Consider the following 57,516-nt stretch of genomic DNA (forward strand, 5'->3'; position numbering starts at 1 on the left):
ATAAGCGGAAACGGAAAAAAGGCAAGCGCAATTATTTGCGCTTGCCTTTTCCTGTTTTTCGGCTATTCTAAAAGACGCTCACTTTCCCCGGAAATCATCGTGGGGGCTGGTCCCCCTCACGCGCGCCCGTGCGCCATTTAAGGAACGCGCGCGGGAGTAAAGGAGAATGACATGAACGAAAACTATACCATTGACGCCTTTGCCGAGCCCATCACCGCACTGTCGACGCAGCCCAGCCTGCCGCCGGACGAGCTCAAGCGCCGGCTGCAAGCCCCTGCGGAGGAAGTCCGGCAGGCGCATAACGCGCTCTGCGGTAAGGCCAAACAGTTGGAGTCAAGAATCAACAATTACCAAGCGGCAACCTTTAACGGCGAAATTACACGCGATATGCTTGAAATTTCTGTGCAAAATGAACTTTCTTCAAAAGCCGGACAAGACGGGTTAGACGCTCTATCCATAGCCTTAGATACGGCCTGCATCCAGTTAGCAAAAAAATGCGAGATTTGCTGTGGTACCTATCGCGGTGACGACGCGCAAACGCGGACTATTTCTTTAGGCTTTCGGCCTTTAGCCGTTTATATTGCAAAAAATGGCACCGAGTCAAGCGATTTATCACGTAATACGGTGTACGGTGGATTGGCGCTTGATGGTCACCCTGCATACTTTTACGGTAATGTTGTTGAGATCGTCGATAGCGGATTCCTGCTCACCCACGCCAACCGCAATCTACCCAATCTAAATAACGAGACCTATTACTACATCGTGCTGAAGCAGGCATGACAAAGCGGCCTCCCGGCAATGCCGGGAGGCCGCTTTTGCGCTATGCAAGGCTGCAATGATTCAGTTAGTTATGCTTTGTCAGTTGCCGCGACTGTAACGTTGCCATTTGCAACGATCTGGAACGTAACTACAGCATCATTTGCAACGGTGAAGTCCTTGGTGGTGGTCTCATCGTCCAGGAACTTGGCGTTGGTCAGCGTAACGGTGACATTACCCGCAGTAGCCGCGCCGGTCATGGTAACCGTCAGAATCTGGCCCTGCGCCACAGCGCCCGCACCAGCGGCGATATCATCGCCATCCGAATTCGCAACAGTCATGGACGCCAGTCTGGTGGCAGTCTTGGTGATAGTCAGGCTGCCCTTGTTAGCCGCAACCAGATCCATGTCGCCCTTGATATCGACAACCAGAACCGCGAGATCCTCAGAGCCGTCCATGATATACTTGGCATTGATCGGATATACACCCGCATTGTCATCAACAATGTAGCTGTTCAGAGCGGTCTTGTCGCCCAGCGTGCCGATGTCTTCCTTGTTTTCAGCCTTGGAATCCACAAACAGAACCTTGGTATCCGAAGTCACATTGAAGTAATCGCTCTCGCCGTTAAAGACGACCTTATCGCCCGCATCCTTAGCGCCAACGATCGAGCCGGTCTTCAGCGTTGCGTCAGCCTCCTGGCCATAGGACTTGATATCCTCAATCTTGCCTTCTTCAGTGATCGAAGAATAACCGATGATATCGCCCTTCTTCAGCGCGGAAGCAGACTTGCTCTTAACCTCGACCATCTCGTCGCCGGTCCAGAGGTAGAACGAGTAGAAGCTGTCGCCGGAAGCGTAAGCATCGTCCACCACGTAGCCGTAATGGTCGTTGGTCTCGAAGCCAGAGGGCTCAGAGGTAGCCTTCAGGAAGATCATGTTCGCACGGGTCAGGCCGTCAACCTTGGAGGTGTAGGCCGCAAGCGCCTGCGCGGCGATGCCGGAACCGTAGGTCAGCGCCTTCAGCTGCTTGCCGGTGATCTGCTTGTAATCGCCAGCAGTGCCGTAAGCGATGAATACCTTGGCGGTGTCGGAAATCATGTACTTCGTGCCGCCGCCGCTGATGTCGCCGGTAGCACCGATGTACTCGGTCTTGCCGGTGTTCCAGTCAGCCTGCAGGTTAGCGTTTTTCAGGTAGCTGCTGGCCGTTGCGATGAACTCATAGTCATCCGTATCGGTGGTGGCATCGACAGCAGCCAGCTTATACTTGGAGCCGTCCATCTCGTAGTTGAAGACCGTTCCAGCAACCGCAGTTACGCCAGAAACCTCTTCGGTGTGAACCGTGCCGTCAGCCAGCAGGAACTTGGCCTTGTTAGCGTCCAGACCAGTGCCCACGGACAGTACCATCAGCACGTCCGGAACGCCGCCCTCGGTGCCCGAGGTCTTCTTAGCATCAAATACAACACCGTTTACAACAACAGCGTCAGCCTTGTTACCGGCCTTGATGTCGCTGAAGGACTTGCCGTCGGCGACCTTGTACCAGGTGCCGTCGAGGCGCAGGTCGGTAAAGTTCGGGCTGGTGCCCTTGGTGCCGTTGATGGAAACATTCGTCAGCTTATCAGCCTTAACGATGTCCTTGTTGTCTTCAAAGTAGTTCTCGGTGATAACAACGAAGTCGTCCTTCACGATGCTGTCGGCGATCTGATGATCCGCATGCTTGTAGGTCGTGCCGCCCGCAACGATCTGCGAGGACGAAGCATAGGTGACCTTGGCAACCTCAACACCCTTAACATAAACGGTGTCAATTTTGCTGTTGCCGTCGGAGTCGATCAGCGTAACAACATTCGCGGAGTTGACGGAAGCGGTCGAGGTCAGGAAAGTGACCGAAGCCGTAGCCGTTTTGGTGCCAGTCTCAGCGCCGTAGTAGGTAGCGGATTCAAACTCGTAGGAAGAGCCGTCGAACTTGACCTTGGTGCTGGTGTCCTTCTCGATAACGGAAGCGTTGGCAACATAGGCCTTGTTATCCGTATCGATCGCTACGCCAATAACCTTGGAGGTCTTGTCGTCCTTGTACATGACCTTGACCTTCTGGCCGAGCAGATCGGTGTAGTCCTTGCTCAGCTTGGTGAAAGTGGTCGAACCAGCATGAGTGGAGTCCGAATCGGTAACGTTGACCGTCAGGTTATCCTTGGAGATAGAGGTCAGGACACCGGTATCAGTGTACAGACCCATGTAACGGCGGCCGATCGTCGGGTATGCATCGCCATCGTCGTTCATGTTGGTGTAAGAACCGTCGCGCAGGCGAACCGTGGGGGCGTTAACGGCGTTATACATCATAACAGCCGCATACTCACGGGGCAGAGCCAGCTTCAGGGGAGCGGTAACGTTCTCCAGAATGCCGTTTTCGTCCGCCAGAGCGGTGGTGCGCTGGCCCCAGCCGGAGCCGGTCAGCTTCGCGGTCTCCGCATTGTAGCCCAGGGTGACGAGCAGCATCTTGGCGGCTTCCTCACCGGTTACAGTTGCGTCGGGATCAAAGTGGGTCGCATTCTTACCAGCGATGATGCCGAGGGCTTCGCAGTACTTGATGTAACCAGCGGCCCAAGCGCTCTTCGAGGTGTTCAGATCGACAAACTTGGTCGAGCTCTCCTTGTACGCGTTAGCGTTGTCGCTACCGGTACGGAGAACATAGATCATCTTTGCCATTTCAGCGCGGGTGATTGTGCCGTTGGGCTGGAAAGAACCATCGGTATAACCGTTGATTACATTCAGCGCAACAAGAGTGTCCACGGCTTCAAGATTGTCTTCGGCAATCTCGGCAACATCCGTGAACGCCGCACCGGCGAACATGGTGAACGCGCAAGCGAACGCCAGAACCAGTGCGAGAACCTTTTTCTGATGGCGGTAAACCCCATCGAATGCAGTCATTTCCCCCTTTGATTCCGTCCTATACTCGCTCTTTCCGCACTTTTTAGGCTTTTCCATTTTCTGTACTTTCCCTGTCTCTTCTATCTGCTGCCCTACTCCGCCCCCAAAATTTTCTCAATATTTTTATTCAATCTGCACAATCGCGAATTCCTGCGCTTGTGGAAATGCGTGAAATGCGGTATACTTTGTCTAGATATCTGAATACCGACAAACAGGGGTATGTTTATGAAATTTAAAAGCAAATGCGCGCTCATGCTATGCAAGGCCTCGGGGGCGATCCTGCGGCGGCTTGGTCGGGGCGGCACCAATCTGCCCGGAAAGCTCGCGCTACGGCTCGACCGCGATATCCTGGGCACACTGGCGCAGGACGTCAAAGTGACCGTCGTCACGGGCACCAACGGAAAAACCACAACCTCCCGCATGATCGAGCAGGCATTTTCGGACGCCGGGCTGCGCTATTTCGCCAATAAATCGGGCGCCAATTTGCTGACCGGCATTATCACTGTGTTTGCGCAGCACGTCTCTCTTTCAGGAAAATGCGATTCGACGCACGCGCTCATCGAGTGCGACGAGGCCGCGTTCCGCACGGCGAGCCGCTACCTCCCGGTCGAATGTCTGGTAGTGAACAACATTTTCCGCGACCAGCTCGACCGCTTCGGCGAGATCACGCACACACTGAGCAGTATCCGCACCGGCATCGGCAATGTACCGGGCGCGACACTCTGCCTGAATGCTGACTGTTCACTCACCGCCTCGCTCGCGGACGGTATCCCGAACCCGGTCGTTTGGTTTGGCGTCAACGTACCGATCTACGAAAACACGGCGCACGAGCTGTCCGACGCCCCCTACTGCATCCACTGTAAGACCGAATACGAATACGATTATATCACCTATGGCCATCTGGGCGGATTCCGCTGCCCCAAGTGCGGCTATGCACGGCAAACGCCCGATGTGGCCGTCACCCGTGTGCTCAAAACGGCGGCCGACTCCTCGGACATCGAGCTGACCGTATTCGGCAGCCCGCACGAGGTCCACGTCAACCTGCCGGGCGGGTATAACATTTATAATGCGGCTGCCGCTGCGGCGGTGTCCCACGTCGTCGGCATCGACGAGGAGATCGCGGTTTCCGCGCTCGCGCAGTTTGAATGCGGTTTTGGCCGCGCTGAACAGTTCGCGCTCGGCGCGTGCCAGGCGCGCATGATGCTAGTCAAAAACCCGGCGGGCTTCAACCAAGTCATTAACCTGATCTCGCATGACGAGGGCGAATACCAGCTCGCTTTCCTGCTCAACGACCGCTTTGCCGACGGAACCGATATTTCCTGGATCTGGGACGTGGATTTTGAGGCGCTCGCCGCAAACCAGACGCGCTACGCGCGTATCCTCGTATCGGGTGTGCGGCGGGACGATATGGCGCTCCGCCTCTATTACGCCGGCTTTGACGCGGACAGGCTCGAGGTCGTCGCAGGCTATGGCGAACTGCTGGACGCGGTCGGCTCGTCCCCCGTGCCCGCGTTCCTAATGCCGACCTATACGGCTATGTTCGACCTGCGCGGCGAAATCGGCAAGCGCACCAACGTGAAAGCATTCTATGAATAAGGAGGGATACGCTTTGGAACTGAACATCTGTCATTTGTATCCCGACATTTTGAACCTATACGGCGACCGCGGCAACATCATCGCCATGACGCGCCGCCTGCGTGACCGCGGCATCGGCGTTTCGGTCGAGGAGTGCTCGATCGGCCAGCCGCTTTCGGCCGCCAAATACGACATTTTCTTCATCGGCGGCGGGCAGGACTTTGAACAGGAGATCCTGCTGCGCGACCTTGCCGCGGGCAAGTCCCGGGAAATCATCTCGGCGGTCGAGGAGGAAAAGACGTTTCTCGCTATCTGTGGCGGCTACCAGATGCTGGGCGGATACTACAAGACCTGGGACGGCAACCAGCTTGATTTTATCGGCGCGCTCGATTTATACACCGTAGGCGCGAAAGACCGCATGATCGGCAACTATATGTTTGAGACCGCGCCGGAGGACGGCGGGACCATGGTCGTCGGCTTTGAGAACCACTCGGGCAAGACCTATCTCGGAGACAGCGTCCAGCCGCTCGGCACGGTGATTGAGGGCTTCGGCAACAACGGTGAGGACAAAACCGAGGGCGCGCGCTACAAAAACGTCTTCGCGACCTATTCGCACGGCTCGCTGCTTCCCAAAAACCCGGTTTTATGCGACCATATCCTGCATACCGCGCTTTCGCATAAATACGGCGACGTGCCGCCGCTTTCCCCGCTCAATGATACGCTCGAAACCCGCGCGCACGACTATATGCAAAAACGCCTGTCCAAGGCGTGACCGGACGGCCCGCTTTGGGAACAAAGCGGGCCGTTCCCGCGTCTAACCGAAAAAGCTTGCCGGCTTTTGGCGCGCAAAAAAATAACAGTACACATTTCGACAAAAGAATGGTAAAATAAGAACATCAAAACCAGAGAGGTGATCGCTTGTGAGACGATTTTTATCCGCGCTGCTCGCGGCCGTGATGCTGGTAGGCACCCTGCCTGCGGCCTCCGCGGCTTCCGACATCGACAAACATTGGGCCAAGCCCTACATCACCGCGCTGCACGACATCGGCGTGGTCAACCCGTCCAGTTCGGGAGCCTATTCGCCCAACCAGGCCATCATGCGCTGGGAATTCATGCGCTATATCAACCGCGCGTTCGGCTTCACCGAGAAAGCTTCGATCAGCTTTACCGACGTGCCCGCGAGCGCGACCTATTACGACACCGTGCAGACCGCGGTCAAATACGGCTACATCAACGGCGTCGGCAACAACAAGATGGACCCGACCGGCACGCTGACGCGCGAGCAGGCCGCGACCATCCTCGGCCGCCTGCACAAATACACGCCCGATTCCGATATTTCCGGGCTGACGTTCACCGATAAAAGTAAGCTCAGCAACTTCAGCAAGGGCTATATTGCCGAGGCTGTCCGCATGGGCTACATAGGCGGCTATCCGGACGGCTCGTTCCAGCCGCAACGCGCGGTCACCCGCGGCGAGATCTCCAAGATCCTATATTTCTTCCTGGGCAGTTCGATGCGCACCTCGGGAAATAAATACACCGCGGCAAACCTGCAAAGCGACACCCGGAACGTCTCCATCATTGCGCCGGCCACGCTGTCCGACGTGACCGTCAAGGGCAACCTATATATCACGGAGGGCGTGCTATCAGGCACGGTGGGGCTCAACAATGTGACGGTCGAGGGCGAAATCATTGTTTCGGGCGGCGACGTGATCATGGACGGCGTAAACGCCGCCAAGATGATCGTGTCCAACCCGCTCGGCATCACGCCGCAGATCACCTGCACGGGCAGCACCAACATCGGCAAGACCGAGGTGCAGACCTCGTCCACCCTGCGCGAAAGCAGCCTGTCGGTATCGGCCTCCGGCCTGTCTGATATGACGCTCAACGGAGACAACCTCTCGGTCACGCTGGATGGACAGGTGTGGGATCTGCTCGTCGAAAAGCCCGCTTCGATCCTGACCACGGGCAGCACCGAGATTAACACGCTGACCGCGAACGCCAAAACGGTCGTCACAGGCGGCGGTTCGATCCAAAAGGCCGTGCTGAACGCCTCGGGCTGCGAACTGCTGATGAAACCGGGCACCATTGAACTGGCGAGCGGCGTCACCGCGACCGTGGCGGGCGAATCGGTCTCGTCCTCCTCCAGCGTGTCAGTCTCTCCGTCCACACTGGCGTTCGACATCAACAACACCTCATCGCTCAACCATTCCTATGATTTCTCCTTTAACGCCGACAAAAACGACCTCGTCCGCGTCGTCTGCAACGGGTCGACGCTCAAGCTCGGCACCGACTATCGCATCTTGGACGACAAGAACGGTATTCGCCTATACAAGTCTTACCTGACCACACTCAAATCCGGCGCCTATACCATGGAGCTGGTCTTTGAGGACGGGCAGACCGGCGTGATCGGCATTTCGACACTCGATTCATCCAAGACCGCGGTCAGCCCCTCGTCGATCACTTTCGACAAATACGAGGGCTCGGCAAACAACATCAATCAGACAGTCACCCTTTCCCTGCCGAGCGGCACGACGCTCGACACCGTCAAGCTGTCGAGCACGGTTTTGGAGCGCGGCACCGATTATACCTATTCCGCCACGACCGGACAGGTCACGCTGCTGCGCGACACGCTTTCCAAGAAGAGCGCAGGCTCGTACACGATCACATTTATCCCCAACAAGGGCGCTTCGATGACCTGCTCGCTCACCATCACCGATTCCGCGCCGGTCAACGAGGTCTCGCCCTCCGAGGCTGACTTCGACGCGAATAAGGTTTCGGACGAATACAGCGATCTTTCCGTCACGCTGAACCCGGCGGACGGCGCGACGCTCAAGTACATCAAGTGCAACGGCAAGACGCTTGAGGAGGGCTGGCAGTACAAGCAGAGCGGCAACACCGTCACGCTCAGCAAATCGGCCGTCGCCTCGTTCGCAACGAACGGCGCGACCTACGCTGACTTCTCGTTCGTCATGTCCAGCGGCAGAAACCCGAGTCTGCGCGTCAATTATGTCACCACCTACGCGCTGACCGCCAATGTGGTCGATGATCTCGGCCTTCCGATCTCGGGCGTCAATGTCTCGTTCACGCCCACCGATTCTTCCGCCGGCACGCCCGCGCAGAACGCAGTCACCAATGAGAACGGGCAGGCCGTGGTTTATGTTAAGCGCGGCTCGTATACCCTCACTGCGAACGACGCGCGCTTCACCAATCCGGTCTCACAGACGGTTTCCGTTTCAAGCGCACGCACGGTCAAGCTGACCGGTGAAATCCTTGAAACCGTTGAGATCACCGTCACCAACTCGCTCGGCGCCAAGCTGTCCGGAGCGATCGTCACCATCGGCGGCAAGAGCGTCACCACGGGCACAGACGGCCTCGCGGCGTTCACGCTCAAGCGCGCAAGCTATATCGCGCAGGTCACCTGCCACGGCTACACCGCTAAGTCAGTCACGCTGACTGTAAACGGTACGGTGCGCGAACGCGTTATGCTTAATTAAACGCAAATAAAAAGAACCGCTGCAAAAGCAGCGGTTCTTTTTTTATGTGTTAAAGACCCATTTCCTTTTTGAGCCGCGCCAGCTCGTCGTCCACCGCGGCGGACGCACCCGCGTCGGCGTATTTCTTTTCGAGCGCGCCGGCCTCGTCGACCGGTTTCTGGTTCAGCTCGCTCATGGCATTCGCACGGTCGAGCATCTGGTCGGCTTTCTGCTCCATGCGGTCAAACGCATTCATTGCGCCCGCTGCCTTATCGGCCGAAGACGAAAATTCGTTGACCTTGGCCTGTGTCTTGGCCACCGCGACCTTGGCCTTGACCGCCTCGCGGCGGCCGTTCAGGTTTTCAATGTCGCACACCAGCTTGTCATGCATCTGCCGCATCTTCTGCGCGTTATCATGCGCGGCGTCATAGGTCGCTTTAAGGCCGGCAGCCGCAGCGTCAAGCTGCTGCTTCTTGCCCAGAAAGACCCGTGCATCGGCTTCATTGCCGGCGGAAAGCGCCTTTTTAGCGAGCTCCTCATACTTCTTTGCTTCAGCGGCGTTGTCCTCGACCATGCGCCGCGTGCGCGCCTCTTCCGCCATTACGCCCGCCGTCTCTTTTTTCACCTCAGCCAGGCTCTCGGTCAGGTCGCGCAGATACTGGTCGATCATCTTGGCCGGATCTTCGCATTTGTCCAGCAAATCGTTAATATTCGCCTTAATAATGTCTGAAAAACGTTCCAAAATACCCATTTGCCCATTTCCTCCTTGCTTTACGGCTTATGTTCGCCGTCGTCACTATATTTTTTTGCGAGGTCCTCGACCTCCTGATCTCCAAATTTTTCAAGCGGTGTTTTAAGGATCTCCTCTGCCCGCTTTTGCTCGCGCTCGCGCTGTTCACGCGCTTTCTTTCGCCATGTGTACAAAATGAGCACCACGGCCACGACCGCGATGCAGACCGCAATCACCGGTAGCGGCGATTTGGTCACCGTCATGATGCGTTTGCCCGTGTCTTCAAACGTCTCGCTGAAGAACTCCTCTTCGCTCATATCGCTCGGGTAATACCGGTCGAGATAGTCGGCTAAAATGCCGATCGCCTCGCTGTCCATCACGGTTTTGGCCTGTGAGCCGACCGCGTAGCCGCACGTGTAGGTGCGGCGGTCTGTGTTGTCGTAAAACAGCAGCAGGAAGTGCCCCTCATCGGTAAACAACTCGTCGTACAGCGTTTCGGCACGCTTTTGCAGCTCGGTCGTCGTGGGGTTATCGTACCCCTCCGCGATGTATAGGTACGGCTGCACGCCTGTCGCTTTGTAGAACGACTTGAGGCCCCGTTCCAACTCCCGTGAGTTACTGATCCATCCCGCGGTATCGTTGAAATACGCTGTCTCAGTCACTGCCGATGCGGGCAGCTTTTCGCGCTCGACCGTCGACTTGGCGATATCGCCTCCACCGCCGAAAACCGCGCCCAGCACGCCGAAAAACACCATTAGGACGAACACGACGACCAGCACCGTCGCGGTCGGGCCGCAGCCCGCGCCGCCTCCGGGATCTCCGGGCGGCCTGCCGCCGCCACCGCCGCCGTAGTACCGGCGCGAATTATTGATAAAGATCGGGCCTGTGCGGAAGCCGCCGCCCGAAAAGCCGCCGCCAAAGCCTCCGCCGCCGGAACGACCGCCTCCGCCCGAAAAACCGCCGGACGAACGTCCGCCGCCTGAAAAGCCGCCGCCAAAGCCTCCTCCACCGGAGAAGCCGCCTCCGCCTCCTCCGCCGCCTGACCTGCCCATAAAATTCCCCCTTTTCAGGTATTACTTCGCCTTCCAGTGCGCGATGATGTCATGCCGCGTCACGATGCCGATAAACATGTCGCGCCCGTCCGCAACGGGCACGAAATTCTGCTCGGTCACCAGATCGACAAGGTCTTCCATGCGCGCGTCAATGCTGACCGTGCGGTGTTTTACCCGGCGTTCCACCTGGCCGACCGTCATCCGGTCGATCTCCTCGGGCTTTTTGCGCAGCAGCAGCCGCAGGAAGTCGCCCTCGCCGATCGTACCCACATAATACCCCTTATGGTCGATCACAGGGATTGCGGTGAAACCGCTTTTCAGCATGTCGTCCAGCGCCTTACGCACCGGGCAGTCGTCATATAAGTATGATACCTCGACCTTGGGCTTGAGGAAAAATGAAATATTCATAGTTGTCAACGCTCGCTTTCCGGCGAATCCTTTCGCTGTTTATTGGTCTTATTGTACGACGCACGGCTCTCCGGGTCAACTGTTCCCAGTCAAGGTTGACAATTTATTTACATCTTGCCGCCTGTTTCTTAGACAGTGTGCCCGTAAAAAGTTTCAACCGGAACTTGACCTTTTCTCTTTTAACTGCTAAAATGTAAAAGTCAAGGAAATTTTCCTGCACTTTTCTATAAAGGGAGAGGTTTGAAATGAAGAAAAGATTACTGGCCGCGCTTTTGTGCGGCGCGATGGCGGTTTCGCTGACCGCCTGCGGCGGAAACGGCAGCGATGCCAACGCCCCTGCGGACGCCCCCAAGGACGACGGCGCCGCGGCGGACGGCGGCAAGACCTTTACGGTCGGCGTATGCCAGCTTGCCCCGCACCCGGCGCTCGACGCCGCCACCAAGGGCTTTCAGGAGAAGCTGACCGAGCTGATCGAGGCTGACGGCAACTCCGTCACGTTCGACTCGAAGAACGCCAACGGCGAGACCTCGTCGGTTGCGACCATCATCAACGGCTTTGTCTCGGGCAATGTCGACCTGATCCTCGCCAACGCGACCGCGCCGCTGCAAACCGCCGCCGCCTCGACGGGCGATATCCCGATTCTCGGCACCTCGGTTTCCGATTACGGCACCGCGCTTGAAATGGACGGTTTTACCGGCACGACGGGCATCAATGTTTCCGGCACCTCTGACCTCGCGCCGCTCGACCAGCAGGCCGCCATGGTCAAGGAGTGGTTCCCGGATGCGAAGAACGTCGGCCTGCTGTATTGCTCTGGCGAGGCTAACTCCAAATTCCAAATCAACACCATCAAGCCCGAGCTTGAAGCGCTTGGCTACACCTGCACCGAGTATTCCTTTGCCGACTCGAACGATCTGGCCACCGTTGTAACCAAGGCGTGCGACGAGGCCGACGTGCTTTATGTGCCGACCGATAACACCGTGGCCGACAACACCGGCATCGTAGCCAACGTTGCCATTCCGGCGGGCGTGCCGGTCATCGCGGGCGAGGAGGGCATCTGCTCGGGCTGCGGCGTCGCCACCCTTTCCATCAGCTACTACGACCTCGGCGCGACCACCGCGCAGATGGCGTACGACATCCTCGTGGGCGGTAAGGACATTACGACCATGGAGATCCAGAACGCTCCCGTCACCCCGAAATACAACAAGGAGCTCTGCGACGAGCTCGGCATCACGCCGGTTGAGGGCTACGAGCCCATCGAAGCTGCGGCATCCTGACGCATCTTCTGACAAAAAATGAATTCAGAGCGGAAAAGGCTTTTCTTTTCCGCTCTGTTTCTGTATAATAGAGGTGTCTGCTAACGCTTTATTAGGCAAAATACCTTTTCTGGGGGAATGAGATTTTGGACTTCACACAATTGCTCAGCGCTATGCCTGGCGCGGTGGCGCAGGGCCTGATCTGGGGCATTATGGCCATCGGCGTATTCATTACATATAAGGTGCTCGACGTGGCCGACCTGACGGTCGACGGCTCGATCGCCACGGGCGGCGCGACCTGTGTCATGCTCACGCTCGCGGGGCTGCCGGTCTGGCTGGCCATGGTGTGCGCGCTTGCCGCCGGCCTGCTCGCCGGCTTGGTCACCGGGCTTCTGCATACGCTCATGGGTATCCCGGCGCTGCTCGCCGGCATTTTAACCCAGCTTTCGCTGTATTCGATCAACCTGCGCATCCTCGGCGCGTCCAACCAGTCGATCAATGTGCTGAAATACGATCTGCTGGTTTCGCTGCGCAATGTCAAAAGCGCGGGGCCGGATAACCCCATCCTGATCACGGCCATCTTCGGCGTGGTCATCATCGCGTTGCTGTATTGGTTTTTCGGCACCAGCCTCGGCTGCGCCATCCGCGCGACCGGCGCCAACCCCAACATGAGCCGCGCGCAGGGCATCAACGTCAACCTGACCAAGGTGCTCGGACTGATGCTGTCCAACGGCTTGGTTGCGCTTTCGGGCGCGCTGCTCGCGCAGTACCAAGGGTTTGCGGACGTGAAAATGGGCATCGGCTCGATTGTCATCGGCCTTGCCGCCGTTATCATCGGCGATGTGATCTTCAGCCGCATTTTCCACAATTTTGCGCTCAAGCTGCTGTCGGTCGTGTTTGGCGCGGTCATTTACTATGCGGTTTTGCAAGTTGTGTTCTCGTTCGGCATCAGCTCGGACTATTTAAAGCTGCTGACCGCCGTGATCGTGGCCATCTTTCTTGCCGTCCCCTATTGGAAAGGCAAGTATTTTTCCAAACCCACGGGCAAGGGGGGCAAAACCAATGCTTGAACTGAAAAACATCCATAAAACCTTTAACGCCGGCACGGTCAACGAGAAAAAGGCCATCGACAACCTGGAATTGACGCTGGAAAACGGCGATTTCGTCACGGTCATCGGTGGCAACGGCGCGGGCAAATCGACCATGCTCAACCTGATTGCGGGCGTGTTCCCGGTGGACGAGGGCACGATTCGCTTAAACGGCTTTAACCTCACCCACCTGCCCGAGCATAAACGCGCGCGGCATCTTGGCCGCGTGTTTCAGGACCCGATGATGGGCACGGCGGCGACCATGGGCATTGAAGAAAACCTTGCGTTGGCCTACCGGCGCGGCAGAGCCCGCGGACTGGGCAGCGGCATCACGAACGCCGAGCGCGAAGTTTACCGTGAAAAGCTCGCCACCCTCGGCCTCGGACTGGAAGACCGTATGACGAGCAAGGTCGGCCTCCTATCGGGCGGCCAGCGCCAAGCGCTGACGCTTTTAATGGCGACGCTCCAAAAGCCCGACCTGCTGCTGCTCGACGAGCACACCGCCGCCCTCGACCCCAAAACGGCCGACAAGGTGCTTCAGCTCACCGAGGAGATCGTCGCGCGCGACCAGCTCACCACGCTGATGGTCACGCATAACATGAAAAACGCCATCCAGTACGGCAACCGCCTTATTATGATGGACGCGGGACGCGTGGTGGTCGACATCAAGGGCGAGGAGAAAAAGAACCTTTCCGTGCGCGACCTGCTCGAAAAATTCAACATTGAAAACGACCGCATGCTGCTGTCGGAATAAAAAAGAAAGGGCCTCCCGATGGGAGCCCTTTCTTTTTGTCAAACGAGCGTCAGTGTCGGCGCGGCGTATGCGCGCGCTTTAAGCTCTGTGTTCAGCAGGTATAAGCCCTTGGGGTCGCCGCCATAAAGACCGAATTTAGTGATGAGGTCGGTCGCGCTCGTCTCCTCCTCGCCCTGCTCGCGCACGAACCAGTCCAAAAACTGCACGGTGCGGAAATCCTTGGCCTGCTGCGCCTCGTCATACAGATGGTTGATAAGCGCGGTCACATACCTTTCGTGCTTGAGTCCGGCTTCCAGCACTTCGCCCAGCCCGGCAAACGACTGGTTCGGCTGCGGGATCGCGTCCAGCGTCACCTCGGCGTCGTTGTTATGCAGATAGCGGTAAAACAGCATCGCATGGTCGCGCTCCTCGAGCGCCTGCACCTCATACCAGTTGGCAAAGCCGTCATACCCCTTGTGCTCGCACCAGTTGGCCAGATCGAGATACAAATGGGATGAGAAAAATTCCGCGTTGACTTGCCGGACCAGCAGCGCGGCGACTGTTTCTTTCAGCATTGTAAAAACCTCCTTGCGTCGATAGGATTTCCCATAAGGGAAATTCCATACGCGCAGGGAGGTTTCTTTTTTATCCGAGCGGCAGGCAGACGACCAGCTCAAACCGGCCGTCCTCCGCGCGGGCGTCCAGCGTGCCGCCGTTTCGCGCCGCGATCTCCTGCATACCCGCAAGGCCGAAGCCGTGAGATTTTTTATCGGACTTGGTCGTGCGGAACGCGCCGTCCCGCTGCTCGCGCGCGCCCGCGTAGGCGTTTTGCACGCGCAGCATGATGAGGCCCTTGTCCGCGCGGGCACGAACGGATATGCGCTTGTCCGCCGCCCCTTTCGCGGCTTCAATCGCGTTATCGAGCGCGTTGCCCAGAAGCGCGGTCAGATCGGTCGCGGCGATGGGCAGCGCTTCGGGCAGCTCGACGGCAAAATCCGCCGTCAATCCGGCATCCCCAATATCCGCCAGCTTGCTGGACAGCACGGCGTTCGCCGCCTCGTTTTCGCATAAGCGCCGCGCGCCCCGCAGGGCGGGCGAGGCCGCGAGACCGTCCAGATACGCGCGCGCTTTCTGCGTGTCGCCCTGTTCGAGCAGGCCGCGCAGTGCGGTCAGATGGTTTCGCATATCGTGGCGCAGGGCGCGCACCTGCTTTTGCTCGCGCTGGAGGCCCTGATAATACACCTCGCGCATATCGGCGAGCGCATGCTCCTGCTCGAGCGTCTCATGGCGGGACAGCAGCACGACCGCGCACACGATTGCCGCCGCGGAAAGCAGCACAAATGGCAAAATCGTATAGGCGATCGGCCTGGCCGCTTCTTCATAAATCTCGTAAAACCCCGACCTGCTGTGCCAGCCCCAGATGGAAAACGCGAGCATGGCGAACACGGGCGCGAGCGAAAGCGCCCCCGTCAACGTCCACAGCCGGGCGGATAAATGGATCGAGCCTCCGGGCACGAGGCGGCGCACCGTGAAAAACACCACCGCCCACGCGGCGAGCTTGCATAAAAGCCCCGCGATATCGCTCAGTTCCAGTTCCACACCCCACAGCCCTATGGTGTCCAGCATCATATTAAGCGGCATGAGCAGCGCGTAGAACATCAGCCCGCACGTCAGCCGCGCGAGGCGCGGCCCGCCGTAGCTGAGCAGAAATACCGCGAGAAAAAACGGAAACAGGAAAAGCGGGTTTTCATCCCCGATCCAGCTTGGCATTTCAATGACGACCACAAACAGCACATACGGCGCCGCGCGCCGCACAAATCCCTTGCCCGCGGGCAGGAAGCGCTGCACCGTGCGCCCCATGAAAAATCCGCCCATTGCCGCGCCGCACCAGAAAAAGATCGACCGCAGCAGCGCTGCACCGAAATCAGGCGGATGTCCAAAAATTTGCAGCATTTCGTTCACTCCAGCATCGCCCGCGATAGCGCGATGAGCGCCTCGGACTGATATTTTCGGCTCACCGGCAGCGTCTGACCGGCGATATGCACCTCGCCGCCCTCGATGCGGTCGACCGCGCCGGCGCGCACCAGATACCGCTGGTGGATGCGCACGAACGCCGCGCCCACATCTTCAGCCACGTCGTCCAGACGGGCGTAAAAGGTATATTCCCGCGTGTCGGTCACGCAGGTGACCAGCCGCCGGTCGGAATAAAAATACCGGATGGTCTTTTTCGGGATGCGGTACAGCCCCTCGCTGTTGCGGCATAAAAACGCCTTGTCTGCGTCGCGGTAGAGCGCGCCGAGCGCGCGGGACAGCGTTTCATCGAGCTGCGCGTCCTGCGGCGGCTTCATCAGGTAGCCCAGCGCGCCGACCGAATACCCGTCGAACACAAAATCGCTGTATCCGGTGACAAACACGATGAGCAGCCCGTCGTCCGCAGCCCGCAGCGCTTTGGCGGTCTCCATGCCGTCCATGCCGCCCATCTCAATATCGAGGAACACCAGGTCGAGCTCTCCCGCGTGCTTTTGCATCCATCCGGTAAGCCCCTCGCCCGAGGAAAACTCAAACACAGTATGCTCAACGCCGCGCGGCGTGAGCAGGCGTGAAACCGCCGCGCGGAGCGCGAGCCGCGCCTCCGCCGAATCATCGCAGATGCCGATGCGAAGCATGTCGCCTCCCCCTTTCACAACGATACCATTTTAACACACCTTTCCCCCGCCGCCAAACCAAACTTGACGGCAGAGACGCGAAACTTTACATCTTTCCCGCAGGGAAAACCAAACTTTACATCCGGCCCGCCATTTTTGGCAAGCCGGTTTGCGCCGCCTTCAAAGCCGCGGTATGCTGGAAGCAGATAAGGGGGCAACCAAGTATGACTGCACAAAACACGCTCGCCCGTGTCCGCACGGCGCTTTTGACACCGGCGGTTTTTCCCGAAGGACAGCCGCGATTAAAAACCAATTTGGACACGAATTTCTTAAAGCTCATCGCCATTATTTCCATGTTCATCGACCATATCGGCGGCGCGTTTTTCCCCGAGGTCGGCTGGTTCCGCTGGGTCGGGCGGCTGGCGTTCCCGATTTTCTGCTACTGCATGACGGTCGGCCTGCTGTATACCCGGGACATTAAAAAATACCTGTTCCGGCTGGGGCTGTTCGCGGTCGTTTCGCAGCCGTTTTACATTCTGGCGTTCCATCCGCACGACTTTTTCGCGCAGTTCACCAATTGGAACATCTTTTGCACGCTGTTTCTCAGCCTGCTCGCCATGTACGGCCTCAAGGAGCGGAAATGGTGGCTGTTCGCCCTGGCGTTCTTTACCGTTTGCTGGTGGAATTTCGATTACTCGGGCACAGGCGTTATGCTGATGCTGGTTTTCTACCTGTGCCGCAACCGCCCCGCGCTGGGCGCCATACTCTACCTGTTGGTCATGTCGCCGCTCCACGTCCATGCGGGCGACCCGCTCAATTTCGTGTTCGGCGGCCTGACGCTCGGCTGGACATTCTTCGTGGTGTTCGCCATGCCGTTTATCTTCCTGCGCACGAACGTGCATCCCAAGATCCCCAAGTGGTTTTTCTATGCGTTCTACCCGGCGCATCTCGCGCTGATTGCTATTTTACAGTTTGTTCTTTGATGGAAAGGAGTTTTAAAACCATGTTATCTGTTGAAAACCTACACAAAAGCTATCAGGTGGGCAAAACCACCTACGAGGTGCTGAAGGGCGTTTCGCTCGAGGTCGAAAAAGGCGAGTTCGTCGCGGTCATGGGGCCGTCCGGCTCGGGCAAGACGACGCTCTTAAACTGCATCTCGTGCTACATCCCCGCCGACTCCGGCAGCATCCGGCTCGGCGGCGAGGAACTCGCCCGGCTCGATGAAAACGCGCTCGCACAGGTGCGCAACCGCAAGCTGGGCTTCGTGTTTCAGGATTTTCTGCTGCTCGACGGCCTGACCGTGCGCGATAACATCATGCTGCCGCGCATCATCAGCGGCCGCACGGGACAGGACATGGAGGCCGCCGCCGACCGCCTGTGCGACGTGTTCGGCATCTCGCCCATCAAAGGCAAATACCCCGCGGAAATTTCGGGCGGCGAAAAACAGCGCACCGCGGTCGCCCGCGCGCTCATCAACGATCCGCTGCTCATTCTGGCCGATGAGCCGACCGGCAACCTCGATTCCAAATCGTCCCGCGCGGTCATCGGCAGTTTTGCGCAGGCGCGCGACAGCCTCGGCGCGACGATCTTCATGGTGACGCACGATTCGTTCGCCGCTTCCTACTGCGACCGCGTGGTCATCCTGCGCGACGGCGTGGTCTGGCGCACGCTCGCGCGCGGCGGCGAGACCCGCGGCGAATTCCAGGATCAGCTTCTGGACGCGATCCGCGAAATGTCAGCGGAGGTGTGAGCCATGCATAGCTTTTCCGAGGTCTATGCGGCGCTTCGCCGCGAAAACCGCAAACAATACGCCTTGCTGGTCTGCTGCTGCTTTTTCTCCGTGCTGCTCATCACAGCATACGTCTGCATGATGCGCTCGCCCACCATCCTGTCCGTGCTGCCGGAGGGCGGCGACAGCCGCAAGCAGGTGATGATGATTTTCGGGCTGACCGTCGTCGGCTGCGGTGTGTTCACCACCTACGCGTCCGGCCTGTTTTTCCGGCAGAAATCCCGCGAAACAGGTGTGTTCCTCGCGCTTGGCGCGTCCCGCGCGCAGCTCCGGCGCGAGCTGGGCCGCGAGCTGGCCTTGATTTCGTTCGGTTCGTGCGCCGCGGGCGCCGTGCTTGGCGCACCGCTCGCGTTTGTCCTGTGGCAGCTTTTCCGCCTGTTTGTGGTCGACACCGACGAGATGCCGCTTTCTTTTGACCCAAAGGCCTATGCGATCGCGCTGGCGTTCTCGCTGTTTGTGATCGTGATGCTTTTCTGGATGGGCGCACGCTTCATCCGCCGCACCAACATCATCGATATCGTACAGGAATCGCACAAATCCGAGCCTATCCGCGATGTGCCGCGCTGGTATGGCCCCGTGGGGATCGTGCTGACCGCGCTCGGCGCGTTCCTTGGCTACAGCGTCCCCTCCTGGATCATTCTCGGCCTGCACTGGTACCCGCCCGAGGGCCTGACCTCGATCTTTTATCTGCCCGCGCTCATCGGCCTGTATATGATCCTGCTGCACACGGTCGTCAACGGCTGGCGGCAGGGTAAAAACCGCTACCGCCATATCATTTCCAACAGCATGATGAAATTTCAGGGGCGGCAGACCGTGCGCAACATGCTGGTCATGACGCTTTTGATCGCCGGCGCGTACTTCGCCTCGTTCTACACACCCATGCTGGGCACAGGCGCGATGATCGGATATGACAAGCGTCCGGTGGACTTTTCCTACCACTACCGTGCCGACCAGGATATCCCCGGCAGGGACGAGGTCGAATCGCTCGCCCGCGAGCACGGCGTGCAGCTTACGAGCTTCGAGATGCAGCCCGCCGCCGTGCTGGGCGTGGATGGGACGGCCAGCGTCGAGACCGAGGGCGCGTTCGGCACGACCTATACCGTGGAATACCGCGAACTGTTAATGGAGGGCGTATTCCTGTCCGAAAGCGCTTATAATGCGCTCACCGGGCAGAGCGTCGATATTGCGCCCGGCACGGTCACCGGCATCTTCACGGAGGAAACCGGCGGAGGCGGCATGTTCGGCGGCGACGCGACCCTGCTCACCAACATGGTAACCGGCGAAACACTGCGCGTCACCCCGGCCGAGGATAAATTCACCTACGATATGCTGTTCGGCCGCTATGTCATGGATGACGGCGACTACGCAAAGATCACCGCTGGACTTACCCCGGAGTGGCGCGAAAACCAGGTGTTTTTCAACGTTGCGGACGCGGAAAGCAGCTATGATTTCGCAAAAGCCCTGTTTAATGAGATCGTCGACCGCTCCGGTTCCGAGGTCGCGGTTTACGACGCTTACGACCAGGTATCTGAGCTGCAAGCGGCGGAGCGCGGCGAAACCTACTCCTTTTCCCCTGCAAACCTGGAATCCGCGGGCTTTGACACCGTTTCCTACGATCAGCGCGATTCCTCCAACTTCCGCATGTTCTGGAAGTATATGCCGCAGTTCCGCTCGCTGGACAAAGCTGATTTCGTCAAAACCACCGCTGTGTTCCTTATGCTGTTCATCTTTATTGCGATCGTGTGCTTTTCGGCGGTCATCGTCATCGCGTTCACCCGCTGCATGACTATTGCCATGACCAACGCCCATGTCTACGACGACTTGCGCCACCTCGGCGCACCCGACGCATACCTGTTCGGCGCGGTGCGCAGCCAGATCGCACGCGTGTTTGCCGTCCCGGCGGCGGCAGGCACGGGCATCATCTATGCGTTCTACCTGATGATCATGTATTTCAACGGCGACCCCGCGGGCATCACCCCGAGCGAAGCCGCCGGGCTGGCCGCCTGCCTCGGCCTGATTGCCGTGCTGTCCGCCGGGTTCTACCTCGTCTACCGGCTGACCCGCCGCAGCGTGTGCCGCGCGCTTTCGATCAAAAAGCCTTGACAGCGCGTTTTGCCGGTGCTATACTCGATACATACCAATCGTATGTATCGAGGTGGGCACATGGCGCGCAACAAATATCCTGAGCAGACCGTGGAGAAGATCATTGAGGTTTCTCTGCGCCTGTTCCTTGAGCGGGGTTACGACCACACGACCGTGCAGGACATCGTCGACCATCTGGGCGGGCTGACCAAGGGCGCGGTATATCACCACTTCAAAAGCAAAGAGGAGATTTTTGAGGCGGTGCTGGACCACATGTTCCGCTTTAAGGATGAGCAGGTCGGTGCAATCATGCGCGATAAGCGGCTGAATGGCCGCGAAAAGCTGCGATGCATGATCGCGGACAGTCTGGGCGACCCGGCGCAGGACCAGCTTTTCTCCATCGCGCCCAATATGGGCACGAACACCCGTTTTCTGGGTGCGCAGATTTTACAAGTGCGGGAGGTTTCGCGGGCGTATATCGAGCCGGTCATCCGCGAGGGCATCGCGGATGGGTCGATCCAGGCCGACCAGCCGGCCGAGCTTGCTGAAATGTTCCTGTTCCTCATCAATTTCTGGCTCAATCCGCTGGTATTTCAAATGGACGCCGCGCAGGTCGCCGAAAAGTGCCGTTTCTGCCGGAACTGGCTTCGCCTTTATGGGCTGGAGGAGCTTTTGGGAGACGAGGACATCGTCCATTTGCAGCGTTACTGCGAGCTGGCCGCACAGCGGAAAAAATAAACTGCCCCACAGTGGGCAGCTTATTTTTCCATATATACATACCAACCGAATGTATCTAATTGGAGGCTATTTCATGAAACCCACCCTGTTTTCGCGTGATTTCACGCTGGTCGTCATCGGGCAGATCATCTCGCTGTTCGGCAACGCCATTCTGCGCTTTGCCCTGCCGCTCTACCTGCTTGACATCTCGGGTTCTCCCGCGCTGTTCGGGCTGTGCTCGGCGCTGTCTTTCCTGCCGATGATCGTTTTGACGCCGGTCGGCGGCATCGTGGCCGACCGGGTCAACAAGCAGCGCATCATGGTCGTTTTGGATTTTGCCACCTGCGCGCTGGTTGCAGCGTTTGCGTTTGCGATGGGCCGGCTGCCGCTCATCCCGCTGCTCATCCTCACGCTCATGTTGCTGTACGGCATCTCGGGCGCTTACCAGCCCGCCGTGCAGGCCAGCCTGCCGCTTCTGTGCGCCGGGGACGATCTGCTGTCCGGCAACGCGGTCATCAACCAGGTCTCGGCGCTCAGCAGCCTGCTCGGCCCGGCGATCGGCAGCGTGCTTTACAGCGCATTCGGGCTGAAACCCATCCTCGCGGTCGCCGCGGCCTGCTTTTTCGGCTCTGCGGTCATGGAGCTGTTCATCCGCATCCCGCATACGCCCCGGCCTAAAGGCGGCAGCGTGCTGGCAACCGTCCGCGGCGACCTTTCGGACAGCCTGCGCTTCATCGTGCGGGAAAAGCCCGTTTTGGGGCGGTATATCGTGCTCATCTGCGCGTTCAATATTTTCCTCTCCGCGCTGATGATCGTCGGCCTGCCTGTGATCGTCAAGCAAACGCTCGGGCTGGGCGACCTATGGTACGGCTTCCAACAGGCCGCGATGGCGGCGGGCGGCCTTGTTGGCGGCGTGCTCGCGGGCGTGCTATCGCGCAGGCTGACCATCCGCCACACCGGTTCCCTGCTCATGATGTGCGCGGCCGGGCTGCTGCCGATCGGCCTTGCGCTGCTGCTGCGGCTGCCCGCCGCCGCGGCTTACACGGTCGTGACCGTGGCGAGCGTGCTGCTTCTCGCGTGCGCCACACTGTTTCAGGTGCAGGTGCTCGCGTTTGTGCAGGCGGTCACGCCGCCCGAGCTGACCGGAAAGGTCATTGCCTGCCTGCTCGCGCTCTCCATGTGCGCGCAGCCCATCGGCCAGACGATGTACGGCGGCCTATTCGAACTGCTCGGCGGCTACGAGGCGTTTCTGGTGCTCGGCGCGGCGGCGGCCGCCTTCGCTATCGCTGCGCGGGCGGCACGGCTTGCCAAGACCGTAGATCCCGCTTAAAAAAAGGCTGCCGCACCGGAAGAGTGCGGCAGCCTTTTGTCATTCCTCACGCGGCGTAAGCGCGCGGTCACAGTTTGCGGCATACACGATCAGCGCCATCTGGAAAATAAGCGCCAGCGCATACCAGAAATCCATTACCCCGCCGCGCAGCACGGATATCACGCTGAGCAGCACATAGGGGATCAGGAATACCCGACGGAACCGCCTGCCGTTTTCCGCGAGATCCAAGCGGCCATGCGCCCCGGAAAGAAAAATCAGCAGCCCGGCAACGTGGTAGTAGACCGCCGCGTTCAGCGCGGTCTGTGTGAGTGAAACCGCGGTAAGCGTCCAAGCGGGCACGGCAGCCTGCACCAGTGGGAACCATGCCAGCAGGCTTGCGAGCGCCGCCAGCCCCAGCGCCTTGCCAAACCAGCGCGGCCAGGGGTACTCCGGGAAAGCCCGCATCTGCTCCCCGACTGTCCAATAGCCCAGAAACGCGGGCAGCAGGTCGATCTGGAGGATACCGAAAAGGCCGATATTCAGCCCAAAGCCGATGCGGATGAGCGCCCAAAACAGCGGGCGCAGGCTGCGTTCAGCCGTTTGCTCCATCGTTTTCCGCCTCCTCTCCCGCCGACACAATGCGGAAAGATAAATCCGCAATTTCGCCGCCGTTTAGCTGTGTGCGCAGGTAAAACGCCTGCGGCGCTCCGTTTTTCTGAAATACGCCGTTGTTCATCAGGCCGGTCGGATACCAGCCGTCCCGTCCGGGCTCAATCTCGCCCAGGACGGCCGTGCAGCCCCAGCGGATGAATTTTCCGAACTCACTGCTGGTCGAGCTGACGCGGTACGGGTCGGTCTCCGGCACATCGTTTTCAGAGAGCGGTTCGGGCGAACCGGCCACGCCCAGCACGCCGAGCATCTGAACGCCCTGCTTCGGCCGAATGAACATCTGCCCCGCAAGGCCGCTCTTCCCCGCCATCGGCAAAACGCCGCCGCGTGACCAGCCGAACATGTCCGCCGCCGGATCAGCCTGCTCCTGCCAAACGCCGGTCTGCTTCTGATAGCCGTAGAAAGCGTAGGTCTGCCCCGCGATAACGCGCGCCTCATAGTCGAAATTTTTATCCTGCGCGCGGTAAACGAACAGGCTGTCGTCCAGCGGATAGTCCCACTCCCAGCCGGACACGTTTGCCTGCCCGCGCTCCACACTCTGCACGACGTACCGCCCGTCCTGCCGGATCACGCGCACGCGATCGTATCGGTAGACGGACGCGCCGCTGCCGTCGGACTCCGCGATGCGCACGAGCGGATATAGGATGGTCGCCGTGCCGCCGTCCCGCGTCCCGCGCACGTTATATACGCCGAATGCCGGGGCGATCGACCAGCTCTCATAATCGAGGTTTTCGATCTCGCTGCGCTCCACCGTACCGTAGGCCGCGAGATATTCCCAGTCCACGGTCTCGCCGTCGAACGCCCAAGGCAGGCCGCCCTGTGCCTGATTCGCGGAAAAAACCTGCGTGAGCCGTTCCCGCTCGTCATCGTCCGCGACAATATAGCGGTAGTATCCGTTGTCCAATGCAAATGATTTCCCGTATAAGTACAGCGCTTCGTTCAGGTCGCTCACCCGGTAGCGTCCGGCCCTTTGCAGATACGCGGACACATCCCCGTCCGGCATGCCGGGGTCGCCCCAGCGCACGGCCTGCGCCTGCGGCCCGGTAAGGCACATCCATGCGAGCAGGCAAAACAGCACTGCGCTCATACCGCGCGCGCGGCCCGAGATCTCCTTGTGGCGCGTGACGCGCACGATGCGGCGGCGGATATTGGATGCGCCGTTCGCAATGCATGAGGTGCCCATCCGGTACCGGAAGCGCGGCTGCACCATATCAAGCAGCGCGCGGCCGTAGGCGATGTGCTCCTCCGGGTCGAGCAGCTCGAGCACGCATTCGTCGCACGCGGTCTCACAATCGTCCGAAACACCGCCAAACACCCGCCACAAAAAGGGGTTGAACCAATGCAGGCAGCGAAACGCCATGAAAACATAGTTTTTCAGTACATCGTGCCGGACGATATGCACTAACTCGTGCAAAAGCACCTTATCGTCCAGCGTGTCCGCCATGATTGCAGGCACGACCAGCACGGGCAGGAACGCGCCGCATACATAGGGCGTATCCCCGTCGGGAGCCAGCCGAACGCGCACGGGTTCGGGACCGTTGCCCGCGCATACCCGTCCCATCAGCCCGGCCGCGCGGGCGGCAAACGCCGCGCCCGCCTTGGGATACCGCCTTGCCCGCACAGTCAGCCACAGGCCAAGCGCCAGCAAGTACAGCAGCAGCGCCGCCGCGCCCGCTGCCCAGACCCAGAACAGCACGCGGTCAAGCGTATCCGTCCAGCCGGGCAGCCGCGCGCCTGATACCTCATACAGCCGCTCATAGCACCCCCCGCCCAGATGGACGACCGGCACCGCCGCGTCCCGCCCGCCGGAAAGCGCCTGCCCCGCGCAGCCCGATATGGCTTTTGCGGCTTTTCCCACATCGGCCGCGCTCTGCACGCCGAGCGTGCTCGCGGGCATAAACGCCGCCCACGGCGGGATGACCAGCCGCGCAAGCAGGATCAGCCAGACCAGATAATGCCACTTTGCCGTCAAATGCTCGCGAAACAGCCATTTGACGAGCAGCAGCAGCCCAGCCACGGCGCTTGCAGCGAGCGACCACTGCAAAATCAGTGAAAACCGCATCCGATTTCCCCCCTTTCGGTCATTTTCCGCGCGCTTCCGCTTGGTCGAGCAGTGCGCGCAGCTCCTCTGCCTCAGTTTCTGAAAGCGTGCTTTGCTGCAAAAACGTGCGCATGAGCTGGCTGGCCGAGCCGTCAAACACGCGGGACACAAAGCTGCGCGTTTCTTCCCGCACGCAATCCTCCCGCGACAGAAGCGGCAGATATCGCTTGGGCGCGCGGCCATCCGCGGCGCACACATACCCCTTTGCCGTGAGCCGGGTCAGAAACGTATGCACCGTGTTGCGGCTCCAGCCTGTGTCCGAAAGCGCCTGCGCGACCTCGGCTGCCGTGCCGCCGGAGAGCTCCCACAATGCGTCCAGCACGCGCCACTCGGCCTCGGATATTTTTTGTTTCACTATCCTCACCTCACTACAATTGTAGTCTATATCTTGATACTACACTTGTAGTCTGCATTTGTCAAGCGTGCACGCCTGTGGTACAATGGCTTTCGAGGTGAGAAACATGAACCGCATCCTGATCGTGGAAGACGACCGCGCGCTGGGCCGCGGGCTGACCGTCGCGCTGGGCGCGCTGTCGCCCGTGCTGGCGCACACCTGCGCCGAGGCGCGGCAGGCGCTCGCGGACGGCGGCTTCGACCTTGCGCTGCTCGATATCAACCTGCCCGACGGCTCCGGGCTCGACCTGCTCTCCGAGATCCGGCAGGCGGGCGACCTGCCCGTCATCCTGCTGACCGCCAACGATCTGGAGACCGATATCGTGACCGGCCTGACGCTGGGGGCGGACGATTATATTGTTAAGCCCTTTTCGCTCGCCGTGTTGCGCGCGCGGGTGGACGCGCGGCTGCGGCGCAGTACCGTGCAGCCCGCTTCGGTGTGCCTTGGCCCGTTCGCGTTCGATTTTGACCGGCTCACGTTCACCGCGGACGGCAAGCCTGTGCAGCTTTCACAGACCGAGCAGAAGCTTTTGCGCCTGCTTGTTGAAAACCGGGGCGCGACGCTGCCCCGCGCCATGCTTATCGACCGTATCTGGACAGACGGCGCGGACTATGTGGACGAAAACGCGCTTTCGGTCACCGTCGGGCGGCTGCGCGGCAAGCTTGGGCCGGAAGCGCCCATCAAAACGGTCTACGGCGTGGGCTATACCTGGGCGGTGGACGGATGAAATACGCTGTTATTGCCGCATTTCTGCTCGCGGCTCTGGTCGTGGTATACGACCGGCTCCGGCTGCGCCGCAGCCTGAAAACGCTGAACCGCCTGCTGGACGCTGCGATCTCAGGTGATTTTTCCGAGAAAACCTTTGATGAAAGCCGTCTCTCCGCGCTTGAGAGCAAGCTCGCGCATTGGCTGAACGCGCAGGTGAACGCCGCCGGCCGCATGCGGGAGGAAAAAACGCGGATGCAGGCGCTTATTGCGGATATTTCGCACCAGACCAAGACCCCGGTTGCGGGCATCCTGCTGTACGCCGGACTTTTAAGCGAGCAGGAACTGCCCGCGGACTGCCGCGCGTATGTCGAAGCGCTCACCGGGCAGGCGGAAAAACTGCGGTTCCTGATCGACGCGCTCATCAAAGCCGGGCGGCTGGAGACCGGCGTGATCGCGGTCAACCCCGAGCTGTCGCCCGTGCAGCCGCTGCTGCGCGACGCGGCGGACGGCGCGCGCGGAAAGGCAGAGGAGAAAGGCGTTGCGCTCACGCTCGCGCCCTGCGAAGCGAGCGCCTGCTTCGACCCCAAATGGACGCGCGAGGCGCTGTCCAATCTGGTTGACAACGCGGTCAAATACACGCCCGCGGGCGGTTCGGTCACGCTGTCGGCCAAGCCCTACGAGCTGTTTTGCCGCATCGACGTTTCAGACACCGGCATCGGCGTGCCCGAACACGAGCAGGCGCGCATTTTCGAGCGGTTTGCGCGCGGCGCGGCGGTTTCGCAGGATGAGGGGGTCGGCCTCGGGCTGTATCTCGCGCGGGAGATCGCTGCCGCCGAGGGCGGATACATTAAAGTAGCGTCCACGCCCGGAACAGGCAGCACATTTTCGCTGTTTCTGCCGCGCGGCATATGAAATCTGACAAAACTGTTAGATTCCCGAAAGGCTGTCGCAAGAGTTATTTGTTAAAGTCTGTATTGTACCAAAGCGTACGATACAGACTTTTTATTGGGAGGCACTCTCTATGACTGTTTTGGAAACCCAGGACCTGCGCAAGATCTACGGCGCGGGCGAAACCGAAGTGCACGCGCTCGACGGCGTGAACCTTTCGGTGGAAAGCGGCGAATTTGTCGCTGTCGTCGGCACGTCGGGCAGCGGCAAAAGTACGCTCCTGCACATGCTCGGCGGACTCGACCGGCCGACGAGCGGCAAAGTGATCGTCGGCGGCAAGGAGATTTTCGCCCTGAAAGACGACGAGCTGACCATTTTCCGCCGCCGAAAGATCGGCTTTGTGTTCCAGGCGTATAATCTGGTGCCCGTTTTAAGCGTCTATGAAAATATCGTGCTGCCCATCGAGCTCGACGGCGGCACGGTGGACGAGACGTATGTGGGGGAGGTCATCCACACGCTCGGGCTGGAAAGCAAGCTTGCAAACCTGCCGAGCCAGCTTTCGGGCGGCCAGCAGCAGCGCGTCGCCATTGCCCGCGCGCTCGCTACCAAGCCAGCCATCATACTCGCTGACGAGCCGACCGGCAACCTCGATTCCAAAACAAGCCAGGACGTGCTCTCGCTTATGAAAGTGACGAGCGAGAAATTCGGCCAAACCATTGTGATGATCACCCACAATGAGGAGATCGCACAGCTCGCACAGCGCATCGTCCGCATTGAGGACGGCCAGATCGTGAGAAGGTGAGCGCGATGCTGAAAGTTTCCAACAAAAAATGCATCCGGCGGCTGTCGGACAAGAGCCTCAAGGCCGCGCGCACGCGGAACCTTATCGCGGTGCTCGCCATCGCGCTGACTACGCTGCTGTTCACCTCGCTTTTCACCATCGCTATGACCATTAACAATTCGTTCCAACAGCAGACGTTCCGGCAGGTCGGCGGCGATATGATGGGTACTTTCAAGGATCTCACCGAGGAACAGGTCATCGATCTGTCCGACGATCCTCTCATCACCAAATGGGGCGCGCGGCTGATGCTCGGTTTCCCCACCGAAGCGCCGTTCAACAAATCGCACGTCGAAGTCAGCTATATGGACAAGAATAACGCCGAGGGCTATTTCTGCATGCCGGAGACCGGCAGCCTGCCCCGCGAGGGCACGGACGAGATCGCCGTCGACACGCGCATCCTGAAGCTGCTCGGCGTCCCGCAGAAGCTCGGCAGCAAGCTCACCATGCCCTTTGAACTCGGCAACGGCGAAAAGCGCGCCGACACGTTCACGCTTTCAGGCTTTTGGGAATACGACCCCGCGAGCATGGCGAGCATGGCCATCGTGCCGCGCTCCTATGCCGACGAGGTGCTCGCGGGCTATGAGCGCGCGGGCGATTACGACTCGACCGGCCTCTGGACGCTCAACCTGTATCTTAAAAGCTCGCTGCACATCCGCGACGACCTGAAACAGATCGCAGAAAACCACGGCTATCAGATCGACGACGAGTACGCGGAGAATTTTTTGAAGACCGGCGTCAACTGGGCGTATTCAGGCGCGCAGTTCTCCGCCAACCTCGACCTTTCGGTCGTACTTGCCATCGCGGCGCTGCTGCTGCTCATCGTTTTCACCGGCTATCTCATTATCTATAATGTGTTCCGCATTTCGGTCACAAGCGATATCCGGTTCTATGGGCTTTTAAAAACCATCGGCACGACCGGCAAGCAGATCAAACGCCTGCTGCGCCACCAAGCCTATCTGCTGTCGCTCATCGGCATCCCCATCGGCCTCGTGCTCGGCTTTTTCATCGGCACGCAGCTCGTGCCCATCATCATGGCGCAGCTCTCCTATACCGTGGCGCATGTGAGCGCTCATCCGGCTATTTTCATCGGCGCGGCGCTGTTTTCGCTCGTCACGGTGCGCATATCGTGCGCCAAACCCGGCCGGATCGCCGCGCGCGTGTCGCCCATTGAGGCCGTGCGGTATACCGAATCTTCCGGCGGAAGCAAAAAATCCAAAAAGCATGTCGGACGCGCGGGGCTGGGTACGATGGCGATGCACAACCTCGGCCGCAGCAAATCCCGCACCGTGCTGACCGTGGTCTCGCTCGCGCTCGCAGTTGTGCTGTTAAACGGCGTATATATGTTCGCGCAGGGCTTTGATATGGATAAATACCTGCGCAGCTGGATCGTGACCGACTTCATCTTTGGCGACGCGGGCTATTTCCAGACCGGGCAGGGCTATACCTCGGTCACGCAAAGCGTGACCGAAGACGCGATCGACACGATAAACGCGCAGGGCGAAGTTACCGAAAGTGGCCGTATTTACGCGCAGCCCGCGTTCACCGATGAGTTTGTACCCGAAGAATGGTTCCGCCAGGGGCACGGCCGCTGGAACTCACCCGAAATCGTGGAGGCCATGATGGAGTCCCTCGAACGGACGGAGGACGGCCGTGTTTGCGACCGTACAGAGCTTTTCGGCATGGAGGATTTCCCGCTTGACCAGCTGAATGTGATCGACGGCGACCTTTCCCCGCTGTATGATGAAAGCCAAAATGCCATCGCGGCGGTCTATATGACCAACGACTATGACGAGGTATATGAAAATTCCCATTGGGTAGGACCCGGTGATACGGTCACGCTGCGCCACATCAAGGAATACGAGTATTACGATATCCGCACCGGTATAGTCGGCGACCCGGAGGCCATCGAGCCGGGTTATCTCGGCCAGCGCGCCAAGACCTATAAGGACGTGACCTACAACGTCTGCGCGTCCGTCACCATCAAAAACGCGATGGGCTTCCGCCATGCGGGCGCGGACCAGTTCGTGCTGAACGCCGAGGTCTTAAAGCGCGACGCGCAGCGCGAGGTCGGCGTGATGACCTACCTGTTCAACACGACCGACGAATCGAACGCCAACATGGAAGCGTTTTTGAAGGACTATACCGAGACCGTGCAGCCCTCCTATGATTATGAATCCAAGCAGTCCTATGTGGACGAGTTCAACGGCTTCCGCAATATGTTCATGACCGTCGGCGGTGCGCTCGCGCTCATCATCGGCCTTGTGGGCGTTTTGAATTTCTTAAACGCCGTGCTCACCAGCATCCTGACGCGCCGGCGCGAATTCGCAGTGCTTCAGGCGGTCGGCATGACCGGAAAACAGCTCAAACGCATGTTGACGAACGAGGGCCTGCTGTATACCGGCTTTTCCCTTGGGCTTGCGCTGATCCTCAGCGCCGCCACCGGCATCGTGCTGCAAACCGCGCTATCCAGCATGTTCTGGTTCTTCACCGCGCGCTTCACGCTGCTGCCCGTGCTGCTGCTCGTGCCCGTCTTCGTGCTGCTCGGCATCGTGCTGCCGCGTCTGTGCTACCGGGTGATCTCGAAACAGAGCGTGGTCGAACGCATTCGAACCGAAGACTAAATAAAAAAACCGCATTCCCAAAGGGATGCGGTTTTTCCGTTTAATCCAGTACCTTATTCCCAAAGGGATGCGGTTTTTCCGTTTAATCCAGTACCTTGATAGACTCGATCACAGGCTGATCCGCCGCCGCGACCGCGCCCGTGCCCGGCTCGGCGGGCGTGTTGTCGCAGATATCGTCGACAATGTCCATGCCCTCTGTCACATAGCCGAAGCAGGCGTAGTCGCCGTCGAGGTGCGGGCTGTCCTGATGGACGATGAAAAACTGCGAGCTCGCGCCGTCATAATCGTTCGGGCGCGCCATCGAGAGCGCGCCGCGCGTGTGCTCCAGTGGGTTTTCTACGCCGTTGTTTGCAAACTCGCCCTTGATGGTTTGCTCCGAGCCGCCCGTGCCATCGCCGTTCGGGTCGCCGCCCTGCATCATAAAGTCTTTGATGATGCGGTGGAATGTCAGGCCGTCATAAAAGCCATCCTCCGCGAGCTTCAAAAAGTTCGCCACCGTTTCGGGCGCGGCAGTCGCGTCCAGCTCGGCCTTGATCGTGCCGTGATCCTTAATGGTAATTTCAATGTGGTGCAGCTCCTTGTCAGCCGCGGACGTGCCGTCCGCTTCACCGCCCTGCGCGGGCGTGCTGCCGCAGCCCGACAGCAACAGCGACGCGCCTAAAACGAGCGCAAATAATTTCCTTTTCATTTTTCCTCGCTCCTTTGCGTTATGATAGGATGCCCAAATGCTCCAATAAAATTTTGGCGCCCATGAAAATTAGCACCACGCCGCCGAACAGTTCGGCCTTGGCCTTGTATTTCGCGCCGAACACGTTGCCCACCTTAATGCCGATAGCGGAAAGCACGAACGTGATCACGCCGATCATGAGCGCCGCGGGCACGATATCGACCTGCAAAAACGCAAACGTCACGCCTATGGCGAGCGCGTCAATACTGGTTGCGACCGCGAGCGGCAGCATGGTGGCGGCGGAGAACGAAGCGCTCATTTCCCCCTCGTCCCCCTGCCGCGCCTCGCGCACCATGCCAAAACCGATCAGCACGAGCAGCACGAACGCGATCCAATGGTCCACCCGCTCGATCAGGCCGCGAAAACCACTGCCAAGTATGTATCCCGCGGCCGGCATAAGCGCCTGAAAGCCGCCGAACCAAGCCCCTGCGGTCAGCGCGTGGCGCGGCCGCAGCTCGCGCACCGACAGCCCCTTGCAGACCGACACCGCAAACGCGTCCATCGACAGGCCGACTGCGATCGCGAGCAGTTCCCATATCCTCATCTTGTTCCTCCCTGCGCCGCGCGGGCACATTCCGATGCGTTTTACTATAGCATATGCTTGGCGCGGCTGTCAACTCTCCGGATCCGCCTCTATCCTGAACAAATCCGCCGGTTTTTGTGCTGGCTTTTCCCCATAAACCGGCGTATAATGAAAACAATATTACAGCATACGCAGAGAGGGGGGCGCGTAGCATGTCAAACCGCAGAAAAGTGATCCGGCGTGTTGATATTCAGGTCTCCATTTTTATGGCGCTGGTCGTGCTGGCCTCCACACTCATGACGTTTACCGTGGGATACGGCATTACCTATCATGATATGATATACTCCCTGCGCGACCGCGTTTCCGCGATCCACTCCCTGCTGGAGGACAAGCTGGACAAATCCACCTTTGTAAACATCAACTCGCAGGCTGATATGTCCGATCCCTCCTATATCGAGACCCACACGCTTTTGGAGTTTATCCGAAATTCCACCGGCGTGATGTATCTTTATACCGCCAAGCAAAATGAGGCGGGTGAGCTGGTCTATGTGGTCGACGGGCTTAGCGAGGACGAGGATTTCCGATATCCGGGCGACGTCATTGAGCCCGAGATCGAAGACGCGATGAACCGCGCGCTCGCGGGGCAGACCGTACTGCCCGACGGCATTCAGAAAACCGATTGGGGCAAGATCTTCATTTCCTATCTCCCTATCCATGCGGACGACGGCTCGCTGGCGGGCGTGGTCGGCATCGAGTTCGCCGCCGAGCACCAATATGACACCTATATGCTCCTGCGCATTTCGGCGCCCTTATGCATCCTGTTATTCTGCGCGGTATCCGTCATATTCGCAGTCGTGTTTTTCCGGCGCATCTCCAACCCGTTTTATCAGGATATGGTCAACACCGACCAACTCACCCAGCTCAAAAGCCGAAACGCATTCGAAATCGATTTGAAAAACTATGAGGCGCGCGGCGTAAGCGCGGACTTTGGCGTGCTGGTCGCCGATCTGGACCAGCTCAAGCTGGTCAACGACACGCTCGGCCATGCCGCGGGCGACGCATACATCCAGCAGGCCGCCGCCGCGATGCGGCAAACGCTGGACGGCCGGGCTGTGCTGTACCGCACGGGCGGCGACGAATTCGTCGCGCTGTTCGAGCATTCCTCGCCGGCAATGCTGCGGCGAGTTTCGGAAAAGATCCGGCAAGCGTTCGCCAAGGCGCGAGCGGGCTGCGAAGGCCCCGCCACGCTGTCGCTCGGCGGCGCAGTGTTCAATGTCTCGCAGGACGCCAGCCTGCTCGACACTTATAAACGCGCCGACGAAAGCATGTATGCCGATAAACGCCTGCGCAGGCAGGGAACCTAACAAAGGCCCCGAAGCTGCCGCTTCGGGGCCTTTGCCATGAGAAAGAGAGAAGAAAAGAGAGAAGCGAAACCTTATGGCTTGAGCACGACCTTAATGAGGCCGGGTTCGGCCGCGTGCAGACGGTCAAACCACATACCGCCCTCCTCGAGCGATGCGGCGGCGCTGATCAGGCTGTCCACATCAACCATATGGTGCGCGATCAGGTCGAGGCAGATATCGTATTCCCCGGCGGACGCACAGCTCCCATGAAGGGCAATCTGCTGGGTCACGCATTTTTGCAGCGGGATCTCCGCGCTTTTCGCCAGATTGCCGACCATGACCACGCTGCCGCCCAGCCGCACGCTTTTGATCGCGGTTCGCAGCGTCGGTGCAACGCCGACCGCCTCAAACGCGATATCCGCGCCGCGCGCGCCGCAGATCTCGCGGACACGGGCGGGCGCGTCCTCCTTGGAGGCGTCGATCACCGCCGTCGCGCCCAGTTTTTGCGCGAGTGCGAGCTTTTGCGCGTCCAGATCGACCACGACCAGGTCGGTCGCGCCCGCGGCTTTGACCATCTGTGTCAGCAGCAGGCCGATGGTGCCCGCGCCGACGATGACCGCCTTGTCTCCCACATGGATCGGCGCGACCGACGCGACCGCGTGCGCGGCGATGGAAAGCGGCTCGACCATCGCAGCCTGCTCAAAAGAGACCGCATCGGGCACGCGGTACAGCGTGCGCGCCTTGACGGCCACATATTCCGCCATTGCGCCCGGGTTTGTGTATTCATCGCAGGAAACGCCGAGCACCATGCGGTTTTCGCAGAGGTTTACCATGCCGTGCCGGCAATACCAGCATTCGCCGCAGTAAACGGTCGAATCAAAGGTCACGCGGTCGCCCGCGGCGTAGCCGCGCACCGCGCTCCCCACCCGCTCGATCACGCCCGCGGCCTCATGCCCCATGATGATGGGCGGCTGGCGGCGGCCGCTCGTACCGTCATAGCCGTGCACGTCGCTGCCGCAGATCGCGCAGGCATGTACGCGCACCAGCACCTCGTCCGCCCCGATCTCCGGGCAGGGCACCTCCTGCATTTCGAGCTGCCCGTATTTCGTCAAAACAAGAGCTTTCATGTCGTTCCTTTCCTATTCGTTATCCCATGTGTCTTTCACAAAATGGAACGCGTCCCGGATGCCCGCAAGCCCGCATCCGCTCGCTTCCTCGATGCACAGCCAGTTGTCAAACCCGCTGCGCTTCAGATAGCGGAACATTTCGCGGTTGGGCGTCACGCCCTGTCCGATGGCGGTCGGCGAAAACTCGCCCAGCGCGCGCATATCGGTCACGTGGATGGTCTCGATCCGGTCCAGCACTTTGGGGGCGATTTCGAGCGGATCCGCACCGAACGCAGTCACGTTGCCGGTGTCAAAGTTCAGGCGGATCGAGGTGTCCTTGATTTTCTCATAGATCTCGAGAAACACGGACGGGTCAAACGTGAAATCGACCCGCGGCCACGCCCCCGGCTTGCCATGGTTTTCAAACAGCAGGCCGACGCCGTATTTCTCTCCCAGCGGCGCGATCCGGTGGAAATAGTCCGCCGTCCACGAAACGCCGTCCTCCCGCTTGAGTCCGGGGTGCGCCTGTCCTGCCAAAATGCGCAGATAGCGCACGCCCAGCTCGGACGCGAGCGCGATATCCGCTTGCAGGTATAAGAATTCGCGCTCCCGCTGCACGGGGTCGGGATGGGTGAAGTCCGTATAGGTCGTCATCATAATGATCGGCATGCCGATTTTGGCCAGCTCCTCCTTGAGCGCGTCCAAATAAACCGGCGTGCGGTTTTTAAGAAACATAATGCTGATATCGATGCCGTCAAAACCGATATCCTTGGCCGCCCGCGCCCACTGGGGCAGGCTCATGCGGCCCGAGCAGATCTCGTCGAACAGCGAGACCGGCAAACAACTGATTTGCATATATGCTGCCTCCTTTTTATCAATCTCCCACTGCCCCGTGCTTCCGCCTGCGGACGGGCAGCCGGATATGCGCCCCGGACTGCAGCATGACGACAAACAGCAGAAGCACGCCCGTGATGATCGACTGCCACCAGGAATTGAGGCTGCCCTGCAAATTGATCATATTGGATATAATCCCGATGATCAGAATGCCGATCATTGTGCCGCTCAGCCCGCCCTGGCCGCCGGAAAGCTGTGTGCCGCCGATGGCCGCTGCCGCGATTGCGTCCATTTCCCAGCCGTCGCACGAGACGGGTTGGCCCGCGCCCAGACGGGACGCCATGATTACGCCCGCCAGCCCGGCCATCAGTCCGCTCGCCGTATAGACCGCCAGCTTGACCCGCTCGGGCGGAATGCCCATCATGCGCGCGGCCTCCTCGTTTCCGCCGACCGCGAAAACATACCGTCCGGGCTTGGTCTTGCGGGAGATATACAGCCCCAGCAGAAAGACGAGAAGCAATATCCACACCGGTGCGGGAATCCCCAGGAAATAGCCCTGCGCGAGCAGCTTAAAATCCTTTTGCAGCGCGTTGTCCAGATGCACCGAAACGCCGTCCGTCATGACCAGCGCCGCGCCGCGCGCGGCCATCATCATGCCCAGCGTGGCGATAAACGGCGCGATGCGGAGCTTCGCGACCACCAGCCCGTTTATCAGACCCAGCGCTGTGCTCACCACGAGCGGCGCAAACACGGTCAGGGCAATGCTGCCTTTGGGGCTGAGCGTTGCCGCGATCACGCTGGACAGCGCCGCGATCGAGCCGACAGACAGGTCGATGCCCCCGGTTAGTATCACAAAGGTCATGCCTACCGCGATCAGGCCGATCATACTGCTCTGCCGCAGAATGTTGGTCAGATTTCCATATTGCAGGAATTGCGGGAACGCGAGCGAGGCGGCGGCACACAGTAGCACCAGCGCGGCCGGCGCGCCGTATTGCCGCAAAACCGCGCCGACAGGCCGTTTCTGTTTCATATCCTCCGCCTCCTTTCAGCGCTTCTTTTCCCGCTGCACATAAACCGCCGCAATGATGATCACCGCTTTGAAAATGCGGGAGTAGGCAAACGGGATATTGTTCATGTTGACCATGATGGAGATAAGCTGAATGATGAGCGCGCCAAACACCGTGCCCAGCATCCGCGCCTTGCCGCCCTCCATCGACGTACCGCCGATCGCGACCGCAGCGATCGCATCCATTTCTGCCAGCACGCCGATCGAATTGGGGTCGGCACAGCTCGCGCGCGAACTCTCGAACATCCCGGCGAGGCCGGCAAGCAGCGCGCTGATGACGTAAATTGCCAACACGACCCGCGTCGTGCGGACACCCGACAACCGGGACGCTTTTGCGTTTTCACCGATGCCCTGCACATAGTAGCCGAACGTGGTCTTTTTGACCAGAAACGCGATCACGGCAATCATGGCCGCCCACACAAAGAGCTGCACCGGCACCACGCCGCCCACGCGGTAGAGTCCGATCTTGGTAAAGCCGTTATTATAAAACACGATGGTGCCGCCCGCGTTCATCAGCTGCGCGATGCCGCGCCCCGCGATGAACAAAATCAGCGTGACGATAATCGGCTGGATTTTAAAATACGAAATCAGCAAGCCGTTGAACAGGCCGAGTACCAGCGCCGCCAACAGCGCCAGCGCGACCGCCGCCAGCGTGCCCGAGCCAACAGCGGGGACCTTGCCGGTCAGCACCATGCCGCTCATGACCGCCGAAATCGCCATGACTGATCCCACTGAAATATCAATCCCGCCCGAGGAAATCACCAGCACCATGCCGAGCGAGGTCAGCATGGTGGGCAGCACCTGAATGGTCAGATTCCAGAGCGTGCCCCAGGTGGCGAAATTTCGGTTGAGCGCAATATTGACCAGCACCAGCGCCAGAAATGCATAGACCGTACCATATTTCCGCAGGTGTGTGCCCAAGTCGGAAGACTTTCCTTTTCCCCGTTCCAGAGCCGCGCTTCCCGTCATATCACATTCCCCCTCCCGGCCCGGCGCTCTGCGCGATCATGTGCAGGATGCTTTGTTCCGTCAGCCCGTCGCCCTCCAGCTCGCCTACCGTGCGGCCGTCACGGATGACGACGACACGGTGGCAGTTGCGCACCAGTTCTTCCAGCTCCGAGGAGATCAGCAGCACGCTGATGCCGCGCGCCGATATTTGCTGGATCAGCGCCTCGATCTCGGATTTCGCGCCGATATCGATACCGCGCGTCGGTTCGTCCAAGATAATCAGCTGCGGCTCCATGCACAGCCACCGTGCGAGCAGCACCTTTTGCTGGTTTCCGCCCGACAGATTGCGGATGAGCTGCTCCGGACCCGGCGTTTTGATCGACAGGCTTTTCACATATGTTTCCACGATCTCCTTTTGTTTGCGGCTGCTCACCACGCCGCCGCGGGAGATGCGCGGCAAAATAGCCATCGTCATATTTTCCAGCACGGACATATGGGGGAATATCCCCTCGGCCTTGCGGTCCTCCGAGCAATAGGCTAGGCCCTTAGCGATTGCGTCGCGCGGCGCGCGAAAGCGGACTTCCCCGCCGTTGATTTGCAGTTCGCCCGTAAAATCCGCATTGTCGCCAAACACCACCTTTGCAAATTCCGTGCGCCCCGCGCCCAGCAGCCCCGCAAGCCCTAATATCTCGCCCTGCCGGATGGACACGCTGATGCCGCGCAGCTTTGTATGGTCAGACACCTGCCGCGCCTGCATGACCACCGCATGCTCATCGCCTGCAAAGCGCCCGTTTTTTCGTTTTAACACATCTTCCGCGTCCCGTCCGATCATGCGGGAGACCAGTTCGAGCTTGGTAAGCGATCCGACCGGGTCTTCGCTCACCAATTTGCCGTCTTTCAAAATTGTTACGGTGTCGCAAATCTCAAAGATCTCATCCAGACGGTGGCTGATGAAAATCATCGCCATCCCCTTTTCCCTGAGCTTCCGCATCTGCCGAAACAGGATCGCGACCTCTTTTTCGTCCAGCGACGATGTCGGTTCGTCCATGACGATCAGCTTGGCCTGCACGAAGATCGCGCGGGCGATCGCGACCATCTGCTGGATCGCCGTGCCGTAGCTGTTCAGCGGCCGCGTCACATCCGCCGAAACGCCCATTTCCTCCAGGATCGCCGCCGCGCCGCTATTGACCCGCTTCCAGTCGATCCCGATGCGGCTCATTGGTTCGCGGCCTAAGTATATGTTTTCCGCAACGCTTAAATAAGGGATCAAATTGATCTCCTGATAGATCGTGCTGATGCCCGCTTTCTGTGAATCCAGCGGGTTTGCAAAGGAGGCCGGCTTTCCGTCAAACAGTATTTCGCCCTCATCCTTGCGGTACAATCCGGTCAGCACCTTGATGAGCGTGGACTTTCCCGCGCCGTTTTCGCCCATCAACGCGTGGATCTCGCCCGGCTTCACATGAAAATCCACATGGTCCAACGCATGAACGCCGGGAAACTGTTTATCGATCTGCCGCATCTCCAGTAAATAGCTGCCTGCCATGCTGCCGCACCTCTTTTCAGGTGCGGGGGAAGCTTTTCCGCTTCCCCCGCTGCTGTCCGTCACTTGCACGCTCATGGTTTTAATATGCTTCCGGCAGGCACTCCTCGGCGTTATCAACCGTATACAGCTTGCCGGGGTTCGCGATATAGCCCTCCACCGTTTCGCCGGCTTCCAGTTTGTCAATGATGCTGAGCACGCTGTCCCCGAAGCGGGGGCTGCACAGCACGGAGCATTGCAGATCGCCGTCGATAATGGCCTGCAGCGCGTCTTTCTGGCCGTCGATACTGTAAACCATGATATCTTCGCCCGGCTTGAGCCCCGCGGCCTTGATCGCCTGCAGCGCGCCGATGGCGTTGTCGTCGTTGTGCGCATAAACGGCGTCGATCTCGTCGCCATACGCCTGGATCAGATTTTCCATAGCCTTCTGCGATTCGGCGCGGCTGAAATTGCCCACCTGCGACGCGATGATATTGACGTTGTCATAATTCGCGATCTGGTCGGCAAAGCCCTTGGCGCGGTCGATGGTCACCGAGCCGCCCGGCGTGCCGGTCAGCTCAACGACGTTGCAGCGCTCGTCTCCGAACTGCTCCTTGACATATTCGGCCACGGTCTTGCCCTCCCAGATGAAATCGCCGCAGTTGAGCACGGTGTAGTCCACGCCCGCCTCGCCGTTTACGCCGCGGTCGACCAGGATGACCGGAATGCCGGCCTCCATCGCCGCGTCCAGCGCCGGGTTAAGTCCCTCGGCCTCGCGCGGGGAAACCACCAGATAATCCGGCTTTTGCGCGATGATGTCCTCAATGTCCGACATTTGCTTGGCCGTGTCGTCCTGCGCGTCCGTATAGATGTAGGTATAGCCCGCCTGCTCGATTTTTTCTTTCATGTCGTTGGTCTGCACGACTTTCCAGTTATTCTGGTTGCCGCACTGGGAAAACGCAACGGTCAGCGCCTTGGCCCCGCCGTCCCCGCTGGCAGCCGCGCCGCCGTCGGGTTCGCCGCCGGAAACCGCCGGCTGGTCTGAGGTGCAGCCGGCGCAGGCTGCCGCCAGCATCGCCGCAGCAAGCAGAACCGCTAATACTTTCGACTTTTTCATCACAGATACCTCCTATTTTGTGGGTTTCCTCTTGTTTGAGTGTATGTTCATTATAAAAGGCGGCCGGCTCCTGTGGAATCAACTTAATTTTTGACTTGTTTCAGTTTTTTTCTCATTCCTCTGCTTTTTCTATAAACTGCTGCCGGTATTCCTTGGGGGAAAGATCGGTGTGTTTTTTGAAAAGCGTACTGAAATACGTCGGGTTGTCGTAGCCGACCGCCCCAGCGATCTCATAAGCTTTCAGGTCGGTTCTGCGCAGCAGATGCTTGGCGCGCTCCATGCGCAGCTCGGTCAGGTAGCTGATAAAGCTCCGCCCGCTCTCCTGCTTGAACAGGATGCTGAAATAGCAGGCCGACATGTGCACCTCGGCCGCAACGCTTTGCAGCGAGATCGTGTTTTCCGCATAATGCGCGTCGATATACTGCCTCGCGGCCTCAACCAGCGTGCGGTGCGCCGAGCCCTTCTGCCCCTGCACATAATCGCATACCGCGCCCAGCATGCGGCCGAGACCGTCGATCTGCTTTTGCAGGCTGCCCGCCACGATCACCTTGCGGTATTCCTCCGCCGGATCGGCAAACACCTCTTCAATGCGGATATCGAACTCCTCCAAAGCGCCGATGAGCTGGCTGTATGCCGCGGCGACAAACATCTGCCCGTACATCGTCGAATACCTGCCGCTTTCCCGGATGGTCTGCGTGATGCCGCCCATGCTGCGCTCGATCAGCCCGCGGTCGAACGTGCGCACACAGCTTGCAAAGTTGGCGATATCCGCCGCGACCCTGCCGTTGTCCTCCTGCGTTTTCCGGCGCAGCAGCGCATAGTCGAGCACAGTCGTTTCGTCGCTCAGGTAATCGTAGCGCATCACGGCTTGGCAGTGTGCATAGGCGGTTTGCAGCTTTTCTAAGCCCTCGGCGACCCCGTCCGTCGCGCAAAGGAACGGGTATTCGTTCGTAAGCGCCTCGTCACGGCGCATGGCGGCGCAGATCTCCTGCATCCGGCTCGCGGCCTGCTGCGCGCTGTCCCCGGCGAGCACCATGGTCACGCGGCCCTCCCCGGCCGACGGCTCGAAAAATTCCGTTTCACCCGCGCAGCTCCGCACCAGACCGGCAAACTGCTGAAAATACTCCTGTAATTCCGCCTCCTCGAACGTATCCTTTGCCAGACGGTAGCCCAGAATGCCGACGATCATGCACGCGTACTGCTCCCGTCCGCAAAGCCCCGCGCAGCGCTGCCGCTCCGCTCCGTCCTCCAATCCTTTCTGCCGGTGCAGCACCTCGGAAAACAGCCGCTGCCGCTCGGCCTGCTGCGTCCGTGCCTGTTCCGCCCGGAATTTCTCTGCGATCCCGCCCAGCATCTGATCCATATAGCCCAAATCGATTGGCTTGAGCACATAGTCCAGCACGCCGATCTTAACCGCTTGTTTGGCATACTCAAATTCGTCATAGCAGGTCAGCAGGATGACGCGTGTCCCCGCGTCCTCCCGCAGCACGGCTTCGGCGAGCTGCAGGCCGTCCAGAAACGGCATACAGATATCCGTGATGATCAGGTCGGGCCGCCGTTGACGGAACAGCTCGAGCGCCTGTTCCCCGTCCTCTGCGGCTCCGACGATCTCCATGCCGTGCGCTTTCCAGTCGATAGCGCTTTGCAGGCCCTCGCGGATCAAATATTCGTCATCTGCCAGCAGTACTTTCATCATTTGCCTCCTCCCGCCGGATGGGCAGCGTGATGCGGAACCGGCTCCCTTTTCCCCATCCGCTTTCCACCGAAATCCCGTATTGCGGCCCAAACATGATCTGAATGCGTTCATTTACATTGACGATGCCGTAACTGTCGACCTTTGGGCCCTGCCCGTTTCGCAATGTGTTTCGCAGCGCCTCCACCTTTTCCTCCGGCATACCCACGCCGTTGTCCGTCACGTCGATCTCCAGCAGCTCCCCTTGCCTGCGCGCCCGCACCGAAAGATGGCAGGCGCCGCGCTTGAGCTTCATGCCGTGATAGATCGCGTTCTCAATCAGCGGCTGCAGCACCAGCTTGGGCAGCAGGCAGCCCTCTATTTCGGGCTCGGCTAAGATCTCGTGCGTGAATTTGTCTTTATACCGGATGTTTTGGATAATAAGGTAATTGCGCGCATGTTCAAGCTCCTCGCGCACCGTTATCGTTTCGCGGCCGCGGCTCAGGCCGATTTTCAAAAAGCGCGTCAGCGCCATGACCATCTCGATCGCGCCGTCGCGGTTGCCCGCGCGGATCATCCAGATGATCGAATCCAGCGTGTTATAGAGAAAATGCGGCTTGATCTGCGCCTGCAGCGCTTTTAGCTCGGCCAGCCGCAGCTTGCGCTGGCTCTCCATTTCATGCTCCATGGATACCTGCACCGTTGCGATCATGGTGTTGAAGCTGCGCGCCAATGCGCCGAGCTCGTCCGGCCGTTCGGGCACGGCGCGCACGGCAAGGTCGCCCCGCTCGACCTGCTGCATCTTCCGGTCGAGCATCAGGATGGGGCGCACCACGGTCTGCGCGCACCAGTAGGCCATCAAAAGCGCGGTCACGGCAACCAGCAGCACGACGCAGCACACGACCTGCGTGATGGAAATGATATTCTGCGCCAGCTCCCGGCCCGGCGTAACGCAGACGATCTTCCACCCGTTTGTCTTTAGCTGCTTTTCGATCTTGAGATCCTCAAACAGGGATTGCCGCTCCTCCGCGTTATATGCGCGCGACAAGCGGCCGTTCAGTTCGTCCACCGAAAGCGTTTCCGGGCCGATCACCACTTTGCCCGCCGCATCCTGGATACACATGAACCCGTTTTCGCTGATACGCGTATTCAAAAACGCGCGTACCCGCGCCACCTCCAGCTCGACGACCGCCGCGCCCTTATATTCACCGCTGCCCAGTTCCTTAACCGGCGTGACCGTGGTAATGAGCGGCTCGCCAGTCGTCACCGCAAAATGCGAGCCCTCGCCGGACAGCAGCCAGATGGCCTCCCCGCTCTCCCGCGCCTGCGCAAAATAAGGGCTGTCCTCCATATGCTCGCTGACGAACGAATAATACTTGGATTTCGCCGCGATGCCGTTTTCCGAGAAAAAATACATGGCAAACAGGCTGTCGTTATACTGGTTAAGCTCGGAAAGATAGGCGTCCAGCTCAAAACGGTCGCTGAATTGATCCTTATACTGCGAATACTCCGTCCGCATGACCGACTGTACCCGGTAGTCCCTGCTGATCGTCCGGGCGGCCGCGGTCATGTTCGCCAGCAGGTTGTCCAGCTCGTTGGCTGTTTTGTCGACAAGCTGTTCGCTCGTCGTCACGGCCATGCGCATCACATGATGGTAGGAAACCACGCAGACCGCCGCCGACACCACGATCGTTGAAATGAGCGAAAACGCCAAAAAGATGAGAAATAGCCGTTTTCTTAAAGAATGCTGGCGCATGGTATCCCCTTTCTGTCCCAAAGAAAAAAGCTGCCCGCGCAGAAATTCTTTCCTGATGGCAGAGCAGCTTTTGTCCGTATTTAATTCCTCGGTACAAACGCGAACGGGCGGATGGGCGAGCCCGAACCGTTTTTGATTTTCAGCGGCGTTGCGATAAAGTAGCACCGAACCGGCAGCTTGTCCAGATTTTGCAGCTCTTCCATAATCAAAATGTGATTAGGGAGCCAGTGCACATGGTGGCCGTAGGACTCCATTTCCTCGCCCGCGATGACCGGCGTGTCGCACGCGATCGTATCGCTGCCCACCGCGCGCACCCTGCGTTCGGCAAACAGCCGCACCGCGTCTTCCGCAAGGCCGGGCTCATTTTTCGCATAAAACTTCCAGTCGCCGCTTGTCGTCCAATACTGGAACCAATGGAAATCCATCAGCACGATCTCGCCCTCGCCAGCCGCGTCACCCATCTCCTCTTCGAGGCGCAGGATCTGATCCGCCGTGATGCGCTGCCCCGGTTTTGCGTTCAAGCGGTGCATCGGGTAGGTAACCGCCGGCGCGCACAGGTAGTCCGGCGGATACACTTCGATCGTGCTTTCCATCATGGACGAAACCTGATGTGCGGGCGCGTCGACATGCGCTCCCGTATGCTCGCCCATAAAGACTGTCTGGCAATAGTAGCCGTCGTGCTTCCAGTTGACCGTGGGCTGGATGACCAGCGGCGGGTGGGTCGGCCATCTGGGAATATCGTTCTCCAGAACCGGCGACAGATCGACTGCCTCGCACTGTGTGAGCAGCTCCCGCAAAGACGTTATCAAATCCGGCATTAAACACCCCTCCTAAGCTTTCTGTACCGCTATTATACAAAAAGCTGCGGATAAAAAAATTCGATATTTTTTTAAATCCTTTCGTCTTTTTTCGGGATTGCCGGATATAGGCGCTTGTCCGGAAACGCTGTAATTTCATTATAGTGGTTTCCCTGTGGCAAGACAATATGGTAAAAGCAAAAAGCCCTTTCCTTTTCCTCCCAGAAAAGGGCTTGCAAAAAAACGGCGGTTGTGCTAATATCAGTAACAGGGAATGAGGTTCTCCCTTGGCTCTGCCTAAACTGCTTTTGATAAAGCTGATGACTTCTGCAACGGTGTGATTGCAGGGGCATCAGCTTTTTTTGTCCCTGCACGAAAGGGGTTTTTTTTATGTTATTCAGTCTTGCGCTCATTTTCTTATGTGGGATGCTGCTGGGCGGGCTTTTCAGCAAACTCAGGCTGCCCCCGCTGCTTGGCATGCTGCTAACCGGCATCGTCCTTGGACCCTATATGCTCAATGCGCTGGATGCATCCATTTTATCTATTTCCGCGGATCTCCGGCAAATCGCCCTCATTATAATCTTAACGCGCGCAGGCCTTAATCTGGACATTCAGGATTTGAAAAAAGTAGGCCGGCCGGCAGTTTTGATGTGCTTTGTCCCCGCCTGCTTTGAGATTGCGGGCATGCTGCTGCTCGCTCCCCGCCTTTTGGGCCTGAGCCTGCTGGACAGCGCCATCCTCGGCACGGTGATCGCAGCGGTCTCGCCCGCTGTTGTCGTACCAAAAATGCTAAAGCTGATGGACGAGGGATATGGAACCGGTCAAAGCATCCCGCAGCTCATTATGGCCGGCGCATCGGTAGACGATGTGTTTGTCATCGTGCTTTTCACTTCGTTCACCGGTCTTGCCGCAAGCGGTAGCTTTTCCGGCCTTGAGCTGCTTAAAATACCGACCTCGATCGTGCTGGGCGTGGCTGCCGGCATTATTTGCGGCCTGCTGCTGGCTTTGTTGTTCCGCAGGATCCATATGCGGGACAGCCTGAAAGTGCTCATCATTTTAAGCGTTTCCTTTTTGCTTGTCTCTCTTGAACATGCGGTCACCGGCATCATCGGCTTTTCCGGGCTGCTGGCCGTCATGAGCATGGGCATCACCATACAAAAGGCCCGGCAGGTGGTGGCGGCGCGGCTTTCCGTCAAATACAGCAAGCTCTGGGTCGCAGCCGAGCTGCTGCTTTTTGTTCTGGTCGGCGCAACGGTCGACCTGCAATATGCGCTCGCCTCCGGCGTTTCGGCTATCCTGCTGATTTTGGGCGTGTTGGTTTTCCGTATGGCCGGCGTCGCCGTCTGCCTGATCAAAACGTCCATGCGCGCCAAAGAACGAACGTTTTGTATGATCGCCTATACACCCAAAGCCACGGTGCAGGCGGCAATCGGTTCCATCCCGCTTTCCATGGGGCTTTCCTGCGGCAATATCGTTTTGACTGTCGCGGTCACGGCGATTTTACTCACCGCCCCATTGGGTGCGCTGGCCGTCGACCTGACCTATAAAAAGCTGCTTTCAAAAAAGGAACGGACATAGCCGCAAAAAGAAAAAACCCGCAAGTTTGCGGGTTTTTTCTTATAATGCCGTACCTTGCTTGGGAATAAAAAAGGGGCGCATATCCGCCTTTTCCAGCCTTAGCAATTGCACTTTTTTATCAAGTCCGCCCGCATATCCTGTCAGGCTGCCGTTTGTTCCGATTACCCGGTGGCAGGGAACGATTATTGAAATCCTGTTATGGCTCACAGCACCGCCGACCGCTTGCGCCGACATCGATTCCAGCCCTCTTTTTGCCGCCAGCCGCTTAGCTATTTCCCCATAGGTCATGGTTTTTCCGTATGGAATGGAACAAAGAATTTCCCATACCTCTTTCTGAAACGCTGTCCCCTGAAAATGAAGCGGCACGGTGAAATCCGGTTCTTTGCCCGAAAAGTAGCTATCCAGCCAGTTTTTCGCCGTTTCAAACAGGGGGACTTCTGTTTTCTGATGCTGTGCATCCATATGTGCGGCAAAATATTTTTGCCCTTCAAACCATAGGCCTGTCAAACCGGTATCCTCTGCCGCTAAAAGAATATTTCCGATCGGGGAGCGATACTCGCTAAATTCTACTACAAGCACCTCCCAAAACGTATTTCTTAAAACAATTATAACATTAATGCTCGTAGTTGTATAGATTTGCAATACCATTGAGGCACTCCGCAGTACACAATTCAATTCACATTATCTCACATAATAAATTCTGCGTAAGATGGAGTATTCTGCTGTATCATGCTAAAATATGTGTAAAGCCGAGCCTTTTTGCAAAGGTTCGGCTTTTGCGTTTGTAGCCTTGTTCAGGATTTCCCTGCAGGGCCAATTTTCGAGTGTTCGCGTCAAGCTGTTGGAGAGGAGGTGGTCATATAAGAAAAAATTTAGAGACGGGTGAAATAATTCACTGGAAGAAATCTACACAAACCGAAAGTAAGCGGCAAAAGAAAAAAGAGCGTATCCAACAGGCTTTTTCTAACGCAGCCAATGTGGAGGTTATCCCGGCTACGGAATCCAAGTTGACAAATGATAACGCCATATTGCGTGTTGCGGCCTACTGCCGTGTCAGCACCTACGAAGAGGCTCAGGCTGGAAGTTTTGAGCTGCAGGTGCAGCACTATAAGGAGATGATTGAGCAAAACCCGAAATGGGAGTTGGCTGGAATATATGCGGATGAAGGCGTTTCTGCTACATCTATGCACAGACGCGTGCAGTTTCTGCGTATGATTGAGGATTGCCGTTCCGGGAAAATAGACTTAATTATTACCAAGGGTGTAAATCGTTTTGCGCGTAATACAAGAGACTGTCTTGATGTAGTCAGACAACTCAAGCTGCTGCATCCACCTGTGGGTGTGCTTTTTGAAACCGAAAATCTAAATACCCTTGAGAGTAAAAATGAGTTTACTTTGGGGGTTATGAGTTTGGTAGCACAGGGTGAGAGCGAGCAGAAAAGCGCTGCAATCACATGGTCTATCATTGAACGTTTTAAAAAAGGTATCCCCATTATTTCCACACATAATCTGCTTGGTTTCGACAAGGATTCCTTTGGACAGATTGTGATCGTGGAAGAAGAAGCAAATATTATCCGCTATATTTATGACAGCTACATGGATGGCTCGAACGCTCGTGAAATTGCGCAATCTCTTACAGACGCACGCATTCCCACTATAATGGGAAACCCTGTGTGGAAAGGCAGTACCATTCTTCGTATTTTAAAAAACGAAAAGTATTGCGGTGATGTGTTGATGCAAAAAACATTTACCGTTGATTGCTTTACACACCAAAAGATGAAAAACACCGGACAACGCCCTCAGTATCTCCTGAAGGGTGGTATTCCAGCCATTATACCCAAAGCCAGATGGCTAGCTACACAGGAACTGTTAAAAGAGCGTCGTTTCTCCAAAAAACCGACTAAAAAACCAGATGTCGGTGTATTTGTCAGACGGGTAAAAACTGGTGCTTTGCAAGGATTTATTTATATCAATCCAAGCTGGAGCAAAAAAGAAATTGCTCAGGTACTTGAAAAATTATTGCAAAAGAGGTAGTAAAAATGTTTGATCAGATGAATTTTGAGGATTTTTGTTTTGAAATTATTGATGTTTCTGTCACGGGCACTCCTGATGTTCATATCACGCAAAATGGCATTACTTTTACCCTCAAGTGTATTGAGGATATGGGGTATCCTCAATACATTACCCCTATGATTGATGTCAAAAATAGAGCATTTGCTATTAGAGCTTGCAAGGCGGATAACGAACACGCTATACGCTTTTCAAAGCCAAAAGGGGAACAAAAGCGGGCCATCGTTACATCATTTAGTGTCATTCACAGAATGATACGCGGCGTTATGGGTGAGCAATGGCAACCGAAGAATCGCTATCACATTACTGGAACTTGGTATGCAGACGCGAAAGCTATGATATTCAATTTGAATGCGGCCAAAGAGTTGCCCCCATTTTTAAAACCGGGAGTTACTCCAGCAGATAAATAAACGAATTTAATTGAGAATGGCGGCAATTTGGAAATGCATTTTGCCTCCATTTTTCACGGTCACCCTAAATACCCCACAAATTTATAGTAAATATCTGCCCGCTGGCTCCTGTTTCCATCCTCGTCCACCGTTTTCTCATGCACCACGATCTACGCTATGTCAAAATGCTCTAGCGAAAGCGTCACGAATAAACACCCGGTTTTCAGCAGCATAAACACCAAATAAACACCAGACCGAAAAGTGGTATTTTTCAAACCGTTCAAAAAGTACGAAAAACCCGCCGATCCATAAGGAAAGGCGGGTTTTCTTGGAGCTTGCGGCCGGACTCGAACCGGCGACCTGCGCATTACGAATGCGCTGCTCTACCAACTGAGCCACGCAAGCAATTGAAAATTGTCAGCCTAGATATTGTACCATGGTTTCCCGGCCTCGTCAATCTTTTTTTGAAGTTTTTCTTGACTTTTCCTCCACGTCCTATATAATAGTAGGGTATCCTTGCTCATATCAAAGGATATGGGCCACAAGTCCAAAAGGAGGTGCTAATTTATGGCAAAGATCACTGGCAAGTATGAGACAATCTTCATTGTCAACCCCACGCTGGAAGAGACCGCTGCTACCGCTGTTGCGGACAAGTTCAAGGCGCTCGTCGAGGCGAACGGCACGAACGTTGAGGTCGAAGACTGGGGCAAGCGCAAGCTCGCTTACCCGATCCAGGACCAGACCGAGGGCTACTACACACTCGTCCGTTTTGAGTCCAAGCCGGAGTTCCCGGCCGAGCTCGACCGTGTCTACAAGATCACGGACGGCCTGATGCGTTCGCTCATCGTCTGCCTGGACGACTAAGGCAGGTGCAAAGAAATGCTGAATAAAGCAATTCTGATGGGCCGCCTCACCCGCGACCCCGAGCTGCGCCATACCCAATCGAACATGGCGGTATGCTCTTTCTCGCTCGCGATCGACCGTGGCCGCAAGGACCAGAACGGCGAACGCCAGACCGACTTCATCGACTGTGTCGCATGGGGCCGTCAGGCGGAGTTCGTCGCACAGTGGTTCACAAAGGGCGCGATGGCGATCGTTGTCGGCCGCATCCAGTCCCGCCGCTGGCAGGACCAGAACGGCAACAACCGCACGGCCATCGAGGTCAATTGCGACGAAGTGTCTTTCGGCGAAACCAGAAAGTCCCGTGAAGCCAACCAAGGCTTTTCCGGCGGCTTTGGCGACGACTCGCAGCTTCGGCCCGAGCCCGCCGCGTCCCAGGTAGCCCCTGCATTCGATCTGCCGGCCGGCGATTCGGATTTTCAGGAGCTCGCTGACGACGACGGCGACGTCCCATTCTAATAAGGAGGTATGTGACAATGGAAGAGACCAAAAAGGAATACACGCCCCGTCCGGAGCGTTCTGAGCGTCCCCAGCGCGGCCGCCGCCGCAGAAAGGTATGCTCTTTCTGTGTCGACAAGATCGACTGCGTGGACTATAAGGACATTGCGAAGCTTCGCAAGTATATGTCTGAGCGCGGCAAGATCCTGCCCCGCCGCATGACCGGCGCCTGCGCCCGCCATCAGCGCCAGCTGACCGAGGCGATCAAGCGTGCCCGTCACATCGCGCTGCTGCCCTACACGGCGGAATAAGCGCAAATTTTCAAACAATAGGATACAAAAAAAGCCGTCCCCTTGAGGGGACGGTTCTTTTTTACGCTTTTTACAGTTCTTTCATCCACAGGCCGTGCAAATTGCAGTATTCAAACACCGCCTGCGGCTTCTCATCGTGCAGGCAGAAGACCGCTTCAGGCTTGCCGGTATGCGGCAGTTCGCGGCGGTAAACGCCCTTGTCGGTCACGAGGATAATGAACGCGATGTGGTGATCGTCGCCCATCGGATGGGTGACCTCGCCCACACAGGCATGCACCTTATTGCCCTCGACCTTGACCACGGGCACGTGCTTTTCCTGTGCCGCGTCGGTCGAGCCGGCCTGCATGAGCTTCATCGGCTCGCCGCAGCAGACCACCGGAACACCGTGATCCTCGACCATTTCGATAATGTTGCCGCAGTGCATACATTTGTAAAGCTTCAGTTCCATAAAAACATTCTCCTTTCTTGGCTTGCGCGGTTAGTATCCCCGCTTGCCGTCCAAAATATCATCGTGATAGATCCAATCGCGCACCGGAACTTCATCATATGTATCATTATCGCGCCGAATAACCACTTTTTCAATGCCTGCGTTGATGATCATGCGCTTGCACATGGTGCAGGAGTTTGCGTCGTTCATGATCTCTCCCGTGCGCATGTCCCGGCCGACCAAGTACAGCGTCGCCCCGAGCATCTGCTCGCGCGGCGCGGCGATGATCGCGTTGGCCTCGGCGTGCACCGAGCGGCAGAACTCATAGCGTTCGCCGCGCGGGATGCCCATTTTTTCGCGGATGCAGGTACCAAGGTCGATGCAGTTTTCCCGACCGCGGGGCGCGCCCGTATAGCCGGTGGACACGATCACGTCGTTTTTGACGATGACCGCGCCAAAATTGCGCCGGAGGCACGTGCCCCGTTCGAGCGCCACCTGCGCCAGATCCAGATAATAATTCGTTTTGTCGCGTCGCTCCATAGTGGTTGCCTCCTATATGTCTTAAATTTTAAGAAAACAGCCGTCCGTGCTCCAGCCGGAGCCGCCGTTCGGCGCGGCACGCCGCCGCCGGGTCGTGCGTGATGAGCACGACTGTGTTGCCTTTTTGATGCAGTGCTTCGAGCAGGTCGAGCACGTCGGACGCGGCGCTGGGGTCAAGCCCGGCGGTGGGCTCGTCCGCAAGCAGCACGCGCGGCTCGGTCACAATCGCGCGCGCGACCGCTACCCGCTGCTGTTGGCCGCCCGAAAGCTGTCCCGGCTTGTGGCGCGCCCTGTGCGACAGGCCGACCGCCGCGAGCGCCTTTTCCGCGCGGCAAAGCCGCTCCGGACGCACGACGCCCTGCAAAAGCAGCGGTAGCGCAACGTTTTCGAGCGCGTTCATGCCCTCGACCAGTTGAAACCGCTGAAACACAAACCCGATTTTCTGTCCGCGAAGCGTCGACAGCTCGCGCGCAGACAGGTGCGAAACGTCCTCGCCGTCCAGCAAATAGGTGCCGGCCGACGGGGTATCGAGCAGGCCGAGCACGTGCATGAGCGTCGATTTTCCCGACCCGGACGCGCCCACGATGGACACGAATTCCCCGCGCCGCGCTGTGAAATCCACATCATACAGCGCCTGCACGCCGCTCTTATCATATATTTTACTCGCATGGATGAGCTTTATCAAGGCTTTTCCCCTCCTTTTTTCAGTTTGGGGAAACATGCCTGCAATTATGCAAAAAGCCTTTCCATTTGGAAAGGCTTTTTGGCTTAAAGCGTGGGCAAATTCTTTTTCCACGCGCCGGTCTTATAGAAAAATGCGGACAATCCCGTGCCGAGAAACCAGCCGAGCGGCCATGCGAGCCAGATGCCTGTCTCGCACAGGAACGGAAACAGGATCACCGACAGCGCCACGCGGATGATGAGGTCGGAAAAGGTCGTCACCATAAAGGGGCGCATCGCGCCCGCGCCGCGAAGCACGCTGTCGCACACGAATTTAACGCAGATGAGCATATAGAACGGTACGACGATGAACAAAAACTGCCGTCCGACCGCGACGACCGCCGGGCTCGCCTTGCCGACGAACAGCTCAATGAGCTGCGAGGCCAGCGGCAGGTAAACAGCGGTGAACACCGCGCCCAGACCGATCGAAAATTTTGCGCCCGCCCGAAATCCAAGGGGGACGCGGTCAAGCTTGCGCGCGCCGATGTTCTGCGCCACAAAGCTCGAAAGGCCGGATGCGAACGACAGGCAGCACGTCAGCGAGAACGAATTGAGTTTGACGACTGCCGAATACCCTGCGATGACCGCCGGGCCGCATAGGTTGATATAATACTGGATAATCACGTTGCCGACCGACACAAAGCTCTGCTGTGCGATGGACGGCAGCGCAAAATTGGTCAGCCGCCGCAGCATATCAAAGGAAAACAGCAGAAAATGCCCGCCCGTTTCAAACGAGTGCATGCGCCGCAAAAGCAATGCGAGCGCAATGACCGACGCGCCGCCCTGCGCGATAAAGGTCGCCCAGGCGACGCCCGCCACGCCCCAGTGGAAGCCCGCAACGAACAGCAGATCCAGCCCGATATTAACCACCGAGGAAAGCACCAGCAACACGAGCGGCGTGCGGCTGTCGCCCATGGCGTTGAACACGCCGGTGCACACGTTATACAAGAACAAAAACAGTACGCCGAACACGTACACCCGCAGGTACAGGCTGCCGTCCGTAAAAATATCGGCCGGGGTCTGCAAGGCGGCCATCATGCCATCGCACGCGATAATGCCGATGAGCGTCAGCACGGCCGCGATCGCCACTGTGGCGAGCAGCGAGGTCGACACTGCGCTCTTCATGCGCAGATAACGTTTGCCGCCAAAAAGCTGGCTGACCAGCACACTCGTACCAATGTTGACGCCGGTCGCCACCGCGACGAACAGCATGGTGATCGGGTAGCTCGCGCCGACCGCCGCGAGCGCGAGCTCGCCTGCAAAGCGCCCTGCGATGATCGAGTCGGCCATTTGGTAAAGCTGCTGGAACGCGACGCTTAAGAGCAGCGGGATCGAGAACCAAAACAGCTTTTTTGAGGGCGAGCCCTCGGTTAAATCAGTGGTCAAAATCAGTCACCTTCCGTGAAAAAGTCCAAAAGGGAGCCGCGTGCGGAAAACCCGCACGCGGCACAGGCCTTTTACTTTGATGTTTACGCTTTCTTTTTATTCTTTCCCCACAGCACCACCATGAGCACCGCCATCAGCACCGCGCCCACGCCGAGCGCGACAAAGCCGTTGCCCGCAATGCCGCCCACGAGATAGCCCACAAAGCACACCACTGCTACCAGCAGCGCATAGGGCATCTGGGTAGCCACATGGTCGATATGGTTGCACTGCGCGCCAGCAGACGCCAGAATAGTCGTATCCGATATCGGGGAAACATGGTCGCCGCAAACCGCGCCCGCCAGGCACGCCGCAACTGTCTGCACCAGCATCGGGCTCATCACATCGCCGAACACCGCGATGATGATCGGGATCAGGATGCCGAACGTACCCCAGCTCGTGCCCGTGGCAAAGGCAAGACCCAGAGCGATCAGGAAGATGATCGCAGGCATCAGCATGGCCACCATCGAATCACCGCTGATGACGCTCGACACATAGCCGCCGATGTTGAGATAATCGCCCGAGCACACGCCGGAAAGCGTCCACGCCAGCGTCAGGATGAGCAGGGCGGGCACCATCGCGCGGAAGCCCTCGGTGAAGCTCTCGCAGAACTGGCCGAACGTCAGGATCTTGCGCGGCAGGTAGAGCAGCGCGGTCACGATCAGCGTCGTGAACGAGCCGAGCACGAGCGAGGTCGAGGAATCGCAGCCCGCGAACGCGTCGACGATGGACGCACCCTCGAGGATGCCGCCCGTGTACAGCATGCCGGCGATGCACAGCACGATCAGCGTCGCGATCGGGATGATGAGATCGCGCACCTTGCCCGCGCCCGCGACCACGTGCGTCTCCTCCAGATGCTCGAGATCGTCCTTCTCATGGTTTTTCTGATATCTGGCCATCGGGCCGAAATCAATGTTGCTCGCCATCAGAAAAGCGAGAAAAGCGAGCGTCAAAAGCGCGTAAAGGTTAAACGGGATGGTCTGCAAAAAGAGCTGGAACCCATCCAGCTTGCTGCCCTCGGGCAAAGACGACAGCACGGCCGCCGCCCAGCTTGAAACCGGCGCGATGATGCACACGGGCGCGGCGGTCGCGTCAATGATATACGCAAGCTTGGCGCGCGAAATCCGGTGCTTGTCGGTCACCGGGCGCATGACCGTGCCCACGGTCAGGCAGTTGAAATAATCGTCCACAAAAATGAATACGCCGAGGAACGACGTGGCAAACGATGCGCCGCGGCGGCTCTTGATCGCGCTCACAGCCCATTCGCCGTACGCCCTGGACGCGCCCGACTTGGTGACGAGCGAGACCAGAATGCCCAGCAGCACCAGAAAGATACAAATGTTGATATTGCCGCCCAGCTTGCCGCCCATGACCTCGAACGTCGTCTCGATCGCATGCAGCGGATTGAAATTCGCGTACAGCATCGCGCCCGTGAGAATGCCGATCATCAGCGAGGAGTAGACCTCCTTGGTGATGAGCGCCAGCGCAATCGCGATAATTGGCGGCAAAAGCGTCCATACGGTTGCTTCCATATCCTTTTTCCCCCTTTTTCCTTGCCGCGGATCCGTCCGCACCGTCCCGCAGCTTGTCTTTTTATTTTACATGTATTTCCCTTCGTTTACAAGGGCAATTTCGCGCCCGCAGCGCGGAAAATCGCGGTTTTGTGCAATCTGTGCGGTGCGGGCGCGGCGGGGCGCGCGGTTTTGTCCAATCTACCGCCCGAGGGTCCCCCGGTAGCGTTTCCATTCGGCGAGCACCTCGCCCGAAAGCGCCAAAACGCCCAAAACATTAGGCAGCGCCATCAGGCCGTTGAACGTGTCCGAGATCTCCCACGCGAGCGAGAGCTCCATCGTGCAGCCGACGACCGTCATGCCGACGAACAGGAATTTATAAAGCGGCACAAACCGTTCGCCGAACAGGTATTCCATGCCGCGCTGCCCGTAATACGACCAGCCCAAAAGCGTTGAAAATGCGAACAAAACCAGCGAAAGCGACACAAATCCGCCGCCCCACGCGCCGAACACGGTCGAAAATGCAGAGGCGGTGAGCCGTGCACCGGTTGCAAGCGAGGCCATGAGGGGCGTGCCCGCCGCGAGGCCGTACCGCGCCGGGTCGTATACACCGCTCGACAGGATGACGAGAGCAGTCACCGTGCACATGACGATCGTGTCGAAAAACACCTCGAACACCGCCCACATGCCCTGCTCGCACGGCTCCTTCACATCGGCCGCCGCGTGCACCATGACCGACGAGCCCAGCCCCGCCTCATTGGAGAACACGCCGCGCGAGATGCCGCACTGCACCGCCTGCATGACCCCATAGCCCGCAACGCCCGACACGCCTGCGCGAAGCCCGAACGCCCCGCCCATAATCTCTACGAACGCCGCCGGTACCGCCGCGCGGTGCAGCACCAGCACCGCAACCGCGCCGCCCATATAAAACAGCGCCATAAACGGCACCAGCTTTTCCGTGACCGACGCGATGCGCGAAAGCCCGCCCAGCATGACCGCGCCCAGGCACACGGCGGTCACAAGCCCGGTGGCGAGTGGCGGCACGCCGAACGAGCCGGAAAGCCCCTGCGCAATCGAGTTGCACTGGCTCATGTTGCCGATGCCGAACGACGCCAGCACGCAGAACAGCGAAAAAAGGCCTGCCAGCAGCGGACTGCCGAGGCCGTTTTTCAAATACAGCATCGGCCCTCCGCGCCATTTTCCATCCGGCCCGCGCTCGCGGTATTTCACGCCCAGCACGTTTTCCGCGAACGCGGTCATCATGCCGAAAAAGGCGGAGACCCACATCCAGAACACCGCGCCCGGCCCACCGAGCGTCAGCGCGGTCGCCACGCCCGCGATGTTGCCCGTGCCCACGGTCGCGGCGAGCGCGGTGCACATCGAGCCGAACTGCGAAATGCCGCCCGCGCCGGTTTTTTCGCGCGCTTTTCCGGTAAAGCAGGAGAAAATCGTCTTTTTTAGCCACAGCGGCAGGCGGCGGAGCTGGAAAAACCCCGTCCGCACGGTGAAATACACGCCCGCGCCCAGCAGCAATACCAGCATCGGCGGCCCCCACACCGCTGTGCGCACCACGTCGTTGACTGTTTTAAGCCATTCCAATTTCAGCACACATCCTTTCGCAAAAGGATATGCTTGACTTTGCGCGTTTTTTCCTATATACTCCTTTTACAACGAAAGAACAGACAGTTCGGAACCATCCTGTCTCAAAACAAAACTAGGCGATCCCCGGCCGTGCGGCGCGGGGGCTTTGTTGTGATGGTGCGCCCATTTAGGGCTCGCCTTATTTTTTTGCCCAAAGGAGTTTCGTTATGGCGGATTTGACGCGTTATTCGGTCATTGAGGATAAAAACCCGCGAGAGATCGTGCTGCTGCGCGGACGAGGCTGCGCGTGGAAGCGCTGCCGCTTTTGCGATTACCATCTGGACGCGAGCGCGGACGAGGCTGCAAACCTCGCGCTGAACCGCGCGGCGCTCTCGCAGGTGACCGGGCGCTTCTCGCGGCTCGAGGCCATCAATTCTGGTTCGTTTGCCGAGCTGCACGAATCGACCGTCGCGCTCCTTTCGGATACCTGCCGGCAAACGGGCATCCGCGACCTACACATCGAGAGCCACTGGCTGTTCCGGGACACGCTGCCCGCGCTGCGGGAGCGCTTTGCCGCCGAAGGCGTGCGGCTGCACGTCAAGCTCGGCGTGGAGACGTTCGACGCGGACTACCGCGAGCGCGTGCTCGACAAAGGCATCGGCGAAGCCGACCCCGCCAAGATCGCCGCGGCGTTCGACGACTGCTGCCTGCTGTTCGGCCTTGCCGGGCAGACCGCGGACAGCATGGCGCGCGACATCGAGACCGGGCTCTCGTATTTCGACCGCGTATGCGTCAACCTCATGGTTGAAAACTCAACTGCGGTCAAGCCGGACAAGGCCGCCCGCGCGGCGTTCCTGCAAACGGTCTATCCCCGCTACCGGGACGACCCGCGCGTCGATATTTTGCTGGACAACACCGATTTTGGCGTAGGAGGGCTTACAAATGATCCCCAATGAACTTTTGCTCGCGGCGGCGGTCGTCGTGCTGTACGGCGCGGTGCTGCTGTGGTTCCGGCTGTTTGGAGAGACCGGGTTATTCGCGTTCACCGTGTTCGCCACGATCGCGGCCAACATCGAGGTGCTTATCCTGGTCGACGCGTTCGGCATGGAGATGACGCTCGGCAACATCCTGTTTGCGACCACGTTCCTCGTCACCGATATTTTAAGCGAGACCCACGGCAAGAAATCCGCGCAAAAGGCCGTGCATCTCGGCATCCTGACAAGCGCGCTGTTCATCCTCGTTTCGCAGTCGTGGCTGCTGTACACGCCCGCGGCGAGCGACTGGGTCTCGCCCGCCATGCGGGGCGTGTTCGCGAACACGCCCCGCATGATGCTGGCCTCGCTCGCGGTATACGCGGCCGCGCAGGTGTTCGACGTGTGGCTCTATCACAAATGGTGGGCGCTGACCGCCGCGAAAAGCGGCGACAGCCGCAAATTCCTCTGGCTTCGGAACAATGGCTCGACGCTGAT

The 57,516-nt window shown here is 58.5% G+C and carries 54 protein-coding genes, 1 tRNA gene and 1 riboswitch (1 of these 56 only partly in view); of the genes, 25 read left to right on the forward strand and 30 right to left on the reverse strand.

From position 1 onward, the window contains the following. Positions 1–171 precede the first annotated feature (171 nt). The gene (locus tag SO058_RS06920) at positions 172–780 is read left to right on the forward strand and encodes a hypothetical protein (protein WP_320842261.1); all 609 of its coding nucleotides are present in this window, start codon (positions 172–174) and stop codon (positions 778–780) included. Between the two features lie 68 nt (positions 781–848). Here SO058_RS06920 and SO058_RS06925 read toward each other — a convergent pair whose 3' ends face one another. Beyond that, on the reverse strand, positions 849–3,677 hold the full coding sequence (locus SO058_RS06925) for an S-layer homology domain-containing protein (protein ID WP_320842262.1): 2,829 nt from the start codon (positions 3,675–3,677) through the stop codon (positions 849–851). Between the two features lie 225 nt (positions 3,678–3,902). Here SO058_RS06925 and SO058_RS06930 point away from each other — a divergent pair, with 225 nt between their 5' ends. The 3 genes from SO058_RS06930 (at position 3,903) to SO058_RS06940 (ending at position 8,746) form a co-directional block, all read left to right on the forward strand. Beyond that, a complete protein-coding gene (locus SO058_RS06930; protein WP_320842263.1) occupies positions 3,903–5,273 on the forward strand; it encodes a MurT ligase domain-containing protein in 1,371 nt (456 codons plus the stop codon). 13 nt (positions 5,274–5,286) lie between these two features. Next, positions 5,287–6,024, forward strand: a complete 738-nt coding sequence (locus SO058_RS06935; RefSeq protein ID WP_320842264.1) for a type 1 glutamine amidotransferase — start codon at positions 5,287–5,289, stop codon at positions 6,022–6,024. A 148-nt stretch (positions 6,025–6,172) separates the two neighbouring features. Next, positions 6,173–8,746, forward strand: coding sequence for a X2-like carbohydrate binding domain-containing protein (locus SO058_RS06940; protein WP_320842265.1), 2,574 nt, complete (start codon positions 6,173–6,175; stop codon positions 8,744–8,746). 49 nt (positions 8,747–8,795) lie between these two features. Here SO058_RS06940 and SO058_RS06945 read toward each other — a convergent pair whose 3' ends face one another. Genes SO058_RS06945 through SO058_RS06955 form a run of 3 tightly spaced genes read right to left on the reverse strand, consistent with a single transcriptional unit; the run spans position 8,796 to position 10,915 of the window. Continuing rightward, complete coding sequence (locus tag SO058_RS06945; RefSeq protein WP_320842266.1) at positions 8,796–9,476, reverse strand: PspA/IM30 family protein; 681 nt, start codon at positions 9,474–9,476, stop codon at positions 8,796–8,798. Positions 9,477–9,496: 20 nt separating this feature from the next. Then, entirely contained in the window at positions 9,497–10,507 is a 1,011-nt protein-coding gene (locus SO058_RS06950; protein ID WP_320842267.1) for a hypothetical protein, read from the reverse strand. A 21-nt stretch (positions 10,508–10,528) separates the two neighbouring features. Next, entirely contained in the window at positions 10,529–10,915 is a 387-nt protein-coding gene (locus tag SO058_RS06955; protein ID WP_320842268.1) for a CBS domain-containing protein, read from the reverse strand. A gap of 245 nt (positions 10,916–11,160) precedes the next feature. Between SO058_RS06955 and SO058_RS06960 the strand changes: the two genes are divergently transcribed. The 3 genes from SO058_RS06960 to SO058_RS06970 all read left to right on the forward strand — a co-directional run bounded on the left by SO058_RS06960 (position 11,161) and on the right by SO058_RS06970 (position 14,010). Further along, positions 11,161–12,189: an ABC transporter substrate-binding protein gene (locus SO058_RS06960; protein ID WP_320842269.1), complete on the forward strand. Its 1,029-nt coding sequence runs from the start codon at positions 11,161–11,163 to the stop codon at positions 12,187–12,189. 152 nt (positions 12,190–12,341) lie between these two features. Then, positions 12,342–13,238, forward strand: coding sequence for an ABC transporter permease (locus SO058_RS06965; RefSeq protein WP_320842312.1), 897 nt, complete (start codon positions 12,342–12,344; stop codon positions 13,236–13,238). Beyond that, on the forward strand, positions 13,231–14,010 hold the full coding sequence (locus SO058_RS06970; RefSeq protein ID WP_320842270.1) for an ABC transporter ATP-binding protein: 780 nt from the start codon (positions 13,231–13,233) through the stop codon (positions 14,008–14,010). Before SO058_RS06965 ends, SO058_RS06970 begins: the two co-directional genes overlap by 8 nt. A 38-nt stretch (positions 14,011–14,048) precedes the next feature. Here the strand turns inward: SO058_RS06970 and SO058_RS06975 are convergent, their stop codons facing one another. The 3 genes from SO058_RS06975 to SO058_RS06985 all read right to left on the reverse strand — a co-directional run bounded on the left by SO058_RS06975 (position 14,049) and on the right by SO058_RS06985 (position 16,655). Further along, positions 14,049–14,564 (reverse strand): ferritin, encoded by a 516-nt coding sequence (locus tag SO058_RS06975; protein ID WP_320842271.1) that lies wholly within the window; start codon positions 14,562–14,564, stop codon positions 14,049–14,051. 70 nt (positions 14,565–14,634) lie between these two features. Further along, the gene (locus SO058_RS06980) at positions 14,635–15,942 is read right to left on the reverse strand and encodes a sensor histidine kinase (RefSeq protein ID WP_320842272.1); all 1,308 of its coding nucleotides are present in this window, start codon (positions 15,940–15,942) and stop codon (positions 14,635–14,637) included. Positions 15,943–15,947: 5 nt separating this feature from the next. Further along, complete coding sequence (locus SO058_RS06985; RefSeq protein WP_320842273.1) at positions 15,948–16,655, reverse strand: LytR/AlgR family response regulator transcription factor; 708 nt, start codon at positions 16,653–16,655, stop codon at positions 15,948–15,950. Between the two features lie 203 nt (positions 16,656–16,858). On the opposite strand from SO058_RS06985, the gene SO058_RS06990 reads away from it, so the two are divergent. The 5 genes from SO058_RS06990 to SO058_RS07010 all read left to right on the forward strand — a co-directional run bounded on the left by SO058_RS06990 (position 16,859) and on the right by SO058_RS07010 (position 22,552). After that, complete coding sequence (locus tag SO058_RS06990; protein ID WP_320842274.1) at positions 16,859–17,617, forward strand: TraX family protein; 759 nt, start codon at positions 16,859–16,861, stop codon at positions 17,615–17,617. 20 nt (positions 17,618–17,637) lie between these two features. Next, the gene (locus tag SO058_RS06995; protein WP_320842275.1) at positions 17,638–18,384 is read left to right on the forward strand and encodes an ABC transporter ATP-binding protein; all 747 of its coding nucleotides are present in this window, start codon (positions 17,638–17,640) and stop codon (positions 18,382–18,384) included. Between the two features lie 3 nt (positions 18,385–18,387). Further along, the gene (locus SO058_RS07000; protein WP_320842276.1) at positions 18,388–20,526 is read left to right on the forward strand and encodes an ABC transporter permease; all 2,139 of its coding nucleotides are present in this window, start codon (positions 18,388–18,390) and stop codon (positions 20,524–20,526) included. Between the two features lie 60 nt (positions 20,527–20,586). After that, complete coding sequence (locus SO058_RS07005) at positions 20,587–21,243, forward strand: TetR/AcrR family transcriptional regulator (RefSeq protein WP_320842277.1); 657 nt, start codon at positions 20,587–20,589, stop codon at positions 21,241–21,243. A gap of 73 nt (positions 21,244–21,316) precedes the next feature. Continuing rightward, on the forward strand, positions 21,317–22,552 hold the full coding sequence (locus tag SO058_RS07010) for an MFS transporter (protein WP_320842278.1): 1,236 nt from the start codon (positions 21,317–21,319) through the stop codon (positions 22,550–22,552). 39 nt (positions 22,553–22,591) lie between these two features. On the opposite strand, the gene SO058_RS07015 is transcribed toward SO058_RS07010, so the two are convergent. From SO058_RS07015 to SO058_RS07025, 3 genes are read right to left on the reverse strand one after another with little or no spacing between them, the layout of a single operon-like run. After that, positions 22,592–23,140 carry a hypothetical protein gene (locus SO058_RS07015; protein ID WP_320842279.1) on the reverse strand — a complete coding sequence of 183 codons (549 nt, stop codon included), beginning with the start codon at positions 23,138–23,140 and terminating at the stop codon, positions 22,592–22,594. After that, entirely contained in the window at positions 23,124–25,262 is a 2,139-nt protein-coding gene (locus tag SO058_RS07020; protein ID WP_320842280.1) for a M56 family metallopeptidase, read from the reverse strand. Before SO058_RS07020 ends, SO058_RS07015 begins: the two co-directional genes overlap by 17 nt. Positions 25,263–25,281: 19 nt before the next feature. Then, entirely contained in the window at positions 25,282–25,656 is a 375-nt protein-coding gene (locus SO058_RS07025) for a BlaI/MecI/CopY family transcriptional regulator (RefSeq protein WP_320842281.1), read from the reverse strand. A gap of 106 nt (positions 25,657–25,762) precedes the next feature. Between SO058_RS07025 and SO058_RS07030 the strand changes: the two genes are divergently transcribed. The 4 genes from SO058_RS07030 to SO058_RS07045 all read left to right on the forward strand — a co-directional run bounded on the left by SO058_RS07030 (position 25,763) and on the right by SO058_RS07045 (position 30,753). After that, complete coding sequence (locus tag SO058_RS07030) at positions 25,763–26,422, forward strand: response regulator transcription factor (RefSeq protein ID WP_320842282.1); 660 nt, start codon at positions 25,763–25,765, stop codon at positions 26,420–26,422. Continuing rightward, complete coding sequence (locus tag SO058_RS07035) at positions 26,419–27,315, forward strand: sensor histidine kinase (protein ID WP_320842283.1); 897 nt, start codon at positions 26,419–26,421, stop codon at positions 27,313–27,315. The genes SO058_RS07030 and SO058_RS07035 overlap by 4 nt, the downstream gene beginning before the upstream one ends. A gap of 109 nt (positions 27,316–27,424) precedes the next feature. Next, positions 27,425–28,093 carry an ABC transporter ATP-binding protein gene (locus tag SO058_RS07040; protein WP_320842284.1) on the forward strand — a complete coding sequence of 223 codons (669 nt, stop codon included), beginning with the start codon at positions 27,425–27,427 and terminating at the stop codon, positions 28,091–28,093. Positions 28,094–28,098: 5 nt separating this feature from the next. Next, positions 28,099–30,753 (forward strand): ABC transporter permease, encoded by a 2,655-nt coding sequence (locus SO058_RS07045; RefSeq protein WP_320842285.1) that lies wholly within the window; start codon positions 28,099–28,101, stop codon positions 30,751–30,753. Positions 30,754–30,835: 82 nt separating this feature from the next. On the opposite strand, the gene SO058_RS07050 is transcribed toward SO058_RS07045, so the two are convergent. Together SO058_RS07050 and SO058_RS07055 are read right to left on the reverse strand one after the other, a co-directional pair. Next, positions 30,836–31,441 carry a peptidylprolyl isomerase gene (locus SO058_RS07050; protein ID WP_320842286.1) on the reverse strand — a complete coding sequence of 202 codons (606 nt, stop codon included), beginning with the start codon at positions 31,439–31,441 and terminating at the stop codon, positions 30,836–30,838. Between the two features lie 19 nt (positions 31,442–31,460). Further along, the gene (locus SO058_RS07055) at positions 31,461–32,024 is read right to left on the reverse strand and encodes a manganese efflux pump MntP (protein WP_320842287.1); all 564 of its coding nucleotides are present in this window, start codon (positions 32,022–32,024) and stop codon (positions 31,461–31,463) included. Between the two features lie 191 nt (positions 32,025–32,215). Between SO058_RS07055 and SO058_RS07060 the strand changes: the two genes are divergently transcribed. Next, complete coding sequence (locus SO058_RS07060) at positions 32,216–33,367, forward strand: GGDEF domain-containing protein (protein WP_320842288.1); 1,152 nt, start codon at positions 32,216–32,218, stop codon at positions 33,365–33,367. A 71-nt stretch (positions 33,368–33,438) separates the two neighbouring features. On the opposite strand, the gene SO058_RS07065 is transcribed toward SO058_RS07060, so the two are convergent. From SO058_RS07065 to SO058_RS07105, 9 genes are all read right to left on the reverse strand, one after another. Next, positions 33,439–34,473, reverse strand: a complete 1,035-nt coding sequence (locus SO058_RS07065; protein ID WP_320842289.1) for a zinc-dependent alcohol dehydrogenase — start codon at positions 34,471–34,473, stop codon at positions 33,439–33,441. A gap of 12 nt (positions 34,474–34,485) precedes the next feature. After that, complete coding sequence (locus tag SO058_RS07070) at positions 34,486–35,307, reverse strand: sugar phosphate isomerase/epimerase family protein (protein ID WP_320842290.1); 822 nt, start codon at positions 35,305–35,307, stop codon at positions 34,486–34,488. Positions 35,308–35,326: 19 nt separating this feature from the next. After that, a complete protein-coding gene (locus SO058_RS07075) occupies positions 35,327–36,316 on the reverse strand; it encodes an ABC transporter permease (protein ID WP_320842291.1) in 990 nt (329 codons plus the stop codon). Positions 36,317–36,331: 15 nt separating this feature from the next. Then, entirely contained in the window at positions 36,332–37,321 is a 990-nt protein-coding gene (locus SO058_RS07080; protein ID WP_320842292.1) for an ABC transporter permease, read from the reverse strand. A 1-nt stretch (position 37,322) separates the two neighbouring features. Then, complete coding sequence (locus SO058_RS07085; protein ID WP_320842293.1) at positions 37,323–38,843, reverse strand: sugar ABC transporter ATP-binding protein; 1,521 nt, start codon at positions 38,841–38,843, stop codon at positions 37,323–37,325. A 79-nt stretch (positions 38,844–38,922) separates the two neighbouring features. Beyond that, positions 38,923–39,936, reverse strand: a complete 1,014-nt coding sequence (locus SO058_RS07090) for an ABC transporter substrate-binding protein (protein WP_320842294.1) — start codon at positions 39,934–39,936, stop codon at positions 38,923–38,925. A gap of 112 nt (positions 39,937–40,048) precedes the next feature. After that, on the reverse strand, positions 40,049–41,632 hold the full coding sequence (locus SO058_RS07095) for a response regulator transcription factor (RefSeq protein ID WP_320842295.1): 1,584 nt from the start codon (positions 41,630–41,632) through the stop codon (positions 40,049–40,051). After that, positions 41,607–43,364, reverse strand: a complete 1,758-nt coding sequence (locus SO058_RS07100; RefSeq protein WP_320842296.1) for a cache domain-containing sensor histidine kinase — start codon at positions 43,362–43,364, stop codon at positions 41,607–41,609. The genes SO058_RS07095 and SO058_RS07100 overlap by 26 nt, the downstream gene beginning before the upstream one ends. Positions 43,365–43,444: 80 nt before the next feature. Beyond that, positions 43,445–44,182 carry a cyclase family protein gene (locus tag SO058_RS07105; RefSeq protein ID WP_320842297.1) on the reverse strand — a complete coding sequence of 246 codons (738 nt, stop codon included), beginning with the start codon at positions 44,180–44,182 and terminating at the stop codon, positions 43,445–43,447. Between the two features lie 240 nt (positions 44,183–44,422). Beyond that, positions 44,423–44,498: riboswitch (Fluoride riboswitch) on the forward strand. A 53-nt stretch (positions 44,499–44,551) separates the two neighbouring features. On the opposite strand from SO058_RS07105, the gene SO058_RS07110 reads away from it, so the two are divergent. Then, positions 44,552–45,739: a cation:proton antiporter gene (locus SO058_RS07110; RefSeq protein WP_320842298.1), complete on the forward strand. Its 1,188-nt coding sequence runs from the start codon at positions 44,552–44,554 to the stop codon at positions 45,737–45,739. Positions 45,740–45,778: 39 nt separating this feature from the next. Here SO058_RS07110 and SO058_RS07115 read toward each other — a convergent pair whose 3' ends face one another. Then, positions 45,779–46,387, reverse strand: a complete 609-nt coding sequence (locus tag SO058_RS07115) for a methylated-DNA--[protein]-cysteine S-methyltransferase (RefSeq protein WP_320842299.1) — start codon at positions 46,385–46,387, stop codon at positions 45,779–45,781. Positions 46,388–46,563: 176 nt separating this feature from the next. On the opposite strand from SO058_RS07115, the gene SO058_RS07120 reads away from it, so the two are divergent. Next, entirely contained in the window at positions 46,564–47,772 is a 1,209-nt protein-coding gene (locus SO058_RS07120; protein ID WP_320842300.1) for a recombinase family protein, read from the forward strand. A gap of 5 nt (positions 47,773–47,777) precedes the next feature. Next, the gene (locus SO058_RS07125; RefSeq protein ID WP_320842301.1) at positions 47,778–48,218 is read left to right on the forward strand and encodes a hypothetical protein; all 441 of its coding nucleotides are present in this window, start codon (positions 47,778–47,780) and stop codon (positions 48,216–48,218) included. 59 nt (positions 48,219–48,277) lie between these two features. Here SO058_RS07125 and SO058_RS11120 read toward each other — a convergent pair whose 3' ends face one another. Further along, positions 48,278–48,364: a DUF4368 domain-containing protein gene (locus SO058_RS11120; protein WP_442872237.1), complete on the reverse strand. Its 87-nt coding sequence runs from the start codon at positions 48,362–48,364 to the stop codon at positions 48,278–48,280. Positions 48,365–48,526: 162 nt separating this feature from the next. After that, a tRNA-Thr gene (locus SO058_RS07130) sits at positions 48,527–48,602 on the reverse strand. 162 nt (positions 48,603–48,764) lie between these two features. Here SO058_RS07130 and rpsF point away from each other — a divergent pair. From rpsF to rpsR, 3 genes are read left to right on the forward strand one after another with little or no spacing between them, the layout of a single operon-like run. Further along, positions 48,765–49,061 carry a 30S ribosomal protein S6 gene (gene rpsF, locus SO058_RS07135; RefSeq protein WP_320842302.1) on the forward strand — a complete coding sequence of 99 codons (297 nt, stop codon included), beginning with the start codon at positions 48,765–48,767 and terminating at the stop codon, positions 49,059–49,061. Between the two features lie 15 nt (positions 49,062–49,076). Beyond that, the gene (locus tag SO058_RS07140) at positions 49,077–49,556 is read left to right on the forward strand and encodes a single-stranded DNA-binding protein (protein WP_320842303.1); all 480 of its coding nucleotides are present in this window, start codon (positions 49,077–49,079) and stop codon (positions 49,554–49,556) included. Positions 49,557–49,573: 17 nt separating this feature from the next. Further along, entirely contained in the window at positions 49,574–49,846 is a 273-nt protein-coding gene (gene rpsR, locus SO058_RS07145) for a 30S ribosomal protein S18 (RefSeq protein ID WP_320842304.1), read from the forward strand. 70 nt (positions 49,847–49,916) lie between these two features. On the opposite strand, the gene SO058_RS07150 is transcribed toward rpsR, so the two are convergent. The 6 genes from SO058_RS07150 to SO058_RS07175 all read right to left on the reverse strand — a co-directional run bounded on the left by SO058_RS07150 (position 49,917) and on the right by SO058_RS07175 (position 56,065). Next, positions 49,917–50,294, reverse strand: a complete 378-nt coding sequence (locus tag SO058_RS07150; RefSeq protein ID WP_320842305.1) for a desulfoferrodoxin family protein — start codon at positions 50,292–50,294, stop codon at positions 49,917–49,919. 30 nt (positions 50,295–50,324) lie between these two features. After that, on the reverse strand, positions 50,325–50,813 hold the full coding sequence (locus SO058_RS07155) for a deoxycytidylate deaminase (RefSeq protein WP_320842306.1): 489 nt from the start codon (positions 50,811–50,813) through the stop codon (positions 50,325–50,327). Between the two features lie 28 nt (positions 50,814–50,841). Beyond that, entirely contained in the window at positions 50,842–51,498 is a 657-nt protein-coding gene (locus tag SO058_RS07160) for an ABC transporter ATP-binding protein (protein ID WP_320842307.1), read from the reverse strand. Between the two features lie 83 nt (positions 51,499–51,581). Beyond that, complete coding sequence (locus SO058_RS07165) at positions 51,582–52,919, reverse strand: MATE family efflux transporter (protein ID WP_320842308.1); 1,338 nt, start codon at positions 52,917–52,919, stop codon at positions 51,582–51,584. An 83-nt stretch (positions 52,920–53,002) separates the two neighbouring features. Further along, the gene (locus SO058_RS07170) at positions 53,003–54,487 is read right to left on the reverse strand and encodes a Na+/H+ antiporter NhaC family protein (protein WP_320842309.1); all 1,485 of its coding nucleotides are present in this window, start codon (positions 54,485–54,487) and stop codon (positions 53,003–53,005) included. A gap of 180 nt (positions 54,488–54,667) precedes the next feature. Then, the gene (locus SO058_RS07175; RefSeq protein WP_320842310.1) at positions 54,668–56,065 is read right to left on the reverse strand and encodes an alanine/glycine:cation symporter family protein; all 1,398 of its coding nucleotides are present in this window, start codon (positions 56,063–56,065) and stop codon (positions 54,668–54,670) included. A 209-nt stretch (positions 56,066–56,274) separates the two neighbouring features. Here SO058_RS07175 and SO058_RS07180 point away from each other — a divergent pair, with 209 nt between their 5' ends. Together SO058_RS07180 and SO058_RS07185 are read left to right on the forward strand one after the other, a co-directional pair. Then, positions 56,275–57,003 (forward strand): radical SAM protein, encoded by a 729-nt coding sequence (locus SO058_RS07180; RefSeq protein WP_320842311.1) that lies wholly within the window; start codon positions 56,275–56,277, stop codon positions 57,001–57,003. Further along, positions 56,990–57,516 carry the 5' portion of a queuosine precursor transporter gene (locus SO058_RS07185; RefSeq protein ID WP_442872236.1) on the forward strand. It continues 181 nt past the right edge of the window, so only the first 527 of its 708 coding nucleotides appear in the window; its start codon is at positions 56,990–56,992; its stop codon lies off the right edge, out of view. The genes SO058_RS07180 and SO058_RS07185 overlap by 14 nt, the downstream gene beginning before the upstream one ends.

Source organism: Agathobaculum sp., assembly GCF_034098985.1.
Classification (GTDB): Bacteria; Bacillota; Clostridia; order Oscillospirales; family Butyricicoccaceae; genus Agathobaculum.

Bases quoted from the DNA above. Each gene is read 5' to 3' on its own strand.
- SO058_RS06920 (WP_320842261.1), top strand. From the start codon at position 172: ATGAACGAAAACTATACCATTGACGCCTTTGCCGAGCCCATCACCGCA.
- SO058_RS06925 (WP_320842262.1), bottom strand. From the start codon at position 3,677: ATGACTGCATTCGATGGGGTTTACCGCCATCAGAAAAAGGTTCTCGCA.
- SO058_RS06930 (WP_320842263.1), top strand. From the start codon at position 3,903: ATGAAATTTAAAAGCAAATGCGCGCTCATGCTATGCAAGGCCTCGGGG.
- SO058_RS06945 (WP_320842266.1), bottom strand. From the start codon at position 9,476: ATGGGTATTTTGGAACGTTTTTCAGACATTATTAAGGCGAATATTAAC.
- SO058_RS06950 (WP_320842267.1), bottom strand. From the start codon at position 10,507: ATGGGCAGGTCAGGCGGCGGAGGAGGCGGAGGCGGCTTCTCCGGTGGA.
- SO058_RS06955 (WP_320842268.1), bottom strand. From the start codon at position 10,915: ATGAATATTTCATTTTTCCTCAAGCCCAAGGTCGAGGTATCATACTTA.
- SO058_RS06960 (WP_320842269.1), top strand. From the start codon at position 11,161: ATGAAGAAAAGATTACTGGCCGCGCTTTTGTGCGGCGCGATGGCGGTT.
- SO058_RS06965 (WP_320842312.1), top strand. From the start codon at position 12,342: ATGCCTGGCGCGGTGGCGCAGGGCCTGATCTGGGGCATTATGGCCATC.
- SO058_RS06970 (WP_320842270.1), top strand. From the start codon at position 13,231: ATGCTTGAACTGAAAAACATCCATAAAACCTTTAACGCCGGCACGGTC.
- SO058_RS06975 (WP_320842271.1), bottom strand. From the start codon at position 14,564: ATGCTGAAAGAAACAGTCGCCGCGCTGCTGGTCCGGCAAGTCAACGCG.
- SO058_RS06980 (WP_320842272.1), bottom strand. From the start codon at position 15,942: ATGCTGCAAATTTTTGGACATCCGCCTGATTTCGGTGCAGCGCTGCTG.
- SO058_RS06985 (WP_320842273.1), bottom strand. From the start codon at position 16,655: ATGCTTCGCATCGGCATCTGCGATGATTCGGCGGAGGCGCGGCTCGCG.
- SO058_RS06990 (WP_320842274.1), top strand. From the start codon at position 16,859: ATGACTGCACAAAACACGCTCGCCCGTGTCCGCACGGCGCTTTTGACA.
- SO058_RS06995 (WP_320842275.1), top strand. From the start codon at position 17,638: ATGTTATCTGTTGAAAACCTACACAAAAGCTATCAGGTGGGCAAAACC.
- SO058_RS07000 (WP_320842276.1), top strand. From the start codon at position 18,388: ATGCATAGCTTTTCCGAGGTCTATGCGGCGCTTCGCCGCGAAAACCGC.
- SO058_RS07005 (WP_320842277.1), top strand. From the start codon at position 20,587: ATGGCGCGCAACAAATATCCTGAGCAGACCGTGGAGAAGATCATTGAG.
- SO058_RS07010 (WP_320842278.1), top strand. From the start codon at position 21,317: ATGAAACCCACCCTGTTTTCGCGTGATTTCACGCTGGTCGTCATCGGG.
- SO058_RS07015 (WP_320842279.1), bottom strand. From the start codon at position 23,140: ATGGAGCAAACGGCTGAACGCAGCCTGCGCCCGCTGTTTTGGGCGCTC.
- SO058_RS07020 (WP_320842280.1), bottom strand. From the start codon at position 25,262: ATGCGGTTTTCACTGATTTTGCAGTGGTCGCTCGCTGCAAGCGCCGTG.
- SO058_RS07030 (WP_320842282.1), top strand. From the start codon at position 25,763: ATGAACCGCATCCTGATCGTGGAAGACGACCGCGCGCTGGGCCGCGGG.
- SO058_RS07035 (WP_320842283.1), top strand. From the start codon at position 26,419: ATGAAATACGCTGTTATTGCCGCATTTCTGCTCGCGGCTCTGGTCGTG.
- SO058_RS07040 (WP_320842284.1), top strand. From the start codon at position 27,425: ATGACTGTTTTGGAAACCCAGGACCTGCGCAAGATCTACGGCGCGGGC.
- SO058_RS07045 (WP_320842285.1), top strand. From the start codon at position 28,099: ATGCTGAAAGTTTCCAACAAAAAATGCATCCGGCGGCTGTCGGACAAG.
- SO058_RS07050 (WP_320842286.1), bottom strand. From the start codon at position 31,441: ATGAAAAGGAAATTATTTGCGCTCGTTTTAGGCGCGTCGCTGTTGCTG.
- SO058_RS07055 (WP_320842287.1), bottom strand. From the start codon at position 32,024: ATGAGGATATGGGAACTGCTCGCGATCGCAGTCGGCCTGTCGATGGAC.
- SO058_RS07060 (WP_320842288.1), top strand. From the start codon at position 32,216: ATGTCAAACCGCAGAAAAGTGATCCGGCGTGTTGATATTCAGGTCTCC.
- SO058_RS07065 (WP_320842289.1), bottom strand. From the start codon at position 34,473: ATGAAAGCTCTTGTTTTGACGAAATACGGGCAGCTCGAAATGCAGGAG.
- SO058_RS07070 (WP_320842290.1), bottom strand. From the start codon at position 35,307: ATGCAAATCAGTTGTTTGCCGGTCTCGCTGTTCGACGAGATCTGCTCG.
- SO058_RS07075 (WP_320842291.1), bottom strand. From the start codon at position 36,316: ATGAAACAGAAACGGCCTGTCGGCGCGGTTTTGCGGCAATACGGCGCG.
- SO058_RS07080 (WP_320842292.1), bottom strand. From the start codon at position 37,321: ATGACGGGAAGCGCGGCTCTGGAACGGGGAAAAGGAAAGTCTTCCGAC.
- SO058_RS07085 (WP_320842293.1), bottom strand. From the start codon at position 38,843: ATGGCAGGCAGCTATTTACTGGAGATGCGGCAGATCGATAAACAGTTT.
- SO058_RS07090 (WP_320842294.1), bottom strand. From the start codon at position 39,936: ATGAAAAAGTCGAAAGTATTAGCGGTTCTGCTTGCTGCGGCGATGCTG.
- SO058_RS07095 (WP_320842295.1), bottom strand. From the start codon at position 41,632: ATGATGAAAGTACTGCTGGCAGATGACGAATATTTGATCCGCGAGGGC.
- SO058_RS07100 (WP_320842296.1), bottom strand. From the start codon at position 43,364: ATGCGCCAGCATTCTTTAAGAAAACGGCTATTTCTCATCTTTTTGGCG.
- SO058_RS07105 (WP_320842297.1), bottom strand. From the start codon at position 44,182: ATGCCGGATTTGATAACGTCTTTGCGGGAGCTGCTCACACAGTGCGAG.
- SO058_RS07110 (WP_320842298.1), top strand. From the start codon at position 44,552: ATGTTATTCAGTCTTGCGCTCATTTTCTTATGTGGGATGCTGCTGGGC.
- SO058_RS07115 (WP_320842299.1), bottom strand. From the start codon at position 46,387: ATGGTATTGCAAATCTATACAACTACGAGCATTAATGTTATAATTGTT.
- SO058_RS07125 (WP_320842301.1), top strand. From the start codon at position 47,778: ATGTTTGATCAGATGAATTTTGAGGATTTTTGTTTTGAAATTATTGAT.
- rpsF (WP_320842302.1), top strand. From the start codon at position 48,765: ATGGCAAAGATCACTGGCAAGTATGAGACAATCTTCATTGTCAACCCC.
- SO058_RS07140 (WP_320842303.1), top strand. From the start codon at position 49,077: ATGCTGAATAAAGCAATTCTGATGGGCCGCCTCACCCGCGACCCCGAG.
- rpsR (WP_320842304.1), top strand. From the start codon at position 49,574: ATGGAAGAGACCAAAAAGGAATACACGCCCCGTCCGGAGCGTTCTGAG.
- SO058_RS07150 (WP_320842305.1), bottom strand. From the start codon at position 50,294: ATGGAACTGAAGCTTTACAAATGTATGCACTGCGGCAACATTATCGAA.
- SO058_RS07155 (WP_320842306.1), bottom strand. From the start codon at position 50,813: ATGGAGCGACGCGACAAAACGAATTATTATCTGGATCTGGCGCAGGTG.
- SO058_RS07170 (WP_320842309.1), bottom strand. From the start codon at position 54,487: ATGGAAGCAACCGTATGGACGCTTTTGCCGCCAATTATCGCGATTGCG.
- SO058_RS07180 (WP_320842311.1), top strand. From the start codon at position 56,275: ATGGCGGATTTGACGCGTTATTCGGTCATTGAGGATAAAAACCCGCGA.